Genomic DNA, 56,976 nt, shown 5'->3' on the forward strand with positions numbered 1-56,976 from the left:
TTTGGGAACCTTTGTTTAAAGGTTAATCTCTGTCATTATTTGCCACTGCAATCGCTTGATAGTGCAGGGCGATGACTTGCGATGAAGCCGAATGACGTAATGCTTGGCACCACTCAACGATAACTAGATAAGGACTTCTCATGCCAACCAAACCACTCGTGGTATTTAGTCACGGTAAAGAAACCGGCCCTCATGGCCGTAAAATTAGGAAATTACAAGAAATTGCCGAAGCGCAGGGCGCACAGACAATCAGCGTGGATTATACCTCAACGTATGATCCCACCGAGCGCGTGAACATTCTGCTGAATACCAAGCTGCCAGAACACAACGGCCTGATTTTAGTAGGCTCCAGTATGGGTGGTTACGTCAGCACCACGGCATCAGCACATTTAAAACCCGATGGCTTATTACTTATGGCGCCGGCGTTTGGCTTACCCGATTACCCAAATCATTACCCAGCCCCAGTCGCTAGCCAAGTTGCGGCCGTGCACGGCTGGCATGACGAGGTGGTGCCGGTAGACAATGCTATCACTTGGGCGCAGCGCCATAATGTACGCTTGGTGCTTGTTGACGATAATCATTCGCTGCATAGTGAAGTTCACACTGTCGGCCAGTTGCTTGTGGGTATGTTGCAGCAGTTGAAGGCGCAATAGTCTTACGGATGGAAGTGAAGGCGCCACGGCGTGTCGCAGCGCCTAAGTTTATTTAAAACGATAAGGTTTCACCGTCAGCAGGAATACGAACCGCTGCGCTAATTTCTTGGGTGTCCACAAACTGCTGTAAGTCAGCGCGGCTAACAGTCATGTGGTTCACAGCATCCATATGCACGGCAACAATACTGGCGTTAGGTAGCACTTGATGAACGCGCAAGGTGTCTGATGTACCCATAAGTATAGGTGCTTGTTCAAACCCATTTATCACTGCCGCACCGGTGTTCAGAATGATCACTTCTGGCTGTTCAGCCTTAAGCACTTGCTCAACTTCTGGGCGCCATACGGTGTCGCCAGCTAAGTACACTTGCTTGGCGTTAGGAGCACTAAATAATACGCCCATTACTTCGCCGAGCATTTGCGCAACCGGAGGCACCGCATACACGCTATCTTCGCCATGTTGGCCGCCAGTTTTTTGTAGGGTAACACCGGCAAATTCAGCGCTTTGATCTAACACGCGAACGTCGGTAAAGCCTTGGTCCCGTACCGTTTTTGCGTCTGCTTCATTTTGTACAAATAACGGTAATGCTTTTGGTATCACTTGTTGCGCTGCGTCGTCCCAGTGGTCTAAGTGGGTGTGTGTAACGATTACCGCATCAACATTTGCTAAAAGCTGCTCGGTTGGCATGGGTAAGTCAACCAGCGGGTTGCGTAAATGGCTGTTGTAGGTGCCTTCAAAACCAGGGTAGGCGCCTTTTCCCGCTAACATGGGGTCAACTAAGAAGGTGGTTTCGCCATAGGCTATTTTTACGGTGGCGTTGCGAATATGCTGAACGCTTACCTCGGTGGTTGTTGTAGTCGTTTGGTGTTGGGTGGTGTCGCCAACACCGGTGCAAGCAGTTGTGGCGATTAGGGCTGATGCCATAATAAGTGTTTTTAGACTGTGTTTCATGTGTTGCTTCCTTTGAGTGATTGAACGCTAACTATTATGTTTGGTTTTGACTAGGTAAACGATTGACCTAAATGTCATTTAGCGAAATAATTGGGCCATGAAAACTATTCCACGCATTGCTTTATTGCTCTACCCCGAAATAACGCCGTTTCATTATTCGGTGCCCTATACCGTGTTCAGTCCAATATTTACTGAGCAGCCATTGTTCGAATTAAAAGTAGCGGCCGAAGCGCATATTGCCGATACCGCTAACCATGGTTTTCAAGTGGCATCTGATGGTGGGCTTGAACTCATTACTAGTGCGGACATTGTGATTGTGCCGGGCTGGCATGATTTGAATGCTCGACCGAGTACTGAGTTATTGCATGCGTTGCAACAAGCTCACCAACGTGGCGCTTTGGTGGTGGGGTTGTGTTATGGGGCCTATGCGTTGGCCTACGCCGGTTTGCTAGATAATCGCCGCGCTGCAACGCATTGGCTGGCCGAGCAGGATTTCAGGGAGCGCTTTCCGCACGTTAGACTCGATACCAATGCGTTATACATTGAAGATTCGGGGTTGATTACTTCAGCTGGTACTGCGGCGGGGCTTGATTGCTGCTTGTATATTGTTCGCAAATTCTGCGGTGTGCGGGCGGCAAACCGAATTGCGCGCGTGATGGTGGTGCCGCCGCACCGTGAGGGCGGGCAAGCGCAGTATATTGAACAGCCGGTGGCTCATTCAACTAAAGATATCACCATCAACAAGCTATTGGACTACCTGCGTCAGCATCTTGAGCAACCGCATCGTATCGATGAGTTGGCAGAACGCTTGTCGATGAGTCGCCGTACTTTCACGCGTCACTTTCAAAAAGCAACCGGTAAGTCGTTGATCAACTGGCTAAATAATGAGCGCATACAGCGCAGTTGCGAATTGCTAGAAGCCGGCTCGCATTCTATTGAAAGGATTGCGGAGCTTTGTGGTTTTAATAACACCGTGTCGTTTCGCCAGCACTTTCAGCGCCGCCATCAGGTAAGCCCTTCAGTTTGGCGGCGCACCTTTACTGGGCACTAACAACAAGCTCGTTTAACGCCAATAATTATTAGCCGCTGCGATGGTTTGATAGTGCAGGGCGATCACCTGCGATGCCATCATTAAATCTACTGCATTGTTGGAATATTTATCGCGTTCGCGAAACAACACTTCTTTGTTCGACTGTGTGCTTGTCACCCCTTTGCGAGCCAGTTTGACGGCAAGCTCAAAACCTTGCTGCGGGGTTTCGGTAATTAAACTAGGTAACCACGGCTGCGATTTGTCTTGCGCTTGTACCGGCGTAGCCGCCGCGATCATGAATACACTGAAAAAACTAATAAGTAATAACTGACGCATAGATCGTGCTCCTTGTTAAACATGCATTTATTATGATTGTTAACTCTGAAAGTGCAAGTATAATGCGCGTTATTCGTTATTCGTGAATAGACAGGGCAGGAAATAGAATGTCAGCTGATTTAAATAGCCGTTATGGATTAAACCCACCACATAGTGAAGTTGTTGAAGCCTGTTCGGTGATAGAGCCTTGCAAAGCTCTTGATATGGGTTGCTCTAACGGGCGTAACGCGCTGTTCCTGAGTCAGCTTGGCTTCGATGTCACCGCTGTAGATAGCAACCCCAGTGCCATTGCGATGTTGCAGCAAATTGCAGCCGAAGAGGGCATTGCGAACATTAATTCGCAGGTATACGACATTAACAACGCGCAATTGAGCGATAACTTCGGGTTTATTGCGTGCACAGTAACTTTGATGTTTTTAGACCCAGAGCGTGTTGCGGCAGTGTTAGCTGACATGCAAGAGCATACGTTGCCTGGCGGCTACAACTTAATTGTATGCGCCATGAGCACAGCCGAGTACCCGTGCCCCATGCCGTTTCCGTTCACTTTTGACGAAAGCGAATTACGGGATGCCTACCAAGGTTGGGAGCTAGTTAAATACAATGAAGATCTGGGCACTATGCACAATGGGGCGCGATTGAAGTTTGCGACTATGTTGGCGCGAAAACCAACAAACTAGTTTTTTATCTAAAATCATCCGCTTTATAGGAAAGAATGACTTCAGCTAGACGGAGCAAAGATCGGGTGCTACATTGTACTAATAATGTAACACAAGGGGGTGATATGAGCGATGCAACATTTACGTTCCGCGTTAACGATGAGTTGAAAAGTGAATTTTCAAAAGCCGCACGCTCGCGCGATCGCAGTAGTGCGCAATTGCTACGTGACTTTATGCGTGAGTACGTTCAGCAACAAGAGCGGTTGGCTGAGCACGATAGCTGGTTTAGGGAGCAAGTGAAGCAAGGGCTTGATTCTGCTAACGCTGGGAATTTGGTTCCAGCGGGTGACGTTGAGGCTAAGTTTGCGGCACGCAGAGCGTTAACGCAGCGTAACATCGATAAGCAACGATGATTGTGCAATGGACTCCTTAAGCTATTCGGGATCGTGAGCAAATTTATGACTTTATCGAAAATGATAACCCAGTAGCGGCGCTTCAACTAGATAATCAAGTCTCGTCAAGCGTAGCAAATCTGTCTGAATATCCAGAAATAGGCCGTGAAGGACGGGTTCTTGGAACTCGAGAGCTTGTAGTGCATGCAAACTATATTGTCGTGTACGATTTCAGTAAGGACGCCCTTAGAATTTTACGAATCCTACATGCGGCTATGAAGTGGCCTTAATAATTAAGTAACTCCTACCATGTCAAGGTAGTCTGGGGTAATTTCTGTATTTATACCTTAATGTACGTTGCTTTGCAACCCTTGATATATAAGGCTTTCAGCGATATCGACCCCGAACGCCAGTTAAGATCAATTAAGGTAAATTAGCATGGTCGCGGCAAACTTGGTCACATGGTTTTGGCATGAAATCATGCTAATTTGAGTGCTGAAAAAGCATGATTTCATGCTATTTGTATTTTTGGGGTTTGCATAGGTATGCAGATTTGTGGGTTAGTTGCGATCTGTTAGTGCATTGTTGAGTGCTATAATTAGCACCAGTTGACGACATAAAATGGGGGGATTGGTGATGTTCAGTTGGCTACCAAAACCGAGAGCAACTTATAACTCGAACCTGTCAGAATTCGTGCGAAATGCAAAATCGCGTGAGAAGAAGCGTGTGTATGCTCGGGTAATTGATAAAGCCATTGAGGCACAGAACGAAGTCATTGAACGGCAAGAGGCAACGTCATAGTTGCGTGCATGAATTTAATATGAAACGGAGGCGACTGCCTCCGTTTTTTGTTTGTATCGGATGGCGAAAATTAAGCAGCACACACTTTTAACGCAGAAGTAACGCTGCTGCCAGGTAGTGTCACGCCTTGTCGTAAGGTATCTGCTTTGGGGCTGCCAAGCGATTCGTAGTCGAGCTGTAAGCAACCGTTTAGCGCGGTAATTTGCGCTGCGGTAAACACATAAGGCGTTACCGTTTTGACAATTTGTGCGCGGCGTTGCTCAGGCAGTGTAAATGAGACATTGGATGGATGTGGATTCAATTCACCTGAGTGCACTTGGGTGTAGATATCGTCGGTGAGCTCCCAAGCCTCCCATTGCTCGCAAATAATATCGGGATTTAGGCCCGCAAGTTCGTGAGAGTAGGTGGCATCCCAGTCAAAATGATAATGCTTGGTGCCGTTGAGCGATGTCTTGATGGTATCCGGCTCCATGTAAAGCTTGTACCAAATATCTAAGCAGACATCGCTGTCTTGGAGCGCCTGAGGTATAAGCTGCATGCCAGGTGCAAGAGCAGCAAGTGCAGACAGGTATAAACGGTAGCCATAACACTTTTTCTCGGTAGCAGTCGCAAGGGCTTCGATTTGAGCGTATTTGTCATCGCGTAGCTCGAACAGAAGCGCGCCTAAAATTTGCTGGTGGTTGTCGACCAACGCAATCAGTTGATGCTGCATATCAAACAGGCATTGGACATTGTCAGCATTAGCGAATGCCTTATCGAATACGGTTTTTGAGTAGTGCATAGTTGTGGCTCCTTGGTGATTAAAATAACTTATGCAGAACCACGCTAGCATGTTTCGATATTGGCGCTACTGATTGGCAGGGCCAAAAAGTAGGGCGCTGCAGGGCGGTTAATCAAATGGGCTATGTGAGTCAAATGAGCTGAATGAGTCATTATTGATACTGCTATTGAAGATGCCGTCATCACTCAATCTGTGCGTGAACATGTCGTCATGAAACCCTGACTGAACATTTACTGGATTGAAGGGCGAGAGTAGGTTGGCTGGGTCGAGTAAGTCGTGATGCATCACTGAGTGATGACTGAAACGGTGGTTTCTCCAATAAGAGTGGCAAAGGTGCGGTGTTGGCTCATCATCACAATCGTATAACCTCAGGATATCCGAGCTTAAGAGGCGTGTGGTCGTACCGTTAAGCTGGTCACCAGTTTTTTTGATAGGTACAGGAGCGAGCAGGTCCGGCGAGCGTTTTGCAGCAACGTCGCCTTTGCCAATTAGATAGCCAATAACCATGATAACAAACGCAACCGTGATCATAATCCCCATGTGATTTCTCCAATCGATACTCAGTAAATTTAGTCTTAGAAATTGATGCTATGGTTAACATGAGTAACATATTTTAAAATTGACGCTACAATCTCGCAGAAGCTAAGCGGGGGGAATAGAATGAACACTGTATCAACGGAAGAAAACACGAGTTCATTGAGCCAGTGGTTTGTTAATCTTGCTCCAGGTGATTCTTGCGCAAGAATCACCCTTCCGGCATCCAAGGTGCAGCAAGAGTTGCGAGATGGGATTGATGCTTGCGTGATTGACTCGCTACAACATTTCATTCCTTTGACTCTCATTGCTGATGCGCTCGGTTTGACTGAGCGTACAATTAAGTTAAAAGTGGCAAATCAGATAAAGTTGAACGTTTCGCAATCAGACACGTTGCTTTATCTTGTGCGAACATGGTGTAAATTACTGGCTTTTTTTGATGGCCGTCGCGACATATTGCTCATGTGGTTAAACAGTGAGGCGAGAGCGTTAGAGCAAACACAACCTTGACTTTTAATGCAAACAACCTATGGTCGTAATGTACTGCTTAGGTTGATTAATGAAATGCGGTTTGGGGAGATTTGAATAGGCGCCCATTTGGAGTGCCTATTCAATGACTAATAGTTTGGCGGGCTATTAATCGAAACGTACTTAATCCTTGCTCAGTTATTCTTACTAAACAATGACTGAAATGCAAGGGAAGACTCTCGAGTGGCTAAATTAAAAACGACTACTAAAGTCGGGGTTTAGCTGAAGGTCAGCAATGAGCGAAGAACGGACCTCCAATATTCGTGCTAACTTTTGTTTTAAAAATGCTAGGATAATTAAAAATGCATCCAGTTTTTAAAGAGTACATTGATTCACTAGAACCATCTTTCCAACAACTTCTAAATATGAAACAAGTCACGGTTGCAACGTTGCCAAAGGAAATCCCACAGTCCGGTATTTATCTGTTTTCAGAGAATGGTAAACATCTGTACGTTGGCAGAACAAATACAATAAGAAAGCGTTTGCAGAATCATTGTCGGCCAAGTTCAGGACATAATTCAGCTACATTTGCTTTTAGGCTTACGCGAGAAATTACCGGAATCACACAGGCGACATATGTTACCGATGGCTCACGTGCGAATTTAGAGTTAGATGCTACGTTTGGTCCTGAATTTATCAAACAGAAAAAGAGGGTGAGGGAGATGCATGTACGCTACGTTTCCGAACCGGAACCAATGCGACAGGCACTTTTAGAGATGTACGTTTCTGTAAGTTTAGGAACCCCTCACAATAACTTCGATAATCACTAACAAGCCAACAAAGTTAAAGATTAATAGCGTTGTTATCTAACTGCGTTTTTGAACGTTATGGCTAGGGTTATCATGCATTCCTAATTCTGGCTTGCCGGGCTCGAATGAGCGAACAGCGGACCTTCTGACTTTCAGCCTACTCCAACTAGTGACTAGCCGTTCCGTTATTCGTCAGTGTGGGTGTTGCTAGCGGTGCACGGCACATTCACGTCGGCAATATTACGCGTTTTGTTGTTGTGTTGTGTATTTAAGTCGTTTACTGTCAGTGACATAACAAAAAATGAAGGTTGGATATTGTGCGCTCGGTAGAGTGTAACTGAGCATTCTCAAATAGCCTTTGCTAACTCGGGACTTTTCAAGTCAGGAATGCCTGCTTGATCAGTAAGTTAAGAACCGAAAACCGTCAATTGGACGAGTTTCTAAATGCGCACGCACAATATACAAATGTTGGGTGCTAAAGTAGATCACAGTAATTTCTGGGTAAATTTGTAATGCAGTTGCTTCTCGCGTTTGTAATCAATAGTTTGCTTGTCGCCGTAGTGGTCATGGTGCATTACGGCATATTGCACCAGATCGTTAAAATCCTACCACGTTTTACTTTCGCTCATAGCCTACGGATAGTTTTCGGAGTCTTTGGCGCCTTGATTGCTCATGTTATAGAAATATGGATTTTTGCTTTAGGTTACTATTTTAAATCTCAAGGTTCGGGTTGGGGTAGTTTAGAAGGCAATTTTGATGGTACGTTGTTGGACTGCGTATATTTTTCGTTTACGGTTTACACAACAGTCGGCTTTGGTGATATTGAGCCTTTAGGGTATATTCGCTATCTTACAGGCATTGAGTCAATAGCAGGGTTGGTACTTATTACTTGGACAGCTTCGTTTCTCTATCTCGAAATGCAGCGTCACTGGGATCAGCGTTAGTGGTATGCACCCAACAAGGTGCTCAAGCCGAACCTTCACCTACGTTGCGCAGGCTGGTTCGCTTCGCTCATTATATCTCGCCGTGCTACACTCTCGATTCGGCCGGCTTAGCACGGCGTTGGGTGTAAAAAAACATCTTGGTTCTAAATGTGCAGAAGCCTGGCATTATTAATCGTGGTGGTTCGAGGCGAGAACGTTTTTAATAACGGAAGTCAGAGGGCCAAAGCTATCTTTCCTGCAGGTTGGGGAACAGGGTTAACCTAAGTTAGAGCGGCGAATATCGTCGTCGTACCAGTTCACAAGCCGTGTTTATTTTCATTTGCAAAACAGTGGTGTTCCCGCAAAAAACGGTGTTCTATACTTTAGCTGTCCTTGGGGTTTCACATCGCAAGCAGCCTAAAAGCGTGCCAGTCTTTGCAAGGCTAAGTTAGTTCGCTGGAAGTGGGTAGGTTCTAACTGGCAGGCACCCAACAAGACGCTCAAGCTGAACCTTCACCTACGCTCCGCCCAGCGCATGGCTTCGCCATTGTACGCGCTGTGCTACACTCTCGGTTCGGCCGGCTTAGCACGGCGTTGGGTGTAGGTAAAACATTCTAAATTTTGTTTTCTAGTCGTCAGAGTTCAGTGAAGGCTTTGCGCGAACGATATTATTTCTGTGGTCTTTGGTATATCGTTTCCGGCGCGTTTTAAAGGAAGGTTGTCGTTGAAATTCTCGGCTTGAAGAGTTTGAAATGAGGGCGTAGGTTTTTTCAGTGTTAACCATTTTATCAAGCTTTTCTGGTGGTTCGCGTAAGTTGGGCAAGCGGCGCGTACACCCCTTCTTCAATTTGGCCATTGTAGTACATCTTCAAAGTAGGGTAGTTCAGGGCTTCTTGGTGGGGCAGTGGTTCCTAGTGCGCAAAGCACCCAACAAGGTGCTCAAGCCGAACCTTCACCTACGCTCCACACAGCGCATGGCTTCGCCATTGTACGCGCTGTGTTACACTCTCGGTTCGGTCGGCTTAGCACGACGTTATGCCCTAAGGTGTTATGAGTAACTATTACGTCTACGTTTACATTGATCCCAGAAATTTCGAGGAGTTTTACTTTGGAAAAGGTAAAGGCTCCCGTAAACATGCTCACCTGAATGACGACTCGGATAGCGAAAAATCCCGGCGGATAAAGGCCATCAAGAAAGAAGGGTTGGAGCCAATAATCAGGGTTATTGCTCGCAATCTATCTGAGCACGATGCGCTGCTGGTTGAGAAGACGCTACTCTGGAAGTTGGGTAAGCAGTTAACGAATATATCCTCGGGCCATTATGCAGACAATTTCCGTCCGCATGACTCCCTACACAAATACCTTTCGGGGTTCGATTTTCAAAATGGGCTATATTATTACAACGTAGGGGAAGGTGTGCATCGCAACTGGGATGACTACGTTTCCCATGGGTTTATCTCCGCAGGTCAGGCACCAAGATTCCGGGATGCAATGCTAGGTTTGCAGACAGGGGATTTTGTCGCAGCATATCTCAAGCGCCACGGTTTTGTTGGGGTTGGCCAAATTACTCAAAGCGCTCGGCCGGTGCGTGACGTTCTGGTAGGCGGTATCCCACTTTTGCAGCATGAGCTGGTATGCCCAAATATTGCAGAAAACTCGAACGATCTCGATAAGTCGGAGTATGTCGCACTCGTCGACTGGATCAGGACTGTTCCGCGAAACGAGGCAAAGTGGAAATCAAAGAGTGGGCTGTTTACCTCGCAGCTCATCCGAGCCTCGTTGGATGGTCAGCCAGAAACTATAAAGTTTTTGGAACAGGAGTTTGCCGTTGATTTCGCGGAACTTCTGGCATAACAATCGGCTGCACAGCGACCGATTTTCCGCCGCTTTGCGGCTCCAAGCCGGCGCGTGAGCCGGGCGTTATGCATAAGGACTCAGTGTGATACGAAAACTATTTCTGGTTTTAGTAATTGCGTCAATTCCAGCGCTCGCTTGGTCATATGCAAAGCCGTTAAGGTTACTTCTGCCTCATTTAAATGGAGTGACGTGCAACGGCTCAGTGTGCGTGGAGGATACGAGTGGGATGTATCAAGCTATTGAGCTTTATGGCTCTGCGGTAACGAACATCTCTGCAGCTCAACTTCCACTTAGAGCTAGCCCAACGTTTGTTTATTGCTCTACTGCAGAGTGCTACCAGTCGTTTGGTGGAGGAAATGAGCGAGCGATTTCTTATCCGTTTCTCGGTACGGTTATAGCTCCTGAATCGTGGCAGCGCTACATCACTCAGCACGAATTGGTTCATTGGTTCCAATTTTATGAAATTGGCCCTGTTTCGACCATGATGAAACCTGAATGGTTTAGAGAAGGTATGGCGTATGTGTATAGCAACGCACCGGAATCAGACATTCCAGAGCATTACTTGCCAATGATGGTAAAGTACGACGAGTGGCATTCCGATAAATCTTGGTCTGAAATAGTTCAGGACGCAGGAGACCTATAATATGCATAACCAAGCCATCAAGTACGCTCCCTTCGGTCGCCCGACGCTCGCAAGCTCGCGTAAGCTGAAAGAGCAATGATCATAAAGGAAAAGGTATGTCGAATTTCGATCAAAATTTTGAAGCTGCACGTCTTGCCTCGCTGGCCAAACAGCATTCAGACATTGTTAAAGTTACAGGTGAGGTGGTTTTCCGTGCAGAAGATGATGAAGACCGCTTGAGTGGTACATCTTGGACACTTGAAGAGGATATTTTCGATCAGGTTACGGAGTCTGGTTTTAAGCTGCATCTGCTCGAGCTTCTCGATGATTTTATTGCACACCGAGGCCGATGTAATGAGTTGCCGAAAAAAGAAGGGATTGTTCGTTTTGGTGGTGGCGACTTGAGTATTGAATGGTTGCCTGACGGGTCTACCCATTTATCAGATCATTCAGGTGAGGAGCAGTAAGTTTGATTACAAAGCATGACTTGCCATCTCTTGTGAGCAATTTTGAGCGTCTACCGGGCCGAATCAATGAGCTCTCAAAGTCCGCCTTTGAAAGTGTTTATGACACGGAAGCTGCTGCTCAGGCAAAAAACATAATCTATTTTTTCTTGTCCTCAAAACCTGTGCCTCGCCTCAATGGCGAGAGCAACATACTTTACATAGGCCAAACAAAGACCAGTTTCAAGTCCAGATATTTCCGCCACGCAAACCTGCATGCCACGTCAAAGGCTAACTCGTTGAAATTTGATATGATAATAAGAAATTATGGGGCAATAGAGATCGCGTTTTGTGATTATCGTAAGTTTGGCGACACTCTGCTGGGTGCTGAAGGACAATTTTTGTGGTGGTACTTTCAGAATCACGGTGAGTACCCACCAATAAACTACACCAAAACCAAAGTCAGAACAGATGCTGTCAGCGCATAACAAGGCAAAGCATGTCGCACAGCAAAGCTGCGCTGGACTGTCAAAAGCGTCACTTAAATTGCATTCGCAATTACGTGACACTTCTGCCAGCCCATGTTTGCGGCGTTAGGCATCACGCAGAGAGGATTGCATGTCCGAGGGATTGACTGAATCAGAAAAATTTGTGAACTCTATTTGTGAGAGAGCTTTTCTTAATCTTTGGACTCATCCAAATCCGATTGGGAAGAAAGGAAAAGAGCTTTGTGATTGCTTAATTGTCTGCGGAAACCATATCGTTATTATTTCTGTGAAGGATATTAAGTACAAAGACACAGGTGATGAAGCTGGCTGGAAGAGGTGGACTAAAGCAGCAATAGATAAATCGGCTTCTCAAATATGGGGCGCTGAACGATGGCTAGATTCTTCTGTTGAGTTCACCAGGCACGATGGCCGAAAGGTCGAGTTGCCACCAAAAGAGGATCGAATCGTACATCGTGTATCTGTATCACTTGGGGCTCAGCGAAGAATACCCACAAAGTCGGGAGACCTAGGTTATGGAATCGTACATGTTTGCGATGAGTTTAGCCTTGGAGCAATTTTTGGCCTTCTAGATACGATCACGGACTTCGTTGGTTTTCTTTCCGAAGTTGAGGCTTTAATAAACCGGGCCAATATAGTTTTCAGCGGCGGTGGCATTGAAGACTTATTGGCCATCTATTTATTAAACAATCATTCGTTCCCTTACGAAGAAGCTAATTTACTAATAATTGATGATACGGTTTTTCGAGGGTTTATAGACTCTGATGACTACAAAGCGATCCAAGAGTCTTATAAGGATTCATATTTTTGGGACAAGTTGATCGAGCATTTTGTGGGTGATCTCCTTACTGATGGAATGTTTGAATATGGCACAAATCAGGTCACTGATAATCAGCTGGCTCTTGTTCAAATGGCCCTCCAGCCGCGTGGTCACAGAGCAAATCTAGTCGATGCCTTTTCTGAGTTTTTACAGAAGCCTGAGTTAAAAATTGCTGCAAGAGTAGTTTTGGCGCACAAAAACACGGCATTTGTATTCCATCTAGGGCCAAGCAGTGATCGAGAATCCAGGGTTCAAGAGCTAGGCTTAAGGTGCTTGGTTGTAAGAGGTCGCCTTCCCGATGTCCAAATTGTAGTTGGCATATCAAGAGATAAGTTGGGGCCGTCAGAGGTTGGGTACTCTCACGATATTGTTTATGTAGACATCCCAGAATGGAATGATGATTTCGAAGAACAAGTAACTGGAATACAAAAGGAACTCGGTTACTTTGAAAACGCATCCTGGGCTAAGAAACCAGAAAATGCCTAACAACAGCGCCGCTGTCGGCGAAATGCGGCATAAATATTCTACGAGATGACTGTGTTATAAATGGGGTATTTACAATTGGTCTTGCGATGGTTTATTTGGCGAAAGGGCAGAACTCCGAAGAAAAAGAAACGAACGAACGCGAGTAGTTCAATCCGCTAAACCATTCCTCAAACCTTCCTTTGTAAATATTTTGTGATACGATGTGACCTAATAAATTTAATTAGGACAGATTTATTCAGTGCGAAATAAACAAAACAATCGCTCGAACAAGGTCAATCAGCCGCATGATACATAAGGCCCTGACACAAAATCCACAGGCGAAAACAAACAGTTCTGCGCAACTAGCAAAATTGCCGCAGGCAACGCGTGATCGCATTGCTCACATCGACTTCACCTTATTGTTTAAAGGCGAAGCCATACGCGCTGATGTAGTGAATCGTTTTAGCATCACCGCCGCACAAACCACTAAAGACTTCACCTTGTATCGAGAGCTGGCGCCGCACAACATAGAGTATGACCAAAAGCTCAAAGTACATAAGCGTGGCAAGGCGTTTACGCCCTTGTTTGACTATGACGTGGTTAGAACGCTGGCCACTATTAGCCAGGGTTACGGCGACGGTTTTACTGGCGAAGTAAAACCACCGCTAGCTTGTGAAGCGCCTTATCACCTAAACAAGCCCAGTTTATCAATCGTCGCCAAAGTCACCGAGGCCATACACAAAGGCAAAGCCTTAAGCATCACCTATGTGTCGCTATCGAGCGGTGAAACCACACGTGAAATTGTGCCACATACCCTGGTGGATAATGGTTTACGTTGGCACGTTCGTTGCTTCGACCGTAGACGAGCAGAATTCAGAGACTTTGTACTCACCAGAATTAAGTCAGCCGAAGTACTAGAAAACTCAACCTTGCACGAGACAGAACTCGAAACACAAGACCGGCAATGGAACCGTTTTGTCGAATTGCAATTAGTGCCGCACCCCCGAATTAAACATCAAGAAGCCATTGAGCTGGATTACGGCATGGTTAACGGCGTGATGATAATAGAAATAAGGGCCGCAACCGCAGGGTACTTACTTCGACAATGGCATGTCGATTGTTCTACCGAACACGCGTTGAACGGCCTTGAATATCAGCTTTGGCTGCGCAACAGCCAAGCACTCTATGGTGTCACAAACTTAAGCATTGCACCGGGTAGAGCAAGTTAATAGAACGATGTAGCGGCCATATAGGCGTTACATAAAGAACAGAATTTTAAATTTATAGTGAATCTGTTGCACCAGTCTAATGGGCAGCAACAAACACGGAGCAGGAAAAAAATGGATCATAGTGTACACAACAAGCTCATCTCATTTATTTGGAACATTGCCGACGACTGTTTACGGGATGTGTACGTTCGCGGTAAGTACCGTGATGTGATTTTGCCTATGGTGGTGTTACGACGTTTAGATACGTTACTAGAACCCACCAAAGAAGCCGTGCTTGAAGAGGTAAAGTTCCAAAAAGAAGAGATGCAAGCCACTGAGCTTGATGATGAACCATTAAAGGCGGCCAGTGGTTATGTCTTTTACAATACATCTAAATGGACGCTGAAATCCCTATTCAACACCGCAACGAACAACCAGCAGATATTGCTGGCTAACTTTGAAGAGTACCTGCTTGGCTTTAGCGATAATGTTAAAGAAATTATTGAATGCTTTAATCTACAGTCGCAAATTCGTCACATGGCCTCCAAACAAGTCCTGCTTGATGTCGTCGAAAAGTTTGTTTCGCCCTACATCAACCTAACTCCTGAAGTGGTCGAAGACCCAGATGGCAATAAGATGCCAGCCCTTACCAACCTGGGTATGGGTTACGTGTTCGAAGAGTTGATCCGCAAGTTCAACGAAGAAAACAACGAAGAAGCAGGCGAACACTTTACGCCACGTGAAGTTATTGAACTGATGACGCACCTGGTGTTTGATCCAGTGAAAGACCAGTTGCCGCTTACCATGACAGTGTATGACCCTGCGTGTGGTAGCGGTGGTATGTTGACTGAATCTCAAAACTTCATTGAAGAGAAATATCCAAACGATAGCCGAGATGTTTATCTTTACGGCAAAGAGATCAACGACGAGACCTACGCGATTTGTAAATCGGACATGATGATCAAAGGTAACAACCCTGAGAACATCAAAGTAGGCTCAACTTTGTCTACCGACGAGTTCGCGGCTTCTCGCTTTGACTTTATGTTGTCTAACCCGCCATATGGTAAGAGTTGGGCGTCTGAACAGAAGCACATTAAAGATGGTAGTGACGTGATTGACCCACGTTTTAAGGTTAGCCTGAATGACTATTGGGGAAATCTCGAAGTGGTGGATGCCACGCCACGTTCAAGTGATGGCCAGCTACTCTTCTTAATGGAAATGGTCAACAAGATGAAAGATCCGAGCGTAAGCCCATTAGGCAGCCGGATTGCTTCTGTTCATAACGGCTCTTCGCTCTTTACCGGTGATGCGGGCGGTGGCGAAAGTAACATTCGTCGCTTCATCATTGAAAACGACATGCTAGATGCCATCGTTCAGTTACCTAATAACCTGTTCTATAACACCGGCATTACCACTTACATTTGGGTGTTGAACAACAATAAACCTGAGGCACGAAAAGGCAAGGTGCAGCTGATTGATGCCAGCTTGCTATACCGTAAGTTGCGTAAGAACTTGGGTAACAAAAACTGCGAATTTGCGCCTGAGCACATCACGGAAATTACCGAGACTTACCTCGCATGTGAGGATGTTGAAAGAGCGCTTGATGCAAACAATGATCCGATCGGCATTGCTAGCAAGGTGTTCAGCAATGACGATTTTGGCTACTACAAAGTCACTATCGAGCGCCCAGACCGCCGAAGAGCCAAGTTCACTCAAGACGCAATAGCTCCACTGCGTTTTGATAAACAACTTAGTGAAGTGATGGAGTACGTGTACGCAGAGCACGGCGAACGTGTTTACGAAAAAACTGGCTATGGTTCTGACAAGAAAAAGAGCTTCTTGAAATCCATTGAGAAGGACATTCTTTCTTGGTGTGAAGATAACGACATCAGCCTCAATGCTAAGGCTAAGGCAAAACTACTCGATGTGAAACATTGGCTAGCGCTAAAAGCATTGCTTGAAACTGCACAAACGCTGATGGCTGACATAGGTAGCATTGAATTTGATGACTTCAATAGCTTTAAAACCCAAGTTGATCAATCGCTAAAAGCCCATGCCATTAAGCTTTCAGCACCTGAGAAAAATGCCATCCTGAACGCGGTGAGTTGGTATGACGAAACCGCCAAGAAAGTGGTTAAAAAGGTGGTTAAGTTAAGCGGTGATAAATTAAACGACCTGCTGGAGCGCTATGAGTGTGAAGTCGCTGATTTGCCAGATTTTGGTTATTACCCCATTCCTACCACAGAAGGCGGTAAAAAAGGCGAGTTCATCACTTACGAGACCAACTCAGACCTGCGAGACACAGAATCTGTCCCGCTGACGCAAAGCATTTACCAGTACTTCCTAGACGAAGTGAAGCCTCATGTCGATGAAGCATGGATAAACTTGGATACGATAAAAATTGGCTATGAAATCAGCTTCAATAAGTATTTCTACCGTCATAAACCACTGCGTAGTTTAGAAGAGGTCGCAACCGATATCATCAACCTAGAACAAAAAGCCGAAGGTCTCATTGCGCAGATATTGGGCGTCGCAGTAGAAAAGGTTCAGGGGTAAGCAGTTATGATAAATATTGCTGAAATGCCTAAATATCAAACTTACAAGGACTCTACCGAGGGCTGGATTGGTGATGTACCGGAACACTGGGATATTAGAAAGTTAAAGCATCTCTTTTATGAAAAGAAGCATCGGCCAAATATGAGCTTGAATTGCGGTGCTATTAGTTTTGGAAAAGTGGTTACAAAAGATGATGAAAAGGTATTACTGAGCACTAAAGCCTCTTACCAGGAGGTATTATCTGGTGAGTTTTTAATAAATCCGTTAAATCTTAATTACGACTTGATCAGTTTGAGAATTGCTCTTTCAGAAATCGATGTGGTTGTTAGTGCAGGATATATCGTCATTAGAGAAAAGGAAGAACTGCAAAAGCAGTATTTCAAATATCTTTTGCACAGATATGATGTTGCTTATATGAAGCTATTGGGCTCAGGGGTACGACAAACGATAAGTTTTAACCATATTGCGAATAGCTTGCTGGTATCTCCACCTCTAGAAGAACAAACCCTTATTGCCAACTTTCTAGACAAGAAAACCGCTCAAATCGACGATGCGATTGCTATTAAAGAGCAGCAAATTAGCCTGCTCAAAGAGCGTAAGCAGATCATCATCCAACAGGCGGTGACCCAAGGGCTTAATCCTAATGTGCCACTCAAGGAATCAGGAATAATTGGTGTTGGTCTAGTTCCTGAACATTGGGACATTGTTTTCAATCGAAGAGTTTTTAGGGAGAACTCTCGAAAGGTTAAGGGAGATGAGCTGCCACTATCATTATCACAAGTAGATGGTGTTATTCCCTCGAATGATATGAAAGAGCGTTCGCTCAGCCCCTCCCACAGAAATAACTTTAAATTGTGTTTCCCTGGTGATCTTGTGGTGAATCGTTTTAAAGGCCATTTAGGAGTATTTTTTAACTCTGAGCATGAAGGGATAGTGACTTTTCATTATGGTGTTTTTGAACCACAAAAAGGTGTTCATACTAAGTTTTTTGAGCACCTGTATCATACTGAACCGTATAAAGCGATTTATGCAGGAGCCTCAAATGGCATGACAGTTGGTCTGCAAAACCTTTCTAATCAAAATTTCTATATGATAAAAACAATTAGACCGCCTGAAAAAGAGCAGGTTGAGATTTGTAAGTATATAGAAAAGATCTCTAATGAAATTAATATTGCAATAGGTGGAATTGAACTCCAAATCGAAAAGCTCAAAGAATACAAAACCACCCTGATCAACAGCGCCGTGACAGGAAAAATAAAAATCACACCAGAAATGGTTGAGCAATAGGATGCGATTATGTTCACGGTAAATCATCAAACCAACAGGATTAGTCCTGTTAGGACAAAGAAGTTCAGTGAGTTGGGCTTTACTGAGCGCAAGCATCTTCAGGAATGGTTGGCACACGAACCTTCCGCACTGGGTGAAGAGCTACTGATTGTTCAAAAGGAGTTCGATGGCTTTGATGATACCCGTGAGCGCCTCGACCTGCTGGCGCTGGATAAAGATGGCAACTTGGTCATTATTGAAAACAAGCTGGACGACAGTGGCCGCGATGTGGTGTGGCAGGCGCTTAAATATGCCTCGTACTGCGCCAGTTTAACCAAAGCGCAAATAGTTGAAATTTACCAGCAGTATTTAGACCGCTATGAGCCTGTAACAGGAGAGGTTGACCTGTTAAATACCCCTGCAAGTGCTTCGGCGAGAATATGTGAGTTTTTAGATGCGCCCGATCTCGATGAGTTAAAGCTCAACCTGGGTAATAGCCAGCGCATTATGCTAGTTGCGGCAAACTTTCGCAAAGAAGTGACCAGCACCGCGCTGTGGTTATTGGGTCAAGGCATTAGCATTGCCTGCTTCAAAATCACTCCTTATTCACTGAGTGAACAGCTACTGATTAATATTGACCAGATCATCCCAACTCCAGAAGCGAAAGAGTTGATGATCGGTATTAATGCCAAGGAAGCGGAAGAAAAAACCACCGAAGTGGTCCTTAAAAAACGCCATACGGTGCGTCGCGAGTACTGGGAGCGTGCCTTAGAGGCGTTTCAGAAAAGCGCTTGCCAACTCTATAACAACATTAGCCCAAGCAAAGATCATTGGTTATCAGCAGGCTCAGGGCTAAGTGGATGTCCGTATAACCTGATATTTCTGCAAAAAGAGCTTCGAGTAGAGCTTTGGATCAGCCGTGGGGTTACCGAAGAGAATAAATACCTTTTTGACTTGTTGTGTCAGTCCAAAAAAGACATTGAGCATACTTTTGGTGCAGAGCTTGAGTGGATGAGGCTGGATGAGAAGAAATCTTGCCGTATCCAGTTTTCGACCAAAGCTGATGGGTTTAATGAAGAAACTTGGCCCGTAGCTATTGCTTGGCACTTGGAGCATATGACAAAGTTAGAAAAAGCCTTGAAAGGACCGCTGCAAAACGCGGCTGATGCAATGAAACAGAAGAATTTTGATTAAGGGAATTTAAAATTATGGTCAGTAAAACGAATGAACAAGCGCTAGAGGCGGCAATCGAAAAAAGTCTGACTGGAACTTGTTTAGAAGAACTGAGTGCAGGAGTGCAATTTGCAGAGCCTGATTATATCGGTGCGTTTTACGAAATTGGCCACGCCTCTGACTTTAACAGCCAATATGCTATTGATGAGCGTTGCTTTTGGGCATTTCTGGAAGAAACTCAAACGGAAGAGCTCGAGAAACTTAAGCGCAATAACCCGAACGACTGGCAACGCAAATTGCTTGAACGGTACGACCGACTAATTAAAAAGCATGGTGTTTTACACCTGCTCAAAAAAGGTTTAAGTGTTGATGATGCCCATTTTAATCTGCTTTACCCAGCGCCATTAGCTAGCAGCAGTGAGAAGGTCAAGCAGAACTTTAACGAGAACATTTTCAGTTGTACGCGTCAGGTACGGTATTCTCGCGCAAACCCGCTACAAGAGATTGACATGGTGCTGTTCATTAACGGCATTCCTCTGGTTACTTTAGAACTTAAAAATGCCTGGACCGGACAAACAGCCCGCTACCATGGGCAAAAGCAGTACCGTGATGATCGCGATGCGACTCAACCTCTTTTAAACTTCGGCCGCTGCTTGGTTCATATGGCTGTTGATACCGATGAAGTTTATATGACAACAAAGCTCGCCGGTAAAAGTACTTATTTCTTGCCTTTCAATAAAGGTCATAATCTCGGTCAAGGTAACCCTCCAAATCCTACAGGGCACAAAACTGCTTATTTATGGCAAGAAGTATTCACCAAAGAAAGTCTGGCTAACATTATTCAACACTTTGTGCGGCTTGACGGTTCAAGTAAAGATCCACTTGCAAAACGAACGTTATTCTTCCCGCGCTATCACCAGTTGGATGTAGTGCGCAAGTTAGTGCAACACGCGGCCACACATGGCGTTGGACACACTTATTTAATTCAACATTCTGCTGGTTCAGGTAAGTCTAACTCGATTACTTGGGCGGCTTATCAGCTAATTGAGACCTATCCAGCGACATCTGATGTCGCGGGTGGCAAAAGTCTAGAGCAGCCATTGTTTGATTCGGTGATTGTAGTTACTGATAGACGCCTTTTGGATAAGCAGTTGCGGGACAACATTAAAGAATTTTCTGAAGTTAAGAACATTATTGCCCCGGCTAATAAGTCATCTGAGCTGAAACAGGCGCTCGAAAATGGCAAGAAAATCATCATCACGACGATTCAGAAATTTCCTTTCATTATTGATGGTATAGCCGATCTTAGCGACAAGCGCTTTGCGGTGATTATTGATGAAGCGCACAGCTCTCAATCTGGATCAGCGCATGACAATATGAACCGAGCGATGGGCAAGTCTGAAATCGAAGAGGCAGAAGATGCTCAGGATAAAATCCTTCAGGCGATGAAGTCGCGCAAGATGCGCGGGAATGCATCGTACTTGGCATTTACCGCGACACCGAAGAACACCACTCTGGAGAAGTTTGGTCAACGCCAGAACGACGGTTCATTTAAACCTTTCCACCTTTATTCAATGAAGCAGGCTATCGAGGAAGGCTTTATACTTGATGTTTTGAGCAATTACACAACCTATAAGAGCTATTACGAGATAAAGAAATCGATTGCTGAGAACCCAGAGTTCGATACCAAGAAGGCGCAGAAGAAACTTAGAGCCTATGTCGAGCGAAGTCAGCAGACCATTGATACCAAAGCCGAAATTATGCTCGAGCACTTTATCCCTCAAGTTGTAAATGCAAAAAAACTGCGAGGTAAAGGCAAAGGTATGGTAGTGACGCAGAATATCGAGACTGCTATTCGTTACTATCGGGCTATTAAGCGCATCCTCGAAGAGCAAGGTAATCCGTTTAAGGTGCTTGTTGCCTTTTCCGGCACAAAAGAAGTCGACGGTATCGAATATACAGAAGCAGATATAAACGGCTTTGCCGAAACCGATACCAAAGAAATGTTTGATACGGACGAATACCGGTTGCTTGTTGTAGCCAACAAGTACCTGACAGGCTTTGACCAACCGAAGTTGTGCGCAATGTACGTTGATAAAAAGCTCGCAGGTGTGCTTTGTGTTCAAGCACTATCTCGGCTTAATCGCAGCGCGCCAAAATTAGGTAAAAAAACTGAGGATTTGTTTGTTCTCGACTTTTTCAATTCGGTTGATGACATTCAAGCGGGATTCGAGCCGTTCTATACGGCTACGTCATTAACTCAAGCGACAGATATAAACGTACTGCATGAGCTCAAAGACAGCTTGGACGATGTTGGTGTTTATGAATGGAATGAAGTAAACGATTTCGTTACCCGTTACTTCAATGAAGAAGACGCACAAAGCTTAAGCCCAATTATCGACGTTGCTGCCGATCGCTTCAATCAAGAGTTGGAACTTGAACACGATGAAAAGGTTGACTTCAAAATCAAAGCCAAGCAGTTCGTAAAAATATACGGTCAGATGGCTTCAATCATGCCCTACGAAATGGTGACGTGGGAGAAGCTGTTTTGGTTCTTGAAGTTCTTAATACCGAAACTAAAAGTTCAAGACCCAGACGCTAATGCAATTGATGAATTGCTTGAGTCCGTAGATTTAAGCTCCTATGGGTTACAGCGAGTAAAGCTGAATAACTCCATTAAGCTAAGCGATGATGAAACTGAGTTGGACCCGCAGAACCCCAACCCACGCGGTGCGCACGGAAGCGAAAAAGAAACCGATCCGCTAGACGAGATTATCCGCACTTTTAACGAACGTTGGTTCCAAGGCTGGAGCGCCACACCGGAAGAGCAAAGAGTTAAGTTTGTAAACATTGCGGAGAGTATCCGTAATCACCCGGACTTTGAATCTAAATACAAAAATAACCCAGATCCCCATAATAGAGATTTAGCCTTCGAAAAGATGCTCAAGGAAATTATGCTGCAGCGCCGTAAGGATGAACTGGAACTTTACAAGCTGTTTGCTGGTGACTCAGCATTTAAAGCATCGTGGACACAAAGTATGCAGCGAATGGTTGGTATGTAGGTAGGTAGAGAGAAGTGATGGTTTGCTGAAGACAAATTCCGACATATAGCATGAATAGCCGAAGCCGCATCAGGGCCGAATATAGCAAGTGGAACAGTCGTCATGAAGCAGAAAACTAAAAAGCAGCAAGATGCCTTGAATAAGCAAAGAAATAAAGAGTTGAGGTCAGTGCAACTCCTTGATCCTGGTTTTTCATGTCAGGGGATCGTTGGTGAGTTCATCGGTACCTATATTCAATCTGAAGTTTTTGCAAAAAAGCTCCAGACTTATTATCGAACCGATACCGGTAAGTCAGGTAAGGAAGACTTAAATTTAGGAACTTTAAAGGCCGCTATTAAGCATTTTAGATTTTCCGTGTCAGAAGCCGACATATCGGGACTCTTCAAAGGTGGTCCAGGTATACGAGGCAGTAAATCAGCAAGACAATTGCGGAATGGCTATCTTCATGCTTTGTCCGTCGAAGACAAAAAGGAAATTGAAGAGAAAGCTAATACTTTTATTTCAAAGATGAAGCTATTAATTGGTCATGAGTTAGTTGCAAAGTGACGAGGTACTAGAGGTTCGGATTGAGCAACTGGATGCCCAAATACTTGGATAAATCTTATTATGCAAATGTATTTCCTAGAGCCTAATATGATCCTTAGCAACTACTCTTGATGGTTGATTTCCTTCGAGTCATCCGTTTAATCCCCCAAATCCCCAACGCATAAAAAGCGGCAATGCCGGTAACCAAAATAACCAGTGAGATGGTTTGTACTGTGCTCATAGCACCTCCAGCGGATAGCAATTCATGATCTGATTATAGAGGCGTCATAATAATCGGCAACTATTTGTGTAATCCCCCAGTAATTTCGAAGCCACGGTGTAGTACTCGCGAGCCAAGTTAACAGAGGGAACTATTATGACGAATACGTAGGCAACATTGATGCTAATTGCTCCGTTGATAATGATTGTTGGCGGGTTGGCGATGTTTTATTGGTCGAGAAAAAAATAAATAACATCAAGCCAACCATCACGGCTGCAAGTCAATAAAATCAATGGATTTGGAACTTTAAGAAGATGGTGCGTCCGAGTAGACTCGAACTACCGACCCCTACCATGTCAAGGTAGTCTGGGGTAATTTTCATCTTTATACCTCAATGTGCATTGCTTTACAGCCCTTGCTACATAGGGGGTTCAGCTATCCGGCATCTCAGCGTCGCTTAAAATCCATTAAGGTAAATTAGCATGGTCACCGCCAACTTGGTCACAAGGTCTTGGCATGAAATCATGCTATTTTGAGCGGCAATGAAGCATGATTTCATGCTATTTGGGTGTTTGCATAGATATGCATTTTAGTGAGTTTTTAGAGGGCGTTTGACTCGTTGTGGAGTGCTATAATTAGCGCAAGCCTGAGCGATAACAAGGAGGATTTCGTCATGTTTAGTCGGATGCTAAAACCGAGGACTACTTATAATTCGAACCTGTCAGAATTCGTGCGAAATGCAAAATCGCGCGAGAAGAAGCGTGTGTATGCTCGGGTAATTGATAAAGCAATTGAGGCACAGAACGAAGTCATTGAACGGCAAAAGGCAACGTCAAAGCTTCGTTGATGAATTTAATACAAAACGGAGGCGACTGCCTCCGTTTTTTATTAGGCGGCCTGTGCCGAACTTGCGAGTTGCCCTGGTATTGGTAACAACACACCCTGGCGCAGAATATCGGCGGCGGGCGCTCCAAGGTTTTCATAATCTAAACTTAAACACTTATTCAAAGCGTCAATCTGTGCTGCGGTGAACACATAAGGTGTTACCGTTTTGGTAATGTGTGCGCGCCGTTGTTCTGGCAGCGTAAAGGATACATTCGATGGATGCGGATTCAATTCACCGGATTTTACATGGGTATAGATATCGTCGGTGATTTCCCAAGCCCGCCATTGCTCACAAATAATATCGGGGTTAAGGCCCGCCAGTTCGTGAGAGTAGGTGGCATCAAATTCAAATCGATAATGCTTGGTACCGTTTAACGATGTCTTGATGATGTCTGGCTCCATGTAAAACTTGTACCAAATATCCAAACAAACATCACTATCTTGGCAAGCTTGAGGAATAAGCTGCATGCCAGGGCCAAGAGCTGCAAGCGCAGTTAGATACAACCGGTAGCCATAACCCTTTTTCTCGGCGGCAGTGGCTAAGGTTTCGATTTGAGCGTATTTATCGTCACGTAGATCGAACTGAAGTGCCCCTAAAATTTGCTGGTGGTTGTCGATCAAAGCAATCAGTTGATGCTGCATATCAAACAGGCATTCGGTATGTTCAGCATGCGCAAACGCTTTATCGAAAACGGTTTTGGTGTGGTGCATCGTTGTGGCTCCTTGTTGGTTGATTTAACTAATGCGTAACCACGCTAGCATGTTTCGAATTTGGCGCTACTGATTGGCAGAGCATGAAAATAGGGCGCTTCAGGGCTTTTAATCAAATGGGTAATGTTGCGGATATTGCTGTTAGTCAGCTATGAGCGAGAAGCGGTCATTATTAGTTCGAGAAATTTTATATCGTATTGATATACTAATGTCATGAAGTAGGCTGATTTTGTGGTTATACGATGAAAACAATAGGCAAGTTGGCTAAAGAACTTGGTTTAGGCGTAGAAACTATACGCTTTTATGAGCGAGAAGGCTTGATAAAACAACCTCAAAAACCTCAAAATGGTTATCGTGTGTATGACGACTCAATCACCAAGCAATTACAATTCATTTGTAAGGCTAAAGCACTTGGCTTTACTCTAAAGGAAGTAGCGTCTTTGATGTCAATGGATGGCGATTGTGCCAAAGTTGAATCTCTTGGTTTGCAGAAACTGAGCTTAATTCAAAGTAAGATAGCTGACCTTCAACGCTTAGAAGTCGTCATAAAAGAAATGACTAATTCATGCCGCAACAATAACGACCAATCTCACTGCCCAATAATCGATTCGCTAAAATAGCATTGACTCCGTACCTATCTACGGAGTTTACACTCAAGTCATTCAAATAATGTTAGGCGTTAAAAATGATTAATAAGATTTTAGATAAAGTTGGCTCAGGTGGTGTTTGGCTTGCAGCCCTCAGTTGTACGGGGTGTTTCCCTGCTCTCGGTTCATTAGCATCAGCATTGGGATTAGGCTTTCTCTCTCACTTTGAGGGGATTGCTGTAAATACCTTGTTACCTATATTTGCAACTTTGGCGTTGTTGGTAAATTTGTATAACTGGTATAAAAACCAAAATCATACGAGAGGTACTCTTGGAGTTATTGGGCCTATAGCTGTTTTGTTAACCCTCTATCCACTATGGCAATATGACTGGAGCACTTATTTGTTCTATGTGGGTATTTGTTTGATGATTGTAATGTCCGTATTGGACATTGTTAAACCTTTGAAGGAGCAAACATGCGAGGTATAGAGTTAAATTCTACCATTACTTGCCCTGAGTGCGGTTTCAGTAAAACCGAAGAAATGTCAACCAACGCTTGCCAGTGGTATTATGAATGTGAATCTTGCAAAGTTCTCCTAAAGCCTTTGAAGGGCGATTGTTGTGTATACTGCTCTTATGGAACAGTGAAATGCCCACCAATTCAAGAAGGCCAAAGTTGTTGTAAGAGCTAAGTGAATGTCTCTTAATGGCACACAGCGGACATAGCTTCGTCGAATTTTAACTATTAAGTTTTTATCCTACACAATATTACGTTTGCCACTTTTACCAACTAACCATACTCTTCAAACCTCGTGTCAACGCACAGGTTGTTAACTGCAGTTGACAAACCCCGGGGTAGTTACATACACACAACACCTCGATAATGACGAAGCCATTCAAGCATACTTGGATGCATGCGTGGAGGAATCTGATGGAGATCCGACATTTTCAACTATCGCTAAGGTGGCATCTGCACTTGGTTTAACGTTAACCTTGCAGCCTAAATCAACGAGCACATACTAAGCTAACTTTATCCGTAATCTTTTTCCTACAGCCAATGAAGCACAACGTTTATTGAATGAGTTACCTAAGCATCTGCGGTTGATGGCTCAATTTTCACTGGCTAGAGGTTTGCGTCAGTCGAATGTGAGTTATCTACGGTGGGATCAAGTGGACTTAGAACGTGGTTTTGCGTGGATTCATCCTGATCAATCAAAATCAGGAAAGGCGATAAACGTGCCACTCAATAACGATGCTTTATCGGTGTTGCAAGAAGTGCAGGGCGACGATGTTCACTATTGTTTTGTGTATCAAGGCAAACCAGTTGAGCGCACATCAACCAAAGCATGGTATGCAGCGTTAAAACGAGCGGGTATTGAAAATTTTCGTTGGCACGATTTACGCCATACATGGGCAAGCTGGCATGTTCAACGCGGCACAAGCTTACAAGAGTTGCAGGAGCTTGGCGGTTGGTCATCGTATGAGATGGTACTGCGGTACGCTCACCTTGCGAGTCATCATTTGAAACGGGTGGCGGGCAATTTGGATGGTACAACTGGTACAAATCTGGTACAAAGCCAGAAAAAGAAAAGCCCCGCTATTTCTAGCGAGGCCTTATCAATAATGGTGCCGGAGGCGGAATCGATAAGATCTAATAACTTATTGTTTTATAGTGGATAAAAAATATCAAGATTCAAGCGTGTTACTTACCTTGTTACTAAAACTTCAGCTTTAGTTTTTTGATTGAAAGCTTTTTCACAAATGAATCTTTTAACTTTTTGGCTATGCCCAATACTCGCTTAACACGTTGAACATAGCTATAGTGGTCTGCAACTTGTGAACGTGTAGTGGCAAATAAATTCGTGCTTCTGATCAGAGATGAAAAGCTATACTTGTTGCTTTGGTTAAAGTGAATTAGCTATTTATCAACATTTTTCCATGGGCCGAACGCTATAAAGTAAAGAAGAATGATATTTGACATGCGCTAAAATGACGTTAGACTGAAGTTTATTAAATTGCAAAAAGCAGGGTGCTCGTGCTAATTCGAATTCTGTTATTAATGACAGTGCTATTGGTGTCGATGTCGTTTTCGCAAACGGCAGAAGCTCACGCATGTCATGATAACAGCCAAATGCAGCACAGCATGATGTACGAAGCCGACACAAACGATTGCGAGCATGAGACGCAAAAGCACAACTCGTGCTGTGCTGACATGACCATTCGGCATTGCTCCGGCGGCTCGGTTTTATTTGTCGGACAGTCTTCTTCGGTTAATGCCGCTGCAGTTAACCTCTCTGCCAAAGTCGATGCGCCCATCGACACCTCAATTCGTCCTAAACACGCGTCTAATTTATTCCGTCCCCCAATAATTACCGCTTAATAAGTTACTAGAAATTTAACACACGCTCGGCGTGTTTCCTTAAAACTTATTAATCGGTGAATAATTATGTCTATCAAACGCAATATCGCTGTTTTGGCGATGCTGTTTTCCGTGTCTGTATCTGCAACCGATGTAGAAGAGCAGCAACTAACCGTTCTAAAAGATCCCAACTGCGGTTGCTGTGAAAAGTGGTTACAAGCTTTACCCGATAGCTTTAGTGTGTCCGTACAACATCCGAACAACCTGACCCAACGAAAACGTGACTCCGGTATTAGTGCCGAGGTCCAATCCTGTCATACCGCTATTTCTAGTAATGGCTATGTCTTTGAGGGGCACGTTCCTCCTACATTGGTTTCTCATTATTTAGCTGGGAAAAAGTCAGAAAATGGCATTGGATTAACTGTTCCTGGCATGCCGGTAGGGTCTGTTGGTATGGAAATGGGTACTCGGTTTCAACCGTATACGGTCTATGAAATCAAAAAGGACGGTTCAATTACACCTTATCAGCAGATAGCAAGTTTAGAGCAGCAGCAAGCACTCTCAAATGGAGGGCTTTAGCTATGGGATTTGGCGGCATGAGTATGGTTCAGTTAGGAGTTTTACTGGTTATTGTCATTCTTCTTTTTGGTAGCAAAAAGCTACGAACCCTGGGATCCGATCTTGGTAGTGCGATAAAAGGGTTTAAATCATCGATTACTGATGAACCGTCTGATAGGGAAAAGGACATTCAACGTCATCAAAATTTAACCTCAGAAGAGGAGCGTCATCATGAACAATGAGTTTAATAAAGGGCGTCGAAAATTCATTAAATCTGCATTTACTGTGGCGTCCGCGTTAGCAATTGCCAAAGTAGCCCCAACATGGGCAACACCTCAAGGGCGTAAATTTAAAGATCAAGTTTTGACGAAAGATGAAATTGATTTAACCATCGCGAAGTCTCCTTTGTTAGTAGGGAATAAGGTTGGCACACCTATAACGATTAACGGTCAAATGCCTGGTCCTCTAATTCGTTTGAAAGAAGGTCAACGAGCCAAGCTAAATGTGACCAATAGACTATCTGAAGACACGTCAATCCACTGGCATGGGATTATTTTGCCGGAGAATATGGATGGCGTGCCTGGCGTATCTTTCGAAGGGATAAAGCCAGGACGAACGTTCAAATACCGCTACGATGTCGAGCAAAACGGAACTTATTGGTATCACAGCCACTCGGGTTTACAGGAGCAACTGGGGCACTTAGGTCCGCTGATTATCGACCCAAAAGACGGAGATATAGGCGCTGATCGTGAACACACAATTATTCTAAGTGACTGGACATTCGAAGATCCAAATGAGGTTTTTCGTAATTTGAAAGTAGCGGAAGGCTACTATAACTACCAAAAGCGTACGATATTTGAGACGTTCGAGGACGTGCGCCAGCATGGGTTAGAGAAAACCTGGAAGCAAAGAGAAATGTGGGGACAAATGCGGATGAGTCCTCGCGATATCGCTGATGTGACAGGGAGTACATACACCTACCTGATGAATGGTCGCGATTCAGCAATGAACTGGTCAGCATTATTTAAACCAGGTGAGAAAGTGCGACTTCGTATTATCAACGGCTCTGCGATGAGCTATTTCGATGTACGTATTCCTGGTCTAGAGATGACTGTAGTGGCGGCAGATGGTCAACCGGTGAAGCCTGTGTCTATTGATGAGTTTCGTATCGGAGTGGCTGAAACCTATGATGTCATTGTTCAGCCAAAGCATAACAAGGCTTATACGATTTTTGCGGAGAGCTTTGACCGTAGTGGCTATGTCAGAGGCACATTAACACCAGAAATTGGCCTTGAAGCAGAAGTTCCTGAGTTACGCGCGGTGCCTGAACGTGGGATGGCCGCGATGGGAATGGGGGCCATGGCGATGTCAGGAAATAAGGAAGAGAAAGGTATGATGAATATGAGCGGCACAGACGGTCATATGAATCATGAAATGATGCATAAAAAAGAGCTTCCTGTGGAAAACATTAAAATTGAGCACAGTGAAGGTGGTCACGGAGCTGCTGCCGCCATGATAGCTATGAATCCGACCAGTCGTCTCCATGAACCGGGCATAGGTTTGGATAATGTTGACCATAGAGTCTTAGTGTATAGCGATCTTATTGGCGCCCAAGAATGGCCAGATAAGCGGGAACCAGAGCGCCAGATTGAACTGCATTTGACCGGTAATATGGAACGGTATATGTGGTCGTTTGACGGGAAGAACTACACCGAAGTTGACGGCCCTGTGCAGTTCCGTCACGGCGAGCGCTTAAGGTTGGTGATGGTTAATGACACCATGATGGATCATCCAATCCACTTACACGGTATGTGGATGGAACTTGAAAATGGACAGTATCCTCGTCCTCGTAAGCACACCATTAGTTTAAAACCAAGCGAGAAAGTGTCACTACTGATATCCGCTGATGCACCGGGAAGCTGGGCATTTCATTGTCATCTGCTTTATCACATGAAAGCGGGCATGTTTCGTGTGGTAAATGTGGCATAAGGAGGAAGGCTATGTACGCTAAATCATTGTTGTTCACTACAGCACTTTTACCCGCAGTGGCAATGGCGGGACATGCAGAGGAAGGCTGGCCAGAGCCCGTTAAAGAATATTACACCGGGCAGGTATTATTTGACCGGCTGGAATTAACGCGAACAGACGAGGAAGAGAACGTTGCCGTTTGGGACATGATGGCTTGGTACGGTGGTGATTATCATCGGTTTGTCTTCAAAAGTGAGGGGGAAAATATTCAAGATGACGGAGAGCCCACTGACTTGGAAAGGGCTGAGTTGTTATACGGCTACCTGATGTCTCCGTTTTGGTCGTTTCAGGCCGGTGTTGGTACGCGAGGCTCCTTATCGTCCAATGCCTCTATGGAAAATTATGCCGTTGTTAGCTTCATGGGGCTGGCTCCGTATTGGTTTGAAATGGACAACTCGTTGATGGTGAACGAAGAAGGTGATGTCCAGTTTGTTAGCGAAACTGAGTACGAGTGGCAGCTCACACAAACATCGTACTTACAGCCTCGCATTGAGTTTACAGCCAACCTGACAGATTCAGACAAATATGAACGGCAAAGTGGCTTGAGCAACTTGCGTGTGGGGTTGCGTTATCGTCACGAAATCAGTCGTGAGTTTGCACCCTACATTGGTGTTTATTGGAACGGCGCGTTAGGCAACACGGCAGATGAAATGAAACGAATGGGAGAGGACACCACAGAAACAGGCGTGGTCCTTGGGGCCAGAGTTTGGTTTTAATTGATAATAAACAAAGAGGAAACAACATGAAAAACATACTTAAGTTAGCCTTCGGTACCACGTTATTTTTTAGTGCATGGGCCAGCGCTCACGTCGGCCTAACATCCAGTAGCCCGGAGGACGGTGCGACTTTGTCCGAGTCACCAACGGAAATTACGATGAATTTTTCCGGTGATGTTCGTCTGGCTAAAATTATGCTGCACTCAGATGACGGTAAAATGCATCCGCTGGACTTTTCGATGAGCATGACTCCCAAAGCAGCGTACGAAATTGCTGTTAAAAACAATTTGGCGTCAGGTGGTTATACGGTTTATTGGACGGCAATGGGTGGGGACAGTCATAAAATATCGGGTGATTTTAGCTTTGAGGTGAAATGATGACCCTTTGGAGTGTGGCCAGCGTTTTAACGTTGGCCTTTATATTCTGGCTTAACGCGGTGATGACCGCCTCGCCTTATATCGTTTATTTGTCCGGTTTAAAAAAGCAGTCTGAACGAAAGAATAGCCTTGTTGCGTTGCTTCTATTACTGGCAAGCCTTCTGTATTTTTTTCTGAAAGTCGGTAGTTTTGCTGCTGAAGGCTTTGCCGGCATGATTGACAAGACTTACATGCAGTTTATATGGACCGGCCCTGTTGGGTTGTTCATCCAACTTCAGATAGCGATTGCTATTGCTTGGATTGTTTACTCCGTTGTTAAGCTAAAACGTATAAAGTGGGTGCTATATGTTGTCGCCATTGGACTCATGGGATGGAGCTTTTTAAGTATTGGTCACGGCAGTGACGCCGTCTGGTGGGGAAAGCTAGCGCTTTTAACACACTTGTTAGTCGCTTGGATTTGGTTCGGCAGTCTTAACTCATTGCGAAAGCTGGCAACGTCGGTACCGCTTGCTAAAGCGAAAGCCATTATGGAGCGTTTTGGTGTGCATATGTCTGCAGCGGTTCCAATACTCCTTATTGCGGGCTTGGTTATGTATCGTAGTGCAACAGGGCGATGGATGCCAGAGCTGCCGCTTACGTCGTATGACACGGTACTACTAGCGAAACTTGTGTTTGTGGCGCTGATTCTCCTTGTTGCCGCATTGCATAAATTAAAGTTCGTACCGCAATTAAATGATAACGCGGCCGCCAAGCGACTCAAAAACTCCATAACGGCGGAAATGGTATTGGCTGTCACTATTTTTACCCTGGCCTCAGCGCTAAGCAGCGCGTTTTCCCCCGGTTAATGTAAGGAATAAGAAGAATGAAATTATTCATGAGTGTTTTTATGGTTTCGGTGCTGTTTATTTCAGCGCCTAGTAGTGCCGAGGAAGTATCTGAACCGACAGTTGTGCTTGATAGGTTTCGAACGGCTTTGACTGAAGGTGACACGGAGGTCGTTAAAGACGTGCTTTCCGATGATGTGCTTATCTTTGAAGGTGGTGGCGTTGAACGGTCCCTGGCTGAATACAGTGCTCATCATCTTAAGTCAGATATTAAGTTTAGCCAGGCGGTTCCTTCACAGTTGCTTGAAAGGACAGTACAAGAAGCCGATGGCCTTGCTGTGATCACTTCTCGGTATAGCGTTTCCGGGGAGTATAACGGGCGTGAGGTTGATTTAACGATGAATGAAACCGTAACCGTATCAAATACGACTGAGTCTGGCTGGAAAATTATCCGGATCCATTGGTCCAACTGAGTTCAATCACAGGAGCTGATTATGGCAGAACACGATCATGAACACGGACATCAGGATTATCAGAAAAGCAGCCTGAGCCTTTGGGGGGCGGTGTCGCTGGGGACTGGTGTGATGATTGGCGCTGGTATTTTTGCACTGACCGGACAAGTTGCTCAGCTGGCAAGAGAGTGGTTTGTCCTGGCGTTTGTGTGCGGCGGTATCATTGCCGGCTTTAGCGCGTACTCTTACGTTAAGTTGGCGAAAGCCTATCCGTCAGCGGGCGGTATTGCGATGTTCCTCAGTAAAGCTTATGGAAAAGGAAGTGTGACGGCGATATTCGCACTCTTGATGTACTTTTCTATGGTCATTAATGAAAGTTTAGTCGCTCGGACATTTGCGTCTTATACCAGCCAGTTAATTTCTTTTGAAGCGCAGTGGCTTATCCCTTTGTTGGCGGTGGGTTTGCTGGTCTTTGCGTTTTTTATCAATATTTTGAGTAATCAGTTTATTCAAACGTTCTCGTTTTTTATGGCCTTTGTTAAGACTTTAGGGTTGGTCATTTTAGCGGCTGGTGGTTTGTGGGCCTCAGGCATTCAGTTTGAATCGATATCGGCTATTCCAGAAGAAGCTACGGGTGGCGGTATTTTAGCGGGGATTGCTTTAAGCATACTTGCGTACAAAGGGTTTACAACAATAACCAATAGTGGCGGTGAAATTGTTGAGCCTAAGAGAAATGTCGGGCGTGCCATTATTATTTCGCTGATTATCTGCGCGTTAATATACGTTCTGGTCACTCTGGCGGTTGGCTCGAGCCTGTCCATAGATGAAATTGTGAAAGCGAAAGACTACGCGCTTGCTGAAGCAGCCAGACCCGTCTATGGCGAGACCGGACTATGGGTGACGGTCGCTTTTGCAATTGTAGCAACGGTATCAGGAGTGATTGCCAGCGCGTTTGCCGTTTCAAGAATGTTAGCCATGTTGACCAATATGAAGCTTGTTCCACACAGTCATTTTGGCATGCCAGGTTCCATTCAGAAGCATACGCTGGTTTACACCATTGTTATGGCTATGATCTTAGCGGCATTCTTCGATTTGAGTCGAATTGCGTCACTGGGCGCTATTTTTTATATCGTGATGGACATTGCGATCCACTGGGGCGTATTACGGCATCTAAGGCAAAAGGTGAATGCCAATATTTACATACTTGTCAGCGCAATCACGCTAGATGTCATCGTTTTAGCCGCTTTTATATGGGTGAAATGGACAAGCGATCCGCTGGTTATTTGGGCGTCTCTTATCGGTATGGCATTGATTGCCGCTGGTGAGATTTTGTTTTTACGTAAAAAGCGTTAAGAAAAAGAGCGCATAGCGCTCTTTTTCTAGTTCATTGTAAAAAACATCCAGACAGCCATAGCGACCATCATGAGGTTTTCAGTGAGTGAAATGAAGCCTAACGGCACATTACTGGAGCCACCGACACAGGCGCATTTTAGCTCGCGTTTGTCGACATAAACGGCTTTAAACACGGAGACAGAACCCACGATGCCTATGAATAACGCAATAGGGATGGAAATGACATGAGCAAATTCCGCTGCCATTAACAGACCCGCCAAGCCTTCGGCGTAGGGGTAAATACGGCCATAAGGCACCCATTTTTTGGCGAGAAGATCGTAATTGAGAAACATGGTAGAGAATTTCTCTACGTCCTGGAGTTTGAGCAAGGCCAGAACCACCATAGAGAAACTGATGAACCACTCGATGGTTTGTACGGTAAATGCGCGACCAAAAGACAGCCACGACGTGGCTACAGAGAGGAGCGTTGTCATAATAAATAATGCAATAACGGGTCGGTAACTGGTTGCGTCAGGGTCAGGAAGAGGTTTTCCTAGAAAGGCTCGAACCTCTTCGTACCCACCGATGCGTTCATCACCAATAAACACTTGTGGAGTGGTATCGACGTTGTGTTTTTCCTTGAATATGTTGGTTTCCTCGCGGCTTTCCAGTAGGTTGTCGTCCACATCGTAACCGTTGGCTTTAAGTAAGTGCCGGGTTTTTAAACCGAAAGGGCATTGGTGGTCAGGTGTCGACATTCTGTAAAGCGTGGCTTTTTTAGTTGATTGACTCATAGCCAAGTTCCTTACGTAAAAGTTATGTATTCGTGTACGCATTATAGTCGGCAAAAGATTAAAAGCATCAATAATCAAAAAAGGGTAAAAATTCATTAAAAATGAAAAATTATTTTTATTTTGAAAAAAGTGGACAACTTTTTTTATAACTTTTCTAGTCATCTTGAAGAGCTTATTTTAAAAGTTGGACGGACGCCAATACTGACACTATGACATATGACTTGTTAGGCCGTCAGTTATATCTGAAGGTACGTTACAGCTTTTAAAGACTAGACTGGCTGTCGCTTTTCCCTGGGAGCGCCAGCTTTGTTTTATTAAATTTGAGGTAGGGTATGACTCAAAAGAAACGCTCCAGTAGCTGGCGAGTTTGGCATCGTTGGCTATCTTTGATTTTTGGCCTGCAAATGGTTGTTTGGACAATCAGTGGCGCTTACATGGTATTCTTCGATTTGGATTATATTCATGGTGATCACTTAGTTCAGGATATAAGCCAGCCAATACCGAAAGGTGTTGAAATATCAAGCTTAAATGACCTGTTGAGCCGCTATCCAGAAACACGAAAAACGTCGTTAAAAAGCGTATGGCTGAATCAGAAGTTACAGCCGGTGTATAAAATAGAGAGGAACGAGGGAGCGTTTTTAGTTAATGCGGAGTCGCTGCAGCGTATTGATATAACCGAACAACACATTAAAGAGTTAGCGAATCAATATTACACGAAGGATCCCGACGCTATTGAATCGGTCGTTTACATGACTGATAACCCACCAACAGAAGTGAGTGGTGCTTTGTTACCGATTTGGCAGGTAAATTATGACGATTTCGGTAATACCAGTCTGTATTTATCTGAAACGACCGGGGAGCTTTTGGTAAAGCGACATACGTTTTGGCGGGGGTTTGATATCGCCTGGATGTTACACATAATGGACTACGACGAGCGTGTGGATATCGAGACCTGGTGGTTAAAGGGCTTTATTATCGGTACGTTTATTTTAATGATAACGGGCACTGTCCTGCTTTTTTATACGATTACGTTTAAAAGAAAATCGACTGGGGGTGCTCAATGATAAGGTTTATGCAATGGCTTCATCGTTGGGTGAGTTTGGTTTTAGTGATTCAAGTCGCTTTGTGGCTAGTGAGTGGGTTATTTTTTAGCTTAACCGGACATCACGAAATGTCAGGCCACCAATATATGGTCTCAAAAAACTCTGAACCCCCACTTAAAAAAATAGCGCCTCAAATCGATGTTACTGAAATGCATCAACGATTCCCCTTAGCTCACTCCATTGAACTGGTCAGTGTTGCCGGGGTAGGTCAGTATCAGGTGTCTCTGCCAGATGGACGTTTGCTTTACTTCAACGCAGATACCGGTGAACGGTGGTCTACGGACCAAGCTTTGGCGACTCAGCTAGCGCTGAATAGCTACAATGGACCGGGCCAGGTTGAAAGGGTTGAAAGAGTCAAGGGAAGCGATGAAGTGAATGGCTGGAATGCCTCAGGATTCCGCATTGATATCGAGGATGATCTTAATACCCGAATATATATCGATGAAGCGTCATCCCGGGTTGTGGAACATCGTAATACGCCATGGACAATCGCTGACTGGGCGTTTCGTCTGCACTTTATGGATTACACGGGCGGTCGAAGTTTTAATCATCTATTGATATGGAGTGCTGGATTATTCGCTCTTTGGTTTTCATTATCCGGTTTAATTCTCTTAGGCCGAAATATTACTGACGGTGACTTTAATCCAAAACGTAAGAAAACGTGGCTAGAATATTTTCAGCAGAAAGGGCAACCAATTGCGAGTAATTGTGGCGGAGGCGGTACCTGTGGGTTATGTAAAGTGACACTGCAAGGCAGCAATATACCCAGCCCGAAAGCAGCTGATAAAGCGTTATTGAGTGCCAACGAATTAGAAGCAGGAACGCGCCTATCTTGTCAACACAGAACGTCATCCAATTATGACGTTAAGCTGCATAATGTCGGAGTCGATGATATTGCTTTAACACTTGATTCAAAGCGGCAACTCACTCCATCCATTATGGAGCTTACTTTTGTAAGTTCAGACCCCGTTAGTTATGAAGCCGGGCAATTTATGCAGTTCCGTATTCCACATATAAACGAAATATTGTCACGGCACTACTCGGTTGCTACGCGGCCTCACCCGACTCGATTTGTGTTTAACATAAGGCAGCTGCCATCGCCAAGCGAAGGGGTACCGCCGGGGGTGGGATCAAATTACTTATGTAATTTAGAAGCTGGCGCTCGTGTCGATGCCGTTGGGCCATTTGGAGACTTCCAACTGGCAAAGCAAAACTCTCATACACAAGTCTTCATCGGGGGCGGCGCGGGTGTTGCACCGTTGAGAGCGTTAATACAAAGTGAATTAGCAGCAGGCTCTCCTCGTCGCTGTATCTTTTTTTACGGCGCACGATATGAAAAAGAGCTCTGTTATAGGGATGAGTTCGAAAGAGATGAGCGGTTATATTATATACCGGTACTTTCAGAGGTTGCTAAATCAGATGAGTGGGCCGGGCACACTGGCTTTGTGCACGAAATCGCAATGAAATGGTTGGCAGATGAAAACAAAAACACATTGGACGTTTACGTGTGTGGTCCTCCACCAATGCTGAAAGCAACGTTAAAGTCTCTTGCTGACTTTGGCGTTCCGCGAGAACAAGTAAGGTTCGATGACTTTGGTATTTAGAGCTTGAAAGCGCCTGAGTTAGCAATAAATCTGCGTGGTGATGTAGAAGTCGTATCACCACCTGGGTTGACTACCTCGTTATGGGTACTTCCTTTAATTGATTGATCTTTATCAGCCAAAAGAGATACAATGCAAGCATGTTTTTATAGTGAAGCTTCGCATGTATCGTTTAATCATTGCCCTACTGCTATTAGCAGTAACAACAATGTCATTTTCACAAACTATCAGTACGGAAAAGGCATGTATGCACGATCCTACTGAGCAAGTTTGCGATCTTGCAGATTGCGAAGTGTCACATTCTCTTACCGATAACTGTTGCTCTGATTCAATGATGCGTCATTGTTACAGCCCGTCAATTACTGTCGTTTATTCTGAGCAATCCACCGTTCCTCCTGTTGAAAAGCTGCTTTTTAACGCTTCCTCATTCTTAGATACGAATATTAAAGAAAAGCACTCTCTTGCGCTATTTCGGCCCCCAATCTACTCTTAAAAAGTACTAAATTTCTCGCTCCTGGCGCGTTTATCGTCCAGGTAAAAGCACAGCTATAAGCTTTGGTTCGGTCATTGTCGTTACGACGTCGTTCGTCGTCCTCGTTACGCTCTGATTCATAGCTTGGTCTGTGTTGAATCTAAAAATTCACAGTTTTTGAGAGTAACAATATGAAACTTTTAAGAAGAATGGCTTATTTAGGTGTTCTGACTGCAGTAGTGCCAAATGTTGTTAGTGCGCAAGAGCCACTTTTGAATTTACAAGAAGCAGTGAGTATCGCTGTACAAGAAGATCCTTGGTTAACGGCAAGTAAGCAAACCCAAGAGGCATTCGCGAGTGAAGCGATAGCCTCTTCCAGTTTGCCTGACCCTCAAATATCGCTCACGGCTGCCAGTTTCCCGGTTGACAGTTTTAGTTCAAGACAGGAAGGAATGACCCAGTTAGTCGTCGGTGTTTCACAAGCATTTCCCAGAGGAGACACTTTATCGTTGTCTCGTAAGCAGAAAAACCAATTAGCTCAAAAACAACCGTTTTTGAGAGCGGATCGTATTGCAAAGGTCCAAACAACGGTCACCAAGTTGTGGTTAGATGTTTTTTTCTCTCAGCAAAGTATTCGCTTGATTGAATCGGATAGAGCGCTTTTTGAACAGTTAGTGTCAACCGCTAAGGCGAGTTATACCAGTACCGAGGGAAAAGCACGGCAGCAAGATGTTATTAGAGCCCAACTTGAGCTTACACGCCTGGATGATAGGTTGACGTCACTGCGACAAAAAGAGGAGCAACTTCAAAGCGAATTGTCGGAATGGATAGGTGTTATAGCGAAATCAAGGTTACCGGATGACCTTCCGAGTCTTACACTGAAGAAGACATTGCTATCACCTTCGACAATACCGAATCAAGCCTTGTACGAATTGATAAAAGAACACCCGGTTTTGCAAGCGACCGATCAAGACATTTTGGCGTCGGAGACGTCTGTCGAGCTCGCTCAGCAAGGTTATAAACCGCAATGGTCAGCCAATCTGAAATATGGCCATAGAAACGACGATCCAAGCGGCAATGACCGTGCCGACTTGCTGTCAGTCGGGGTTACGTTCGATGTCCCTTTATTTACTGATAACAAACAGGATAAGCAGGTACGCTCAGCAAAGTTTAAAACGGAAGCAAAAAAAACTGAGAAGTTATTGGTTGCCAGGCAGTTAATAGCCAATTTACGCAGTACGTTTTTACAACTGAACCGTTTGAATGAACGTGCTGCCCTATATCACGAAGAGCTACTTCCACAAATGTCCGCCCAGTCTGAAGCCGCATTGACTGCCTACAACAATGATGATGGCGACTTTGCCGAGGCGGTACGGTCACAGATTGCGGAAATCGACGCAAAAATTGATGCATTAGCAATCGCCATCAACCGCCAAAAATTGATTGCCGAAGCAAACTACTTATTACTTTCAGGAGTGTAAAATGAAAACAGTCACCAAATCTCTTATAAGTTTAGCTGTAGGCTTTGCAGTTGGCGCTGGCGCTATTGGCTATGTAATGCAATCGACTGAAGTGTCTGACCGTTCATCGGGCAATGCAGAAAAAGAGCCGTTATATTGGGTGGCTCCGATGGATCCCAATTATCGTCGAGACAAACCAGGAAAGTCTCCAATGGGGATGGACCTTATTCCTTACTATGGCGATGATGCAGAAGAGAGTTCACCTGGTACGGTGAGAATTGATCCCGACGTTATTAATAACCTTGGGGTTACAACTGCAACCGTCACGTCCTCGAGACTCAACCTAGATATCGAAACAGTTGGCTATGTTCAGTTTGATGAGGACCGAGTATTAACAGTAAGTCCCCGTGTTGAAGGCTGGATTGAGAAGCTTTTCGTAAAAGCGGTTGGTAACTCGGTTAAAGCCGGCGAGCCTTTATACAGTATTTACTCTCCTGAAATGGTTAATGCGCAAGAGGAGCTTGTATTGGCCTCGCAAAGAGGTAATCAGGTGCTAATTGATGCCGCTGAAGAACGCTTAAGAGCTCTGCAAGTCTCTGAATCTGAGATTAAGAAGTTAAAAGAAACTCGTAAAATTCAGAAAACAATCACGGTAAAAGCAAAGCAGTCCGGGGTATTGGATAGACTGACTGTGCGTGAAGGTGCGTTTGTAACGCCGAGTATGAATTTAATGACCATTGCTCAACTGGATAACATTTGGGTTATTGCAGAAGTCTTTGAGCGGCAATTGAACCAGGTTGAGGTAGGCAATGACGTTCAAATGAACCTTGAGTATGCTCCAGGTAAAGAGTGGCAAGGAAAGGTTGATTATGTCTATCCGTCACTTAACCCTAAAACTCGGACGGGACAAGTTCGAATTCACTTCGACAACCCAGATGGTTTTTTAAAACCGGGCATGTTTGCGAAACTTAACATTAAGGCTGGTTTAGGCGACAAAAACTTAATCATCCCTAAAGAAGCGCTTATCCGAATGGGTGGTTCGAACCGAGTTGTACTGGCACTGGGTGATGGGAAATTTAAATCAGTTAATGTTGACGTTGGGCGGTTAGGGAGCTCGCGAGTTGAAATTTTATCGGGTCTTATGGCAGGTGATGAGATCGTTACTTCAGCTCAGTTTTTGATTGATTCTGAGTCCAGTAAATCCTCTGACTTTAAGCGCATGCAACATGACACTGATGCTGATAACGAGAGCCATGGCAGTATGTCAAGTGACACAGCAGCTCAAGCTGTCTGGGTTGAAGCAACCGTTAAAAATGTTATGCCTCAGCACTCGATGGTTACGCTGGAGCACGGTGAGATTTCTGAATGGGACTGGCCTGCAATGACGATGGACTTCGATGTTGCTTCGGATGTTGAACTTTCTCAGCTTAGCACGGGGTTATCCTTGCATGCGGAAATAACGCAAGTCGGGAAGCAACAGTACCAGCTCACATCGATTCATATTCCTGAGCAAAAACAAGTGACAGAGCAGGAGCATAACCATGATTAAGTCAGTCATTCGATGGTCAGTGAGTAACCGTTTTTTCGTTCTTCTGGCGACATTAATCCTCGTGGGTGTTGGTGCTTTTGCGGTTAAGAATACGCCCGTAGACGCACTGCCGGACTTGTCGGATGTCCAGGTGATCATTAAAACCAGCTATCCGGGTCAAGCGCCGCAGGTGGTAGAAGATCAAGTAACCTATCCATTAACAACCGCTATGCTGTCTGTCCCCGGCGCTAAAACCGTCCGTGGATATTCGTTTTTCGGCGACTCCTATGTGTATGTCATTTTTGGCGAAGATACAGACGCTTACTGGGCGCGTTCGCGAGTACTGGAATATTTGTCTCAGGTTGCTCCGAAACTGCCTTCTAATGCAAGACCGCAATTAGGCCCTGATGCAACAGGGGTTGGTTGGGTGTATTTGTATGCCTTGGTTGATCGCACGGGTAACCACAATTTGAGTGAGTTACGCAGTATGCAGGATTGGTTTTTAAAGTATGAACTGCAAACGGTCGAGGGGGTTTCGGAAGTTGCCGCCCTCGGCGGGATGGTAAAGCAGTACCAGGTGAAAGTGGATCCGGAGAAGCTGCGCGCATTCAATATTCCTCTTGCTCACATACAAAATGCTATCCAGCGAGGCAATCGGGAAGTGGGGGCGTCGGTGGTTGAAATGGCGGAAGCTGAGTATATGGTCCGGGCCTCAGGCTATATTGATAGTGTGTCAGACTTAGAGAGTATCCCGCTTGGCGTTGATGAAAATGGCACGCCATTATTGCTTAAAGACGTTGCTGATGTGGGTGTGGGCCCCCAAATGAGACGCGGTATCGCCGAACTCAACGGTGAGGGAGAAGCCGTGGGTGGTATTGTGGTAATGCGTTTCGGAGAAAATGCCCAAAAAACGATTGATGGCGTTAAACAAAAGTTGGAAGAATTAAAGTCTGGGCTACCAGAAGGTGTCGATATAGTCACTGTCTATGATCGTTCGGGGCTTATCTCGGATGCCGTGGAAAGTCTCTGGAAAAGTTTAATAGAAGAACTCGCTATTGTCGCGTTTATCTGTGTGATATTTCTCTTCCATGTCCGCTCCTCGCTGGTTGCCGTTATCAGCTTGCCTTTGGGTATTTTAACCGCGTTTATTGTCATGTATTGGCAAGGAATTAACGCGAATATTATGTCACTTGGAGGGATCGCAATCGCTATTGGCGCTATGCTCGATGGTGCCATCGTCATGATTGAAAATATGCATAAGCATATGGAAAAAACGCCACTGACAGCAGAGAACCGCTGGCGGGTGGTTGCCGCCTCTGCTTCAGAGGTGGGCCCTGCTCTTTTCTTTAGCTTGCTCATTATTACCGTCAGCTTTATGCCGGTATTTACCTTAGAAGCCCAGGAAGGGCGGATGTTTTCTCCGCTTGCTTTCACGAAAACTTACGCAATGGCAGCCAGTGCAGCCTTAGCGATTACCGTTATCCCCGTGTTGATGGGATATTTTATCAGAGGAAAGGTAACACCTGAGGGGAAAAACCCGCTTAATCGGTTATTGATCGCCGGGTATAAACCGCTTTTAAAAGGCATTTTGAAATACCCCAAGACAGCAGTTGGCGGAGCGCTTGTTATCCTGGCCGTTGGTGTCTGGCCGATTGACAAAATTGGTAGTGAATTTATTCCAGATTTGGATGAGGGCGATTTGATGTATATGCCCACTACCTATCCCGGATTATCAATTGGTAAAGCAAGGGAGCTGTTGCAGCAAACCGACAAGCTCATAAAAACGGTACCGGAAGTGAAGACGGTTTTTGGCAAAATTGGTCGAGCGGATACCGCCACTGATCCGGCACCCCTAACGATGATTGAAACCTTTATTCAACTGAAACCGAAAGATCAGTGGAGAGACGGTATGACCACTGAGAAGTTGAAAAAAGAACTGGATGCGCTTGTAAAGTTTCCGGGGCTGACCAATGCGTGGGTTTACCCCATTAAAACTCGCATTGATATGTTATCGACAGGTATAAAAACGCCGGTAGGTATAAAAGTTGCCGGAGCTGATCTTAATGAAATTCAGAAGATCGGTCAGCAGCTTGAAACGATACTTGATGATGTCGATGGTACGGCTTCTGTTTATTCAGAGCGAGTGGCTGGTGGACGCTATGTCAAAGTCGACATAAAAAGAGAGCAGGCTGCACGTTATGGCTTGAACATTGAGGATGTTCAGCAGGTTGTTGCCACGGCTATTGGCGGAATGAATGTTTCAGAGACCATTGAAGGGCTTGAACGTTACCCAATAAACTTGCGCTACCCTCAAGATTACCGTGATTCGCCGGAAGAATTAAAGAAGCTACCTTTAGTTACGCCAAACGGGCAGCGTATTAGTTTGGCGGATGTGGCTGATGTCTACGTTGAACTTGGACCGCCGGCAATTAAAAGCGAAAACGCAAGACTTAATGGCTGGACTTTTGTCGACATTGAGGGAGTTGATGTCGGCACTTATGTTGAAAAAGCAATGAAGGTTGTAGAACAAGAACTCGAGTTGCCAGCAGGGTATTCAGTTACCTGGTCCGGGCAGTACGAATATATGGAAAGGGCAAAGGAAAAACTGACTTACGTGATTCCGTTAACGCTCGCGATTATTATCGTTCTTTTATATATGAACTTTCGAAACGCTACAGAAATAGCCATTATATTGGGAACTTTGCCTCTCGCATTGGTGGGGGCAATCTGGCTAATGTATCTTTTAGATTATAATTTCTCAGTTGCTGTAGCGGTTGGTTTTATAGCTCTAGCAGGTGTCACTGTAGAAATAGGAATACTAATGCTGACTTACCTAAACCAGTCCTATAATGAATATGAAAAAAGTCAGTTAGAGCATGGTAAGGCATTAACGAAAGAGGGTCTCTCTCTTGCCGTAATGGAAGGGGCAGGACTTCGTGTTCGCCCAGTCATGATGACGGCCGTTTCTACAATTGCTGGTTTATTGCCTATAATGTTTAGTACAGGGACTGGGGCTGAGGTGGTTAGTAGAATAGCGGCGCCAATGGTTGGAGGAATGATCAGCGCTGTTATCTTAACCTTGCTCGTATTACCTGCTGTTTACTATTTGTGGCGAAAGAAAGACGTTAAGGTTAGATGATACCTTACTCTGTAAATATCACCTGCGCATCTTTGATCTCGATCAATGATGTGCAGGGGGTAGTATGCTAATTTATAGCATGGCAATAGGAGCGCACATATGTTTCAAGCAAAATTTTTAGTTGTGCTTATGTTAGGAATAGTGATACAGCTATCCTTCCCAGCCGCTCCTCCTTATAACAATGCTTCCAATGTACAGCACGAAAAAAGTGTTAGCCATATGGATGTTAGCAACGAAAGCAAAGATAACTTTCATTGCGATGAAAGTGAGCAATCTATCATTGACGACTGTTATTGCTGCGTAGCTGATAAATGCTCTATGGATGAAGAGTGTAACTCTGCGAACTCACCTCTAGTATTTATTCAATTCGACACCTCGATAAACTCTCCTAGCAACTTGCCACATCCCTTGTCTTATAAAGGTGATGTGAAGCAAATACTCTTCGATATTTACTACCCTCCGAAATAGCACTACTAAATTACAACTCTAGATTTTCTCGAAATTTAAGTAACTAGACTAAACACAGTCCATAAGCTATATGTTTTAGGGCTTTTAGGGCTTTTAGGGCTTTTAGGGGGGTATATGAACCTATCTAAAATTACCGCTATTTTTGATCAACTTCGACAAGACTCAGTGGAAGAGGCTCTCATCGGCCGTGGCGTTAGCGGCTTTACGCTGTTTCCTGTGCGAGGACGGGGTTACTACTTCGATAGCTATAACGATGATCACTTAGTTGATCACGTACAGCTTGAAGTTTATGTGAACAGTGATGATGCGCGTGATGTTGCCCTCTTGGTAGTTGAAGCGGCCCATACTGGGGTATCTAACGAGGGATTAGTTTCTATCTCGCCAATCGATGAATTGTTCTGGGGTCACGATAAACGAGCAGCCACTAATAAAGAGCTTTCGTTACAAAGTTAACACCGAGCAAATGTTGCCTGAAACGTATTGGTAGTTTTAATTAACAGGACAGTATTGATGTCAAATAACGATCATAGAGCAGGAGTGCGGGAAATTAACTTAGTCAATCGCACATTAAAGCTAAACACTGAGAGTGTGAAAAAAGTTCGCGAAGCGATTAACGAAATCGATCGCTTGGTTGGTCTCGATAGCGTTGCCTATGACTCTGAGCGTAACTTGTTATTGGTAGCTTATGATGCCTCTGAAGTGGATCTCAATGTTATAGAGGAAAAGCTCAGGAAGTTTGGTGTTGAAATAAATAGTGGGTGGTGGACTCATCTGAAAGAAGAGTACTACAAGTTTATTGACCAAAATATTAAAGATAATTCGGAACATACACCGTGGAGTTGTCACAGAAGTCCGCCAGTTAACAAAAGCAAACGAAAGTAACGATTAATTATAGGTAAGGAGTAAAAAATGCAAATAGAAACAATCAAAGATGTGCTGAGTTGGACCGTTGATTTCCACAAAAACCTGAAGGAGTGTGTTACTCACTGCTCTAAACAAAACCAAGATGAACGAGCTCGGATGATTCTAAACTACGTGTCGGGTCATGAGGCTAGCTTAGAGCGAATGGTCGAAGGTTTTTTGAGTACAGCAAACCGAAATGCATTAGACACTTGGTGTTATGACTATATTGGGAAACATCCCATCGTTGAGCATGGACACTGTGATTCGCCTTTTAAAGAGTTAGATACTGATCACATTATGGAGAACATTGTAAACCATCATGAGCAAGTCATTGAGTTGTATGAACACCTATATTCCCGTGTCGATATAGACAGCGCAAAAGAGCTGTTAGAAACAGTAAAAAACGTTGAAGAAAATGAAATTAAACGAATGGTGCAAACTGCGAACCGATTTTCGGATATGTAGTTAGTGACGGTTTTATCGTTGGTACTTTACGGGAAATAGCTTGTAACTATCCTATTGAAATTAGCTGGCAAAGACGCGGAGTCGGTTTACCGGGCGCTGTTAAAAATATTTAAGCAGATGCCGGCAGAATACCGGAAATCGCTCACCTGGGATCGCGGTATGGAACTGGCTAAGCATGCTGATCTAACAAAAGAAATTGGTATACCCGTTTACTTTTGCGACCCCCAATCACCATGGCAACGAGGCACAAACGAAAATACTAATAGTTTGGTTCGGCAATACTTCCCAAGAAAAACTGATTTATCTGTTCATTCACAGGAAGTTCTTAACAACGTAGCGACCCAATTAAACGAGAGACCGAGAAAAACATTGAGCTTTATGACACCGTCACACATGATTGATAAGGGTGTTGCGTTGATGACTTGAATCTACATCAGCCTTCTTCGCGAAAGAAATAAAGTAAAGTTTGAATTCATCAAGGTCGAATCTGGCAACTACCCAATCAGGGCTCTGTGTCGGGTTATGAAGGTCAGCAAGTCGGCTTACTATGACTGGTGCAAGCGCCCGGGCAAGCTGATTGGCGCTCAAGAGCTGCAGCTTCGCCGCCGGATCAAGGAACTGTTCAAAGCGAGCAGATCCAGCTTGGGCAGCCGGAAAATGATGAAGGCACTTCGCGCGGAAGGCTTTGAAATTGGCCGATACCGGGTTCGCCGGCTTATGGATCAAATGGGCTTGAAGGTGACGCAGCGCGTGGCTTACAAAGTAACCACCAAGCGCAAACACAGCGACAGCGTAGCGGGCAATTTGCTGAATCAGAATTTCAACCCAGTGGGCCCGAATCAGATCTGGGCGGGCGATGTGACCTACTGCCGCACCGGCGAAGGCTGGATGTATCTGGCGGTTGTGATGGACCTGTATTCGCGGCGCATCGTGGGCTGGGCAATTGATAAAACGATGACCACCAGTTTGGTGCTGCGGGCTCTGATTACGGCTTACAACCTGCGCAGGCCGAGCAAGGGGCTGGTGTTCCATAGCGACCGCGGGTCGCAGTACACCAGCAAGCGGTACCGGAAGCAGCTTCAGCGTTTTGGTATGCGAGCGAGTATGGGCGACGTTGGCGCCTGCTGGGACAACGCAGTTGTTGAACGATTTTTTGGCAGCCTGAAACATGATTGGCTCTTTAAAGTGTCACAACCGACACGTGAACATATGAAAAGGGATGTGGCCGCTTACATCCGTTACTACCACCTGGAGCGACTACATTCGGCCAACGGCGGCAGGTCGCCAGTTAACCATGAATTATTGTTTAAAAATGTGTCCGGATTTAGTTGACCAGTACATCCAATGGGTTAAAGTGGTGCTGAAAAGAAGTAAATGTATGCAGTCATGAGGCTATACGCACGCGTATACGGAATTTGGCACATACCTCGAGAGGATTAGTTGTTATGAGGCAGAATCAATCAGAACATCCACACCACGTGGATCCGTCGCACACAGATGCGCCGCTCTCAGATCCCGTGTGCGGCATGCGAGTTACAGAGAATTCATCCCATCACATGGAGCATGAGGGTAAGTCTTTCTATTTTTGCAGCACCAAGTGTTTGGGTAGATTCCGTGATGACCCGGAAAAGTACCTCGATCCCACCAAGTCGGAGGAACATACAACGCCGCATGAGCCCGGCACGACGTACACTTGCCCTATGCATCCGGAGATCCTGCAAGATCACCCGGGAACCTGTCCAAAGTGTGGCATGGCTCTTGAGCCATTGATGCCCAGTCTGGATGATGATAACAATCCAGAGTTGAAAGATTTTTCACGCAGGTTCTGGTGGACGCTGCCGTTTACTGTCATCGTGACAATACTTGCTATGTTCGGCCCGCAGCTTGGCTGGTTCAGCATGAGCGTGCAAACATGGATCGAACTCGTTCTCTCAATACCGGTAGTGTTGTGGGCAGGGCAGCCATTTTTTGTACGGGGCTGGCAATCAGTAGTGAACCGCAGCCCGAACATGTGGACGCTGATAGGCCTTGGTACTGGAGCTGCGTTTATCTATAGCACTATCGCGACGATAGCACCGGGCATATTCCCTGAAACTTTCATGTCGATGGGCCGCGTTTCAGTCTATTTTGAAGCAGCAGTTGTCATTATTTCGCTGACATTGTTGGGTCAGATGCTTGAGTTGAGGGCACGCTCGAAAACATCAGCTGCCATCAAGTCCTTGCTCGGTCTGGCGCCTAAGACAGCACGGCGGATCAACAAGGATGGCACTGAGGAAGATGTGCCTTTGAATCACGTACATGAAGGTGATCGCTTGCGCGTTCGCCCTGGTGAAAAAGTCCCGGTTGACGGCACGGTAGAGGAAGGTAATAGCTCATTGGATGAGTCGATGTTGACCGGAGAGCCACTCCCCGTAAGCAAGCGGCCCGGAGACAAGGTGATTGGCGCGACGATGAATACTTCAGGCGCTCTTGTGATTCGGGCAGAGAAAGTGGGTTCTGCCACAGTGCTCTCTCAGATTGTGCAGCTCGTAGCGCAGGCGCAGCGTTCGCGCGCTCCCATGCAGCGCATGGCTGACTTGGTTGCCGGTTACTTCGTTATGGCTGTAGTGGTCATCGCCATAACAACTCTGTTCGTTTGGGGATTCTTCGGTCCGCAACCGAGCTGGGTGTACGGTTTGATAAATGCTGTTGCGGTGCTGATTATCGCTTGCCCGTGTGCGTTGGGGCTGGCCACACCCATGTCCATCATGGTGGCAACCGGCAAAGCCGCTACGCAAGGCGTGCTGTTTCGCGATGCCGCCGCGATTGAGAACTTCCGCAAAGTCGATACTCTGATTGTTGATAAAACCGGCACATTGACTGAAGGACGTCCGGCTTTTGAACAAGCAATTCCGGCAGGTGACATAACTGCCGATGAAGTACTACGTCTTGCAGCGAGCCTCGATCAAGGCAGTGAACATCCACTTGCCGACGCTATTGTGAACGCGGCGCGCGAGCGCGGCCTCACACTCAGTGCAGTCGACGATTTTGAATCAGGTAGCGGCATCGGCGTTCGTGGCCAAGTCGATAGTAAGTCGCTGGTCCTGGGCAATACAGCTCTGATGCAGCAAGACGGGATTGATGTTACCCACCTGACAAACATCGCCGACTCATTGCGCGAAAAAGGTGCGAGTGTCATGTATCTCGCCTCGGATGGCCAACTTGCAGGCCTGTTGGCTGTCTCCGACCCGATCAAACAGAGCACGCTGGAAGCAGTGCGAGATCTCCAGCAAGCGGGGATTCGTATCATCATGGCAACCGGCGATGGTATTACAACGGCTAACGCTGTTGCCAAGGAATTGGGAATCGACGAAGTGCACGGCGAAGTCAAACCTGCTGACAAGCTTGACCTCGTCACACAGCTTCAAGCTGAAGGTTGTATTGTAGCTATGGCTGGGGACGGGATTAACGATGCCCCGGCTCTCGCAAAGGCTAACGTAGGTATCGCCATGGGGACGGGTACAGACGTTGCCATGAACAGCGCTCAGGTAACCCTGGTCAAAGGCGACTTGCGTGGAATCTCCACCGCACGGCACCTTTCCGATAGTACCGTCGCTAATATGAAGCAAAATCTGGGTTTCGCGTTTATCTACAATGCGCTTGGCGTCCCGATCGCAGCCGGTGTGTTGTATCCCCTCACGGGTATTCTGCTCTCACCCATGTTCGCCGCACTCGCAATGAGTCTCAGCTCGGCATCGGTGGTTTTCAACGCTCTCCGGCTTCGTGGCTCACGCGATTGAATGGGGCGATAACCCACGGAATGATGCTCTGATAACACAAGCTGCTGAAGAACAGATGTTTCAGCAGCTTGTGCCCCCTCATCCACCATCCGTTGATTAACGAGGCATTAATCGATGCTGTTTCACCAGCGTATAGAATACCGGGATGACAATGAGTGTGAGGATAGTAAAGCTCGGGAAAGAGGAATTGAAACAACTAAAGTCTCAAACTTCAATGCGATTGCTGGCCATGGCGTGGAGGCTAAAGTAGACGGGAAGTCCCTCCTTTTTGGTAATGAAAAACTTTGACGTGAACGTCAAATTGAGCTCGGTAACTTTATTGAAAAAGCCCAAGAATTAGCAGCTGAAGCTAAGACACCAATGTACTTTGCTGTTAATAATGAATTGGCTGCAATAATTGCAGTTGCTGACCCAATAAAAGACGACTCTGTCGATGCCATTAAGCGTTTGCAGGATAACGGTGTGCGAGTCGTAATGCTTACTGGTGATAATCGCGCGACTGCACAAGCGGTTGCTGAAAAAGTAGGAATTAAAGAATTTTTTGCCGAAGTTCTGCCGGAAGAAAAATCAAAAAAGGTTCAGGAGCTGCAGATGGAAGGCGAAATTGTTGGTATGACGGGAGACGGTATTAATGATGCGCCAGCGCTAGCTATTGCCAATGTAGGCTTCGCTATTGGCACTGGGACGGACGTTGCTATTGAAAGTGCCGATATTACATTGATGCGTGGGTCGTTACATGGGCTTGCCGATGCGATCGCGGTGAGCAAGGCCACGCTGCGCAATATTAAGCAAAACTTATTTGGTGCTTTTATTTACAACGTAGGGGGTATTCCTTTTGCCGCAGGCGTTCTGTACCCGTTTTTGGGAATGCTATTGAGCCCGGTTATTGCTGGTGCAGCAATGGCTTTTTCTTCTCTTACGGTAGTGAGTAACGCTAACCGGTTACGCTTTTTCAAAGCCAAGAAACATTAACGCACCTTCTAACACTGACGCATTCAGGAGAATAAACATGTTATTCATTAATATTGCTGGTATCACTTTGATCGCGCTGATCGTCTGGTGGTTTTGGCTTTACAAGCCCCAGCAGCTGAAGCTGGGAGAAGGTGATTTGGTGATTGCCGTCGAAAACGGTATCTACTCGCCTTCGAGAATAAAAATACCTGAAGGTAAACCGGTTGAACTTAAGTTCCTGCGGAAGGATCAATCGCCTTGTTCTGAAACTTTGCTCATTCCCAAGCTAGAAATAAGTGAAACGTTGCCTTCTAACAAATTAAAGCAAATTCAAATACCAGCGCTGGAACCCGGAGAGTACGACTTTCATTGCCAGATGCAAATGTATCGGGGAAAGCTAGTTGTCGGTTAAATGGCTTAAAATGGGGGGATTACACAACAACTCGCGCAAAAAATTAAGCAGTTTTGGATAGAGAGCGGTGGTTTTCATGGCTACCGCAATATCTATATGGACTTTCGTGATGCCAACCAATATTGCGGCCGAGATCGGATCTTACGCTTAATGCAAAAAGAAGGCATCCGTGCACAGCGGGGTTATAACACGCCCAACAGAGGATGAATTAGACGAAATTACGGATGAGGAACAAGCGCTAATTATTGCGGACCAAATCCGTGAATTTAACGAAAGATCAAGCATCGGCATTGCTCAATCCATTGCTAGTCAAATGGCGGCATTGAATGATTTTGAATCATTTAAAAATAGCGTGACTGCTCAAAGTCAATGGGGTGGTGATGTGTATCGGGCATTGCAAGGTCAACTAGCATTCCTAAAAGAACATAGCGCCATAAAAGACATTATGAAAGCTCAAAGTCTATGGAATGGAGAGGCGCAGCGCGCGGCAGCAGCGTTAGAAATGGCTATACGAGATAATCCTGAAGCGCAAAAAAGTGCTGGGAAGTTGCAAGCGAAAGCTCGAAAAATCTCTAAAAAGCCACCTGATGCAGAATCAGATTCGGAAGAATGAATTAGTTGTCGAATAAACAATGCGAATTAACTTATTAGCTGCATAATTATTCATCCTTAGTTGGCAATTGTCACCAGTACATTTAAAGAATCAAAGACAGTCGCTTTTAAGGTATGAAATCAAACATGGTCACCGTTTGGTCACCATTTGGTCACAAGCCCCAATATGGTCACAAATACGCACAAAGCATCAAGCCAACCATCACGGCTGCAAGTCAATAAAATCAAGGGATTTGGAACTTTAAGAAGATGGTGCGTCCGAGTAGACTCGAACTACCGACCCCTACCATGTCAAGGTAGTGCTCTAACCAACTGAGCTACGGACGCACGTTTTGAGGCGTTCACGATTGTGAACGGGGGCTATATTAGTCATTCTGCCACGACGGTGCAAGTGGTTTCTGCCCTGTCGTTGCTCGATCGCGTAAGTTTCGACCTATTCTAGAAACCTAGCGGTATTCCGAAGCTGAACAAGCTAACCAACTAAGCTGTCCATACCACCATAAATGCTAGCGCAGCTGCTGACCGAGGAGGTGCTGAGCGATTAAGCGTACCACGTAGCTTAGTTTGAACAAACCAGCTAGACTACGACGCCTTTGGTAAACCGCGAATGCTAGATGGCTCTTTGATGGAGCCTGGGGCACGGCCGCGCCTTAAAAACTTTACTGACTATGCAGGTATCAGTAATATCGGTATCACTCGCCGCGGCTTTACCGATCACCTGCATTTGGATGATGTTGAGCTCATTCATATGAATGGTCGGGTGTACGACTATAACCTAGGTCGCTTCTTAAGCGTCGACCCGGTGATTCAAAGCCCGGGCAACAGCCAATCCTTAAACCCGTATTCCTACCTGATGAACAACCCACTGGCGGGAACCGACCCCACGGGCTATAGTGGCTGTGGGGTATCACAAATGGCGGATTCGATGTGTCCTCATATGACAGCGCTTGAAAACGCCACCACGGACATCTCATCGAAGCCGCGGCAAAACGACAGTGCGAGCAATACCGTAGGTAATGGTGCACAACCAAGTGAACTGACGGATTTAGTTCAACAGATGCAAGTTGCTGATATTGGCAGTCAAAATCAAGCGCCAGCACTGGGATACGTACTTTCTGACAGTCAGAATGACAAATCTCCAACGGATATATCCAATGATGTTTATACTAATATAAATTTTAAAGGAAAAATAAAAACAACAGTCGATGTGAAAAATAAAGCTTACACATTACAAATTAAGCTCTCAGTTGGAACAAATGATATTGAGCATGAGCTTTTGTCAGATTACATTGCCGGTATTAACGAACACTTCAATATTGAAGGTACTCACTCAAATGGGTATAAAATACTTCTAAAAACAGACGTATCTTTTAGCAAAGAGAATCCTGACTTCTACATAAACGAGTGCCCCGGATGGTGCAGCACTGCAAATTCTTTTAGAAATGCTGGTCGCGCTTCTCTCGGATCGACTTTAATAGAGCTGCGCGCACCGGCCGCAGATAGAAATACAGCTGCACATGAGTTTGGCCATATGTTAGGTCTTCTTCATCAGCATAACGATACGAAAAGTCTATTAAGTTATGCTCATGTCGAAGGGCATGAAAGAAAGCTCACAGATAACGACTTGCAAAGATTGTTTCAGCAATACAGGAAAGACGGCTATGAATAAGTATCTTCTTTTTTTATTTTTCATGCCATTTCATTTGGCAGCTTCATATGATGAAGGTATTGAGCATTTTAAATTTTCTGGAACAGGCTCTCATGAAAAAAGTCTGGTTGTTGATGGCCCATCTTTTAGCCATAAAGGACTTTGCATGAAGGATAGAGTTATATTAACGTTATATAATAATAGAGTTACATCATCAAAGCCTATTCAATTGTTTCAAGCCCAAATTGCTGGCAGCGAATGTGCTGAGTTAGATAGAGAACAAGCAGTTCTGTATCTTGGCAAGTTAGGTGATATTAATTTCGAAATTTACAATACTAAACTTTCAAAGTTGAAAAGCTGGTGTGACAATAGCGATCGAGATTTTTGTAGTGATTATAAAGTCAAGGAGTTTCACCTCGGTCTCGACGGACAAGTAAGAATTGTAGTTTTTGGAACAGGAGGGAGATCATACTCCGTTGAATTCTCTCCCGGTAAAGATGTTTTTGTTGGGCGATTATTCGACTGAATTTATGTTTAGTTGTATTTCCAGCTTGACTCGGAGTTATTGTAACTACCCCGTAATCAACCCACTTTGACGTATTGCTTCAGCCAGTACGCGCTTTGGCTCGGCCTCACCGTGAACTAAGCGTACGTCGTGCAATGGCTTTTCGGTAGTTTCTAAAAACTCCAACAACTCTTTTTGGTCGGCGTGTGCCGAATTTCGCGACCGGGCACAAGCTTGACCTTCAGTGACGAGGATGGGCAGGTCGTCGGGCGCCGGCACTATGACGCCTTTGGTAAAACGCGAATGATTGACGGCACCTTGATGGAGCCCGGAGCACGGCCACGCCTAAAGAACTTTGCTGACTATGCGGGTATCAGCAATATCGGCATCACTCGCCGCGGCTTTACCGACCACCTGCATTTGGATGACGTTGAGCTCATTCATATGAATGGTAGGGTGTACGACTATAACCTAGGGCGCTTCTTAAGCGTCGACCCGGTGATTCAAAGCCCCGGCAACAGCCAATCCTTAAACCCGTATTCGTACCTCATGAATAACCCTCTGGCGGGAACCGACCCCACGGGCTATATTGGCTGTGGGGTATCACAAATGGCGGACTCGATGTGCCCCCATATGATAGCCCTTGAAAACGTCACCACGGACACCTCATCGAAGCCGCGCCAAAACGACAGTTCGAACAATACCGTAGGTAATGGTGCGAGTGACAAAGTTGCTACCGCTCACGGACGTGGTGAAACCAGCGATTTAGCGCCGCCAGCCGAGGCTGAGGGTGGTCAGGGTGATACCAGTGGGAAGCATGGGAGTGCAGAGTCATCTGGGCTAACTGGGAAAATAGAAAAATCTGAACTTGGAAAAGACGAAGGTAGTGCGCAAAAAACATTTGATAAGGCTTATGAATTCTTCAAAGATGATGCAAGCAACATGGGCGAAGAGGTAGAGTTTAAAGATGAATACGCAATCTCTATTCGAAGTGTGTCCGACCATAATGAGACTTACGCCCCTAAATTATTTAAAAGCTTTGAAGAGGCAAACGAATATGCAGGTGAAAGTTACGGCGCTGGATACGAGAAAGTGTGGGTGTTTGGGTACCACTATGGGGGAAAATCAACTATTTATAAACCTGCAACGTTTTCTAGGCCGGGTTTCACAGGGGTGGAAAGAGCTATTGCGACATTGGCGCATGAGTCTAGGCATTACAATCCAGCTAACCTAGGTAAAGCACGTCCACATAACTCTAGGTTACAGCAGAGAGCGTTTGCGCTGGTTTCCCAACAAGCAGTTGACCGATTCAGGCGTCAAAAAGGAGTAGGCAAACAATGAAGATATTGTTTCTAGTTGCAGCTTTAACCCTAACTGCTGCATGCAATGCAGACACAAATAGATTGAAAGAATGTGGCGTTACTATAGATAAATCGTACGATGGAAAAAATGGAGAGTTTGTAGAATTTGTCGTCAATATTGATTCCAATACTAATAGCCGTAAATGCTCTGAAATTTCAGAAATTACTTTATCAAATTTTAAAACAGGTGAATGGGTAATATTCCCGTTGCCGAAAAAAGGCGCTGAAGTATCATTGAGGATTAGAAAGGCGTCCATTGATTACTCGGTTTTGAATTTAATATTTAGGTCAACAAAGATCGACGATGTCTATTTTGACGAAAAAAATTCAATAAAAATTTATCTTTCAGATTTTTGAATGTTGGCGTAGTGAGCCTCCCTAGAGGCACCCGACTACGTCACTCAACTAACTGTAAGTAGCGGTTCGTATGAAATGTCATATAAGCCTTTCACAGTGAAGCTTGATGCTTTTCCTCAAATATTTGGTTTCATGGAATTGCGCAGTCACATAATAATGAATGTAGAATTGAAAAATAAGGCAATTAAGATGATGGATAATTGTTTTGTACGAGCTAAAACCACTATCGACGTGGTAACCCCAGAGGATTGGATATTTATTACAACTGGAATGCTAAAAAGCAATAGCGATAAATATGCACCATCACCCGTGGCGGCAGCCAGTATAGCTTTACGTATGGGGCGCAGCGTGAGCGGGTGAAAGTCGTTCGAGATGGGGTGACCACCTATGAAGTCGACCACGCCTATGAAGCCAGCCCGGATGGGAGCTGGAAGGTCTATTTAAGCGCCATGGCCATTATCAGCTACAGCAATGACGATGGGCATCGCATCCGCTACCACCATAAGGACCGTCTGGGCACGAGCTTGACCTTCAGTGACGAGAATGGGCAGGTCGTCGGGCGCCGGCACTATGACGCCTTTGGTAAACCGCGAATGATTGACGGCACCTTGATGGAGCCCGGAGCACGGCCACGCCTGAAGAACTTTGCCGATTATGCGGGTATCAGCAATATCGGCATCACTCGCCGCGGCTTTACCGACCACCTGCATTTGGATGACGTTGAGCTCATTCATATGAACGGGCGGGTGTACGATTATAACCTTGGCCGGTTTATGTCGGTTGATCCATTTATTCAAAGCCCCACGAATAGCCAAAGTATTAACCCCTATTCGTATATTATGAATAACCCGTTAAGTGGGACAGATCCGACGGGATATGCAAGTTGTAGTGTAGATGATGCCGCAGGGTGCCAAGACGTTGCAGAAGATCTGGGTAAAGGCGAAACAGCCGATGTAACACAAAAGCAATCTGTCACAGGTTCCCGCATAAAACGCGATGTGAAAGTCGGCACCATGACAGGCAATGGTAATGGTACGGTTAATATTCAGATAGGCAATATGTCTGCAACAGCCGATATAGGCACACCATCAACAACTGCAAAAGGTAATAATAGTACCAATTACAATCAAATATACTCAGATACAGCCTCTACGATTGCTAATGGTGCAGCCGCTGCCATTGGTAATCTAATACCTGACATGGCAAATGGCATTGCTGATTGGACTGAAAGGTTTCTACATCAAGATTCTGGCTTTCTAGGTAGGATGGGGCAATGGGTTGATGTAGATAACGAAGTCGCACAAGGTGTGGCAAATGACTTTAGGAAAGTAGGTTCAGTTTTACTTGCAAATACCCCTCTACGTGCTAGTTCCTCAGCTTCAATGCGGTTACCGTCAGGAGGGCTATCTGGGAATATGGTTGCCCAACCCAAGCTGTTATGGGGGCGAAATGCAGAACAAATAGCTGCCATATTGACCGCTGAAGGTTATCAAGTTGCAGTAAGACAATCGACAAGGGGGTCTGGTAACGCAACA

59 protein-coding genes, 1 tRNA gene and 3 pseudogenes (1 of these 63 only partly in view) are annotated in these 56,976 nt (G+C 45.3%); 54 read left to right on the forward strand and 9 right to left on the reverse strand.

Going from position 1 to position 56,976, the window contains the following annotated elements:
* Positions 1-140 precede the first annotated feature (140 nt).
* The gene (locus ACQ661_RS09045; RefSeq protein WP_194928203.1) at positions 141-653 is read left to right on the forward strand and encodes an alpha/beta hydrolase; all 513 of its coding nucleotides are present in this window, start codon (positions 141-143) and stop codon (positions 651-653) included.
* Positions 654-705: 52 nt separating this feature from the next.
* Here ACQ661_RS09045 and ACQ661_RS09050 read toward each other — a convergent pair whose 3' ends face one another.
* Positions 706-1,602, reverse strand: coding sequence for an MBL fold metallo-hydrolase (locus tag ACQ661_RS09050; protein ID WP_431668197.1), 897 nt, complete (start codon positions 1,600-1,602; stop codon positions 706-708).
* 97 nt (positions 1,603-1,699) lie between these two features.
* Here ACQ661_RS09050 and ACQ661_RS09055 point away from each other — a divergent pair, with 97 nt between their 5' ends.
* Positions 1,700-2,653, forward strand: a complete 954-nt coding sequence (locus ACQ661_RS09055; RefSeq protein WP_431668198.1) for a GlxA family transcriptional regulator — start codon at positions 1,700-1,702, stop codon at positions 2,651-2,653.
* A gap of 12 nt (positions 2,654-2,665) precedes the next feature.
* On the opposite strand, the gene ACQ661_RS09060 is transcribed toward ACQ661_RS09055, so the two are convergent.
* Positions 2,666-2,968 (reverse strand): hexameric tyrosine-coordinated heme protein, encoded by a 303-nt coding sequence (locus ACQ661_RS09060; protein WP_431668199.1) that lies wholly within the window; start codon positions 2,966-2,968, stop codon positions 2,666-2,668.
* A gap of 107 nt (positions 2,969-3,075) precedes the next feature.
* On the opposite strand from ACQ661_RS09060, the gene tehB reads away from it, so the two are divergent.
* The 3 genes from tehB to ACQ661_RS09075 all read left to right on the forward strand — a co-directional run bounded on the left by tehB (position 3,076) and on the right by ACQ661_RS09075 (position 4,306).
* Positions 3,076-3,645 (forward strand): tellurite resistance methyltransferase TehB, encoded by a 570-nt coding sequence (tehB, locus tag ACQ661_RS09065; protein WP_153827108.1) that lies wholly within the window; start codon positions 3,076-3,078, stop codon positions 3,643-3,645.
* A gap of 104 nt (positions 3,646-3,749) precedes the next feature.
* Positions 3,750-4,037 carry a CopG family ribbon-helix-helix protein gene (locus ACQ661_RS09070; RefSeq protein WP_110076941.1) on the forward strand — a complete coding sequence of 96 codons (288 nt, stop codon included), beginning with the start codon at positions 3,750-3,752 and terminating at the stop codon, positions 4,035-4,037.
* A gap of 23 nt (positions 4,038-4,060) precedes the next feature.
* Positions 4,061-4,306, forward strand: coding sequence for a type II toxin-antitoxin system RelE/ParE family toxin (locus tag ACQ661_RS09075; RefSeq protein WP_257119983.1), 246 nt, complete (start codon positions 4,061-4,063; stop codon positions 4,304-4,306).
* A 581-nt stretch (positions 4,307-4,887) separates the two neighbouring features.
* Here ACQ661_RS09075 and ACQ661_RS09080 read toward each other — a convergent pair.
* Together ACQ661_RS09080 and ACQ661_RS09085 are read right to left on the reverse strand one after the other, a co-directional pair.
* Positions 4,888-5,598, reverse strand: coding sequence for a hypothetical protein (locus tag ACQ661_RS09080; RefSeq protein WP_313932411.1), 711 nt, complete (start codon positions 5,596-5,598; stop codon positions 4,888-4,890).
* Positions 5,599-5,706: 108 nt separating this feature from the next.
* Positions 5,707-6,138 carry a hypothetical protein gene (locus ACQ661_RS09085; protein WP_092841881.1) on the reverse strand — a complete coding sequence of 144 codons (432 nt, stop codon included), beginning with the start codon at positions 6,136-6,138 and terminating at the stop codon, positions 5,707-5,709.
* 120 nt (positions 6,139-6,258) lie between these two features.
* Between ACQ661_RS09085 and ACQ661_RS09090 the strand changes: the two genes are divergently transcribed.
* The 14 genes from ACQ661_RS09090 (at position 6,259) to ACQ661_RS09155 (ending at position 22,856) form a co-directional block, all read left to right on the forward strand.
* On the forward strand, positions 6,259-6,642 hold the full coding sequence (locus ACQ661_RS09090; RefSeq protein WP_126801850.1) for a hypothetical protein: 384 nt from the start codon (positions 6,259-6,261) through the stop codon (positions 6,640-6,642).
* Positions 6,643-6,962: 320 nt separating this feature from the next.
* Positions 6,963-7,430: a GIY-YIG nuclease family protein gene (locus ACQ661_RS09095; RefSeq protein ID WP_313932410.1), complete on the forward strand. Its 468-nt coding sequence runs from the start codon at positions 6,963-6,965 to the stop codon at positions 7,428-7,430.
* Positions 7,431-7,921: 491 nt separating this feature from the next.
* Positions 7,922-8,353, forward strand: coding sequence for a potassium channel family protein (locus tag ACQ661_RS09100; RefSeq protein WP_228759564.1), 432 nt, complete (start codon positions 7,922-7,924; stop codon positions 8,351-8,353).
* Between the two features lie 1,029 nt (positions 8,354-9,382).
* The gene (locus tag ACQ661_RS09105; RefSeq protein WP_092842175.1) at positions 9,383-10,186 is read left to right on the forward strand and encodes a GIY-YIG nuclease family protein; all 804 of its coding nucleotides are present in this window, start codon (positions 9,383-9,385) and stop codon (positions 10,184-10,186) included.
* A gap of 229 nt (positions 10,187-10,415) precedes the next feature.
* Complete coding sequence (locus ACQ661_RS09110; protein ID WP_153827111.1) at positions 10,416-10,832, forward strand: hypothetical protein; 417 nt, start codon at positions 10,416-10,418, stop codon at positions 10,830-10,832.
* 95 nt (positions 10,833-10,927) lie between these two features.
* The gene (locus ACQ661_RS09115) at positions 10,928-11,278 is read left to right on the forward strand and encodes a hypothetical protein (RefSeq protein WP_153827112.1); all 351 of its coding nucleotides are present in this window, start codon (positions 10,928-10,930) and stop codon (positions 11,276-11,278) included.
* Between the two features lie 2 nt (positions 11,279-11,280).
* Entirely contained in the window at positions 11,281-11,742 is a 462-nt protein-coding gene (locus ACQ661_RS09120; RefSeq protein WP_153827113.1) for a hypothetical protein, read from the forward strand.
* 130 nt (positions 11,743-11,872) lie between these two features.
* Positions 11,873-13,066: a hypothetical protein gene (locus tag ACQ661_RS09125; protein ID WP_313932409.1), complete on the forward strand. Its 1,194-nt coding sequence runs from the start codon at positions 11,873-11,875 to the stop codon at positions 13,064-13,066.
* 284 nt (positions 13,067-13,350) lie between these two features.
* Positions 13,351-14,274 (forward strand): WYL domain-containing protein, encoded by a 924-nt coding sequence (locus ACQ661_RS09130; RefSeq protein WP_313932408.1) that lies wholly within the window; start codon positions 13,351-13,353, stop codon positions 14,272-14,274.
* Positions 14,275-14,385: 111 nt separating this feature from the next.
* The gene (locus tag ACQ661_RS09135) at positions 14,386-16,809 is read left to right on the forward strand and encodes a type I restriction-modification system subunit M (protein ID WP_431668200.1); all 2,424 of its coding nucleotides are present in this window, start codon (positions 14,386-14,388) and stop codon (positions 16,807-16,809) included.
* A gap of 6 nt (positions 16,810-16,815) precedes the next feature.
* Positions 16,816-18,096, forward strand: a complete 1,281-nt coding sequence (locus tag ACQ661_RS09140) for a restriction endonuclease subunit S (RefSeq protein WP_431668201.1) — start codon at positions 16,816-16,818, stop codon at positions 18,094-18,096.
* A gap of 9 nt (positions 18,097-18,105) precedes the next feature.
* Entirely contained in the window at positions 18,106-19,269 is a 1,164-nt protein-coding gene (locus tag ACQ661_RS09145; RefSeq protein WP_431668202.1) for a DUF4268 domain-containing protein, read from the forward strand.
* Positions 19,270-19,283: 14 nt separating this feature from the next.
* A complete protein-coding gene (locus ACQ661_RS09150) occupies positions 19,284-22,310 on the forward strand; it encodes a type I restriction endonuclease subunit R (protein ID WP_431668203.1) in 3,027 nt (1,008 codons plus the stop codon).
* A 102-nt stretch (positions 22,311-22,412) separates the two neighbouring features.
* Positions 22,413-22,856: a hypothetical protein gene (locus ACQ661_RS09155; RefSeq protein ID WP_313932400.1), complete on the forward strand. Its 444-nt coding sequence runs from the start codon at positions 22,413-22,415 to the stop codon at positions 22,854-22,856.
* Positions 22,857-22,950: 94 nt separating this feature from the next.
* On the opposite strand, the gene ACQ661_RS09160 is transcribed toward ACQ661_RS09155, so the two are convergent.
* On the reverse strand, positions 22,951-23,076 hold the full coding sequence (locus ACQ661_RS09160; protein ID WP_313932399.1) for a hypothetical protein: 126 nt from the start codon (positions 23,074-23,076) through the stop codon (positions 22,951-22,953).
* Between the two features lie 867 nt (positions 23,077-23,943).
* The gene (locus tag ACQ661_RS09165) at positions 23,944-24,651 is read right to left on the reverse strand and encodes a hypothetical protein (RefSeq protein WP_313932397.1); all 708 of its coding nucleotides are present in this window, start codon (positions 24,649-24,651) and stop codon (positions 23,944-23,946) included.
* Positions 24,652-24,893: 242 nt separating this feature from the next.
* Here ACQ661_RS09165 and ACQ661_RS09170 point away from each other — a divergent pair, with 242 nt between their 5' ends.
* From ACQ661_RS09170 to ACQ661_RS09230, 13 genes are all read left to right on the forward strand, one after another.
* Positions 24,894-25,271, forward strand: coding sequence for a MerR family transcriptional regulator (locus tag ACQ661_RS09170; RefSeq protein WP_008950466.1), 378 nt, complete (start codon positions 24,894-24,896; stop codon positions 25,269-25,271).
* Between the two features lie 65 nt (positions 25,272-25,336).
* Entirely contained in the window at positions 25,337-25,726 is a 390-nt protein-coding gene (merC, locus tag ACQ661_RS09175) for an organomercurial transporter MerC (protein ID WP_034823179.1), read from the forward strand.
* Positions 25,714-25,929, forward strand: coding sequence for a GDCCVxC domain-containing (seleno)protein (locus tag ACQ661_RS09180; protein ID WP_072243337.1), 216 nt, complete (start codon positions 25,714-25,716; stop codon positions 25,927-25,929). The genes merC and ACQ661_RS09180 overlap by 13 nt, the downstream gene beginning before the upstream one ends.
* Before the next feature lie 340 nt (positions 25,930-26,269).
* Positions 26,270-26,917, forward strand: a complete 648-nt coding sequence (locus ACQ661_RS09185) for a site-specific integrase (protein WP_313932398.1) — start codon at positions 26,270-26,272, stop codon at positions 26,915-26,917.
* A 355-nt stretch (positions 26,918-27,272) separates the two neighbouring features.
* A complete protein-coding gene (locus ACQ661_RS09190) occupies positions 27,273-27,617 on the forward strand; it encodes a hypothetical protein (RefSeq protein ID WP_313932394.1) in 345 nt (114 codons plus the stop codon).
* Between the two features lie 66 nt (positions 27,618-27,683).
* Complete coding sequence (locus ACQ661_RS09195; RefSeq protein WP_006956253.1) at positions 27,684-28,175, forward strand: DUF411 domain-containing protein; 492 nt, start codon at positions 27,684-27,686, stop codon at positions 28,173-28,175.
* Positions 28,176-28,177: 2 nt separating this feature from the next.
* Positions 28,178-28,396, forward strand: a complete 219-nt coding sequence (gene tatA, locus ACQ661_RS09200) for a twin-arginine translocase TatA/TatE family subunit (RefSeq protein WP_011234486.1) — start codon at positions 28,178-28,180, stop codon at positions 28,394-28,396.
* The gene (locus ACQ661_RS09205) at positions 28,386-30,143 is read left to right on the forward strand and encodes a copper resistance system multicopper oxidase (RefSeq protein WP_153827116.1); all 1,758 of its coding nucleotides are present in this window, start codon (positions 28,386-28,388) and stop codon (positions 30,141-30,143) included. The genes tatA and ACQ661_RS09205 overlap by 11 nt, the downstream gene beginning before the upstream one ends.
* An 11-nt stretch (positions 30,144-30,154) precedes the next feature.
* Positions 30,155-30,898 carry a copper resistance protein B gene (locus ACQ661_RS09210; protein WP_110076776.1) on the forward strand — a complete coding sequence of 248 codons (744 nt, stop codon included), beginning with the start codon at positions 30,155-30,157 and terminating at the stop codon, positions 30,896-30,898.
* A gap of 26 nt (positions 30,899-30,924) precedes the next feature.
* The gene (locus ACQ661_RS09215) at positions 30,925-31,275 is read left to right on the forward strand and encodes a copper resistance CopC family protein (protein ID WP_011234483.1); all 351 of its coding nucleotides are present in this window, start codon (positions 30,925-30,927) and stop codon (positions 31,273-31,275) included.
* Positions 31,272-32,120 (forward strand): copper resistance D family protein, encoded by an 849-nt coding sequence (locus ACQ661_RS09220; RefSeq protein WP_228759565.1) that lies wholly within the window; start codon positions 31,272-31,274, stop codon positions 32,118-32,120. The genes ACQ661_RS09215 and ACQ661_RS09220 overlap by 4 nt, the downstream gene beginning before the upstream one ends.
* A 17-nt stretch (positions 32,121-32,137) precedes the next feature.
* Positions 32,138-32,572 (forward strand): YybH family protein, encoded by a 435-nt coding sequence (locus ACQ661_RS09225; RefSeq protein WP_431668204.1) that lies wholly within the window; start codon positions 32,138-32,140, stop codon positions 32,570-32,572.
* A gap of 21 nt (positions 32,573-32,593) precedes the next feature.
* Positions 32,594-33,904, forward strand: a complete 1,311-nt coding sequence (locus ACQ661_RS09230; protein ID WP_153827117.1) for an APC family permease — start codon at positions 32,594-32,596, stop codon at positions 33,902-33,904.
* 26 nt (positions 33,905-33,930) lie between these two features.
* Here ACQ661_RS09230 and ACQ661_RS09235 read toward each other — a convergent pair whose 3' ends face one another.
* The gene (locus tag ACQ661_RS09235; protein ID WP_153827118.1) at positions 33,931-34,677 is read right to left on the reverse strand and encodes a MauE/DoxX family redox-associated membrane protein; all 747 of its coding nucleotides are present in this window, start codon (positions 34,675-34,677) and stop codon (positions 33,931-33,933) included.
* 332 nt (positions 34,678-35,009) lie between these two features.
* On the opposite strand from ACQ661_RS09235, the gene ACQ661_RS09240 reads away from it, so the two are divergent.
* From ACQ661_RS09240 to ACQ661_RS09315, 16 genes and pseudogenes are all read left to right on the forward strand, one after another.
* A complete protein-coding gene (locus ACQ661_RS09240; protein WP_153827119.1) occupies positions 35,010-35,741 on the forward strand; it encodes a hypothetical protein in 732 nt (243 codons plus the stop codon).
* 8 nt (positions 35,742-35,749) lie between these two features.
* Positions 35,750-37,384: a PepSY domain-containing protein gene (locus ACQ661_RS09245; protein ID WP_228759566.1), complete on the forward strand. Its 1,635-nt coding sequence runs from the start codon at positions 35,750-35,752 to the stop codon at positions 37,382-37,384.
* 660 nt (positions 37,385-38,044) lie between these two features.
* Positions 38,045-39,334, forward strand: coding sequence for a TolC family protein (locus ACQ661_RS09250; protein WP_228759567.1), 1,290 nt, complete (start codon positions 38,045-38,047; stop codon positions 39,332-39,334).
* Between the two features lies 1 nt (position 39,335).
* Entirely contained in the window at positions 39,336-40,862 is a 1,527-nt protein-coding gene (locus tag ACQ661_RS09255; RefSeq protein ID WP_431668205.1) for an efflux RND transporter periplasmic adaptor subunit, read from the forward strand.
* Positions 40,855-43,980: an efflux RND transporter permease subunit gene (locus ACQ661_RS09260; protein ID WP_153827122.1), complete on the forward strand. Its 3,126-nt coding sequence runs from the start codon at positions 40,855-40,857 to the stop codon at positions 43,978-43,980. The genes ACQ661_RS09255 and ACQ661_RS09260 overlap by 8 nt, the downstream gene beginning before the upstream one ends.
* Before the next feature lie 99 nt (positions 43,981-44,079).
* The gene (locus tag ACQ661_RS09265; protein WP_092841983.1) at positions 44,080-44,448 is read left to right on the forward strand and encodes a hypothetical protein; all 369 of its coding nucleotides are present in this window, start codon (positions 44,080-44,082) and stop codon (positions 44,446-44,448) included.
* Positions 44,449-44,562: 114 nt separating this feature from the next.
* Entirely contained in the window at positions 44,563-44,901 is a 339-nt protein-coding gene (locus tag ACQ661_RS09270; protein WP_153827123.1) for a P-II family nitrogen regulator, read from the forward strand.
* Between the two features lie 57 nt (positions 44,902-44,958).
* Entirely contained in the window at positions 44,959-45,330 is a 372-nt protein-coding gene (locus tag ACQ661_RS09275) for a cation transporter (protein WP_431668206.1), read from the forward strand.
* Between the two features lie 27 nt (positions 45,331-45,357).
* Positions 45,358-45,816 carry a hypothetical protein gene (locus ACQ661_RS09280; RefSeq protein ID WP_011234470.1) on the forward strand — a complete coding sequence of 153 codons (459 nt, stop codon included), beginning with the start codon at positions 45,358-45,360 and terminating at the stop codon, positions 45,814-45,816.
* Positions 45,817-45,861: 45 nt separating this feature from the next.
* Positions 45,862-46,242, forward strand: a pseudogene (locus ACQ661_RS09285) (IS30 family transposase); the annotation flags it as partial.
* Positions 46,243-46,254: 12 nt separating this feature from the next.
* Positions 46,255-47,148: pseudogene (locus ACQ661_RS09290) on the forward strand (IS3 family transposase); the annotation flags it as partial.
* Positions 47,149-47,261: 113 nt separating this feature from the next.
* Entirely contained in the window at positions 47,262-49,595 is a 2,334-nt protein-coding gene (locus ACQ661_RS09295; protein ID WP_110077063.1) for a heavy metal translocating P-type ATPase, read from the forward strand.
* A 204-nt stretch (positions 49,596-49,799) separates the two neighbouring features.
* Positions 49,800-50,567: pseudogene (locus ACQ661_RS09300) on the forward strand (HAD-IC family P-type ATPase); the annotation flags it as partial.
* A gap of 37 nt (positions 50,568-50,604) precedes the next feature.
* Positions 50,605-50,958, forward strand: a complete 354-nt coding sequence (locus ACQ661_RS09305; protein WP_034732779.1) for a cupredoxin domain-containing protein — start codon at positions 50,605-50,607, stop codon at positions 50,956-50,958.
* A 57-nt stretch (positions 50,959-51,015) separates the two neighbouring features.
* Entirely contained in the window at positions 51,016-51,165 is a 150-nt protein-coding gene (locus tag ACQ661_RS09310; protein ID WP_416380896.1) for an IS3 family transposase, read from the forward strand.
* On the forward strand, positions 51,128-51,571 hold the full coding sequence (locus ACQ661_RS09315) for a hypothetical protein (protein WP_153825492.1): 444 nt from the start codon (positions 51,128-51,130) through the stop codon (positions 51,569-51,571). Before ACQ661_RS09310 ends, ACQ661_RS09315 begins: the two co-directional genes overlap by 38 nt.
* A 249-nt stretch (positions 51,572-51,820) precedes the next feature.
* Here the strand turns inward: ACQ661_RS09315 and ACQ661_RS09320 are convergent.
* Positions 51,821-51,897, reverse strand: a tRNA-Val gene (locus tag ACQ661_RS09320).
* A gap of 280 nt (positions 51,898-52,177) precedes the next feature.
* Between ACQ661_RS09320 and ACQ661_RS09325 the strand changes: the two genes are divergently transcribed.
* Both ACQ661_RS09325 and ACQ661_RS09330 read left to right on the forward strand, forming a co-directional pair.
* Positions 52,178-53,239, forward strand: a complete 1,062-nt coding sequence (locus tag ACQ661_RS09325) for an RHS repeat-associated core domain-containing protein (RefSeq protein WP_153825493.1) — start codon at positions 52,178-52,180, stop codon at positions 53,237-53,239.
* The gene (locus tag ACQ661_RS09330; RefSeq protein ID WP_153825494.1) at positions 53,232-53,744 is read left to right on the forward strand and encodes a hypothetical protein; all 513 of its coding nucleotides are present in this window, start codon (positions 53,232-53,234) and stop codon (positions 53,742-53,744) included. The genes ACQ661_RS09325 and ACQ661_RS09330 overlap by 8 nt, the downstream gene beginning before the upstream one ends.
* Positions 53,745-53,789: 45 nt before the next feature.
* Here the strand turns inward: ACQ661_RS09330 and ACQ661_RS09335 are convergent, their stop codons facing one another.
* On the reverse strand, positions 53,790-54,002 hold the full coding sequence (locus tag ACQ661_RS09335; RefSeq protein ID WP_153825495.1) for an MBL fold metallo-hydrolase RNA specificity domain-containing protein: 213 nt from the start codon (positions 54,000-54,002) through the stop codon (positions 53,790-53,792).
* On the opposite strand from ACQ661_RS09335, the gene ACQ661_RS09340 reads away from it, so the two are divergent.
* The 4 genes from ACQ661_RS09340 to ACQ661_RS09355 all read left to right on the forward strand — a co-directional run.
* Positions 53,958-55,064, forward strand: a complete 1,107-nt coding sequence (locus ACQ661_RS09340) for an RHS repeat domain-containing protein (RefSeq protein WP_431668207.1) — start codon at positions 53,958-53,960, stop codon at positions 55,062-55,064. The genes ACQ661_RS09335 and ACQ661_RS09340 overlap by 45 nt on opposite strands.
* Positions 55,061-55,441 carry a hypothetical protein gene (locus ACQ661_RS09345; RefSeq protein WP_110076908.1) on the forward strand — a complete coding sequence of 127 codons (381 nt, stop codon included), beginning with the start codon at positions 55,061-55,063 and terminating at the stop codon, positions 55,439-55,441. Before ACQ661_RS09340 ends, ACQ661_RS09345 begins: the two co-directional genes overlap by 4 nt.
* A 75-nt stretch (positions 55,442-55,516) precedes the next feature.
* Positions 55,517-55,801: a hypothetical protein gene (locus tag ACQ661_RS09350; RefSeq protein WP_110076907.1), complete on the forward strand. Its 285-nt coding sequence runs from the start codon at positions 55,517-55,519 to the stop codon at positions 55,799-55,801.
* Between the two features lie 17 nt (positions 55,802-55,818).
* Positions 55,819-56,976: the 5' portion of an RHS repeat domain-containing protein gene (locus tag ACQ661_RS09355; protein WP_257119971.1), read on the forward strand. 183 nt of this gene lie beyond the right edge of the window; 1,158 of the gene's 1,341 nt are visible here — the first part of the coding sequence; its start codon is at positions 55,819-55,821; its stop codon lies beyond the right edge, outside the window.

The sequence above is a fragment of the Pseudidiomarina sp. WS423 genome (assembly GCF_050750165.1).
GTDB lineage: Bacteria > Pseudomonadota > Gammaproteobacteria > Enterobacterales > Alteromonadaceae > Pseudidiomarina > Pseudidiomarina fusca.

Bases quoted from the DNA above. Each gene is read 5' to 3' on its own strand.
- ACQ661_RS09045 (WP_194928203.1), top strand. From the start codon at position 141: ATGCCAACCAAACCACTCGTGGTATTTAGTCACGGTAAAGAAACCGGC.
- ACQ661_RS09050 (WP_431668197.1), bottom strand. From the start codon at position 1,602: ATGAAACACAGTCTAAAAACACTTATTATGGCATCAGCCCTAATCGCC.
- ACQ661_RS09055 (WP_431668198.1), top strand. From the start codon at position 1,700: ATGAAAACTATTCCACGCATTGCTTTATTGCTCTACCCCGAAATAACG.
- ACQ661_RS09060 (WP_431668199.1), bottom strand. From the start codon at position 2,968: ATGCGTCAGTTATTACTTATTAGTTTTTTCAGTGTATTCATGATCGCG.
- tehB (WP_153827108.1), top strand. From the start codon at position 3,076: ATGTCAGCTGATTTAAATAGCCGTTATGGATTAAACCCACCACATAGT.
- ACQ661_RS09070 (WP_110076941.1), top strand. From the start codon at position 3,750: ATGAGCGATGCAACATTTACGTTCCGCGTTAACGATGAGTTGAAAAGT.
- ACQ661_RS09080 (WP_313932411.1), bottom strand. From the start codon at position 5,598: ATGCACTACTCAAAAACCGTATTCGATAAGGCATTCGCTAATGCTGAC.
- ACQ661_RS09085 (WP_092841881.1), bottom strand. From the start codon at position 6,138: ATGGGGATTATGATCACGGTTGCGTTTGTTATCATGGTTATTGGCTAT.
- ACQ661_RS09090 (WP_126801850.1), top strand. From the start codon at position 6,259: ATGAACACTGTATCAACGGAAGAAAACACGAGTTCATTGAGCCAGTGG.
- ACQ661_RS09095 (WP_313932410.1), top strand. From the start codon at position 6,963: ATGCATCCAGTTTTTAAAGAGTACATTGATTCACTAGAACCATCTTTC.
- ACQ661_RS09100 (WP_228759564.1), top strand. From the start codon at position 7,922: ATGCAGTTGCTTCTCGCGTTTGTAATCAATAGTTTGCTTGTCGCCGTA.
- ACQ661_RS09105 (WP_092842175.1), top strand. From the start codon at position 9,383: ATGAGTAACTATTACGTCTACGTTTACATTGATCCCAGAAATTTCGAG.
- ACQ661_RS09110 (WP_153827111.1), top strand. From the start codon at position 10,416: ATGTATCAAGCTATTGAGCTTTATGGCTCTGCGGTAACGAACATCTCT.
- ACQ661_RS09115 (WP_153827112.1), top strand. From the start codon at position 10,928: ATGTCGAATTTCGATCAAAATTTTGAAGCTGCACGTCTTGCCTCGCTG.
- ACQ661_RS09125 (WP_313932409.1), top strand. From the start codon at position 11,873: ATGTCCGAGGGATTGACTGAATCAGAAAAATTTGTGAACTCTATTTGT.
- ACQ661_RS09130 (WP_313932408.1), top strand. From the start codon at position 13,351: ATGATACATAAGGCCCTGACACAAAATCCACAGGCGAAAACAAACAGT.
- ACQ661_RS09135 (WP_431668200.1), top strand. From the start codon at position 14,386: ATGGATCATAGTGTACACAACAAGCTCATCTCATTTATTTGGAACATT.
- ACQ661_RS09140 (WP_431668201.1), top strand. From the start codon at position 16,816: ATGATAAATATTGCTGAAATGCCTAAATATCAAACTTACAAGGACTCT.
- ACQ661_RS09145 (WP_431668202.1), top strand. From the start codon at position 18,106: ATGTTCACGGTAAATCATCAAACCAACAGGATTAGTCCTGTTAGGACA.
- ACQ661_RS09150 (WP_431668203.1), top strand. From the start codon at position 19,284: ATGGTCAGTAAAACGAATGAACAAGCGCTAGAGGCGGCAATCGAAAAA.
- ACQ661_RS09155 (WP_313932400.1), top strand. From the start codon at position 22,413: ATGAAGCAGAAAACTAAAAAGCAGCAAGATGCCTTGAATAAGCAAAGA.
- ACQ661_RS09160 (WP_313932399.1), bottom strand. From the start codon at position 23,076: ATGAGCACAGTACAAACCATCTCACTGGTTATTTTGGTTACCGGCATT.
- ACQ661_RS09165 (WP_313932397.1), bottom strand. From the start codon at position 24,651: ATGCACCACACCAAAACCGTTTTCGATAAAGCGTTTGCGCATGCTGAA.
- ACQ661_RS09170 (WP_008950466.1), top strand. From the start codon at position 24,894: ATGAAAACAATAGGCAAGTTGGCTAAAGAACTTGGTTTAGGCGTAGAA.
- merC (WP_034823179.1), top strand. From the start codon at position 25,337: ATGATTAATAAGATTTTAGATAAAGTTGGCTCAGGTGGTGTTTGGCTT.
- ACQ661_RS09180 (WP_072243337.1), top strand. From the start codon at position 25,714: ATGCGAGGTATAGAGTTAAATTCTACCATTACTTGCCCTGAGTGCGGT.
- ACQ661_RS09195 (WP_006956253.1), top strand. From the start codon at position 27,684: ATGTCTATCAAACGCAATATCGCTGTTTTGGCGATGCTGTTTTCCGTG.
- tatA (WP_011234486.1), top strand. From the start codon at position 28,178: ATGGGATTTGGCGGCATGAGTATGGTTCAGTTAGGAGTTTTACTGGTT.
- ACQ661_RS09205 (WP_153827116.1), top strand. From the start codon at position 28,386: ATGAACAATGAGTTTAATAAAGGGCGTCGAAAATTCATTAAATCTGCA.
- ACQ661_RS09210 (WP_110076776.1), top strand. From the start codon at position 30,155: ATGTACGCTAAATCATTGTTGTTCACTACAGCACTTTTACCCGCAGTG.
- ACQ661_RS09215 (WP_011234483.1), top strand. From the start codon at position 30,925: ATGAAAAACATACTTAAGTTAGCCTTCGGTACCACGTTATTTTTTAGT.
- ACQ661_RS09220 (WP_228759565.1), top strand. From the start codon at position 31,272: ATGATGACCCTTTGGAGTGTGGCCAGCGTTTTAACGTTGGCCTTTATA.
- ACQ661_RS09225 (WP_431668204.1), top strand. From the start codon at position 32,138: ATGAAATTATTCATGAGTGTTTTTATGGTTTCGGTGCTGTTTATTTCA.
- ACQ661_RS09230 (WP_153827117.1), top strand. From the start codon at position 32,594: ATGGCAGAACACGATCATGAACACGGACATCAGGATTATCAGAAAAGC.
- ACQ661_RS09235 (WP_153827118.1), bottom strand. From the start codon at position 34,677: ATGAGTCAATCAACTAAAAAAGCCACGCTTTACAGAATGTCGACACCT.
- ACQ661_RS09240 (WP_153827119.1), top strand. From the start codon at position 35,010: ATGACTCAAAAGAAACGCTCCAGTAGCTGGCGAGTTTGGCATCGTTGG.
- ACQ661_RS09245 (WP_228759566.1), top strand. From the start codon at position 35,750: ATGCAATGGCTTCATCGTTGGGTGAGTTTGGTTTTAGTGATTCAAGTC.
- ACQ661_RS09250 (WP_228759567.1), top strand. From the start codon at position 38,045: ATGAAACTTTTAAGAAGAATGGCTTATTTAGGTGTTCTGACTGCAGTA.
- ACQ661_RS09255 (WP_431668205.1), top strand. From the start codon at position 39,336: ATGAAAACAGTCACCAAATCTCTTATAAGTTTAGCTGTAGGCTTTGCA.
- ACQ661_RS09260 (WP_153827122.1), top strand. From the start codon at position 40,855: ATGATTAAGTCAGTCATTCGATGGTCAGTGAGTAACCGTTTTTTCGTT.
- ACQ661_RS09265 (WP_092841983.1), top strand. From the start codon at position 44,080: ATGTTTCAAGCAAAATTTTTAGTTGTGCTTATGTTAGGAATAGTGATA.
- ACQ661_RS09270 (WP_153827123.1), top strand. From the start codon at position 44,563: ATGAACCTATCTAAAATTACCGCTATTTTTGATCAACTTCGACAAGAC.
- ACQ661_RS09275 (WP_431668206.1), top strand. From the start codon at position 44,959: ATGTCAAATAACGATCATAGAGCAGGAGTGCGGGAAATTAACTTAGTC.
- ACQ661_RS09280 (WP_011234470.1), top strand. From the start codon at position 45,358: ATGCAAATAGAAACAATCAAAGATGTGCTGAGTTGGACCGTTGATTTC.
- ACQ661_RS09295 (WP_110077063.1), top strand. From the start codon at position 47,262: ATGAGGCAGAATCAATCAGAACATCCACACCACGTGGATCCGTCGCAC.
- ACQ661_RS09305 (WP_034732779.1), top strand. From the start codon at position 50,605: ATGTTATTCATTAATATTGCTGGTATCACTTTGATCGCGCTGATCGTC.
- ACQ661_RS09325 (WP_153825493.1), top strand. From the start codon at position 52,178: ATGCTAGATGGCTCTTTGATGGAGCCTGGGGCACGGCCGCGCCTTAAA.
- ACQ661_RS09330 (WP_153825494.1), top strand. From the start codon at position 53,232: ATGAATAAGTATCTTCTTTTTTTATTTTTCATGCCATTTCATTTGGCA.
- ACQ661_RS09345 (WP_110076908.1), top strand. From the start codon at position 55,061: ATGAAGATATTGTTTCTAGTTGCAGCTTTAACCCTAACTGCTGCATGC.
- ACQ661_RS09350 (WP_110076907.1), top strand. From the start codon at position 55,517: ATGTCATATAAGCCTTTCACAGTGAAGCTTGATGCTTTTCCTCAAATA.